At 67.4% G+C, this 55,800-nt stretch carries 54 protein-coding genes (1 of these 54 only partly in view); 21 read left to right on the top strand and 33 right to left on the bottom strand.

The genetic code is table 11. From position 1 onward, the window contains the following. Nucleotides 1–345: 345 nt before the first annotated feature. Nucleotides 346–1,482: a chitinase gene (locus AAHB16_RS28055; protein ID WP_191002452.1), complete on the top strand. Its 1,137-nt coding sequence runs from the start codon at nt 346–348 to the stop codon at nt 1,480–1,482. Nucleotides 1,483–1,512: 30 nt separating this feature from the next. Beyond that, on the top strand, nt 1,513–2,163 hold the full coding sequence (locus AAHB16_RS28060; protein WP_342052541.1) for a lytic transglycosylase domain-containing protein: 651 nt from the start codon (nt 1,513–1,515) through the stop codon (nt 2,161–2,163). A gap of 8 nt (nt 2,164–2,171) precedes the next feature. Here AAHB16_RS28060 and AAHB16_RS28065 read toward each other — a convergent pair whose 3' ends face one another. The 6 genes from AAHB16_RS28065 to AAHB16_RS28090 form a co-directional block, all read right to left on the bottom strand. Further along, nucleotides 2,172–4,910 (bottom strand): molybdopterin-dependent oxidoreductase, encoded by a 2,739-nt coding sequence (locus AAHB16_RS28065; protein WP_342052542.1) that lies wholly within the window; start codon nt 4,908–4,910, stop codon nt 2,172–2,174. A 35-nt stretch (nt 4,911–4,945) separates the two neighbouring features. Further along, a complete protein-coding gene (locus AAHB16_RS28070; RefSeq protein ID WP_342052543.1) occupies nt 4,946–6,199 on the bottom strand; it encodes an NAD(P)/FAD-dependent oxidoreductase in 1,254 nt (417 codons plus the stop codon). Then, complete coding sequence (gene nirD / locus AAHB16_RS28075; protein ID WP_342052544.1) at nt 6,196–6,588, bottom strand: nitrite reductase small subunit NirD; 393 nt, start codon at nt 6,586–6,588, stop codon at nt 6,196–6,198. The genes AAHB16_RS28070 and nirD overlap by 4 nt, the downstream gene beginning before the upstream one ends. Before the next feature lie 37 nt (nt 6,589–6,625). Beyond that, nucleotides 6,626–9,208, bottom strand: coding sequence for a nitrite reductase large subunit NirB (gene nirB, locus AAHB16_RS28080; protein WP_342052545.1), 2,583 nt, complete (start codon nt 9,206–9,208; stop codon nt 6,626–6,628). Between the two features lie 29 nt (nt 9,209–9,237). Then, the gene (locus AAHB16_RS28085; protein ID WP_150376972.1) at nt 9,238–10,557 is read right to left on the bottom strand and encodes an MFS transporter; all 1,320 of its coding nucleotides are present in this window, start codon (nt 10,555–10,557) and stop codon (nt 9,238–9,240) included. A 301-nt stretch (nt 10,558–10,858) separates the two neighbouring features. Next, the gene (locus tag AAHB16_RS28090) at nt 10,859–11,374 is read right to left on the bottom strand and encodes a winged helix-turn-helix transcriptional regulator (RefSeq protein ID WP_342052546.1); all 516 of its coding nucleotides are present in this window, start codon (nt 11,372–11,374) and stop codon (nt 10,859–10,861) included. A gap of 90 nt (nt 11,375–11,464) precedes the next feature. Between AAHB16_RS28090 and AAHB16_RS28095 the strand changes: the two genes are divergently transcribed. After that, nucleotides 11,465–12,031 carry a GNAT family N-acetyltransferase gene (locus tag AAHB16_RS28095; RefSeq protein ID WP_342052547.1) on the top strand — a complete coding sequence of 189 codons (567 nt, stop codon included), beginning with the start codon at nt 11,465–11,467 and terminating at the stop codon, nt 12,029–12,031. On the opposite strand, the gene AAHB16_RS28100 is transcribed toward AAHB16_RS28095, so the two are convergent. Further along, complete coding sequence (locus tag AAHB16_RS28100) at nt 12,032–12,862, bottom strand: EamA family transporter (protein WP_223851826.1); 831 nt, start codon at nt 12,860–12,862, stop codon at nt 12,032–12,034. It lies immediately after the preceding gene. Between the two features lie 239 nt (nt 12,863–13,101). Here AAHB16_RS28100 and AAHB16_RS28105 point away from each other — a divergent pair, with 239 nt between their 5' ends. Beyond that, entirely contained in the window at nt 13,102–13,830 is a 729-nt protein-coding gene (locus tag AAHB16_RS28105; RefSeq protein ID WP_150376975.1) for an SDR family NAD(P)-dependent oxidoreductase, read from the top strand. On the opposite strand, the gene AAHB16_RS28110 is transcribed toward AAHB16_RS28105, so the two are convergent. The 6 genes from AAHB16_RS28110 to AAHB16_RS28135 all read right to left on the bottom strand — a co-directional run bounded on the left by AAHB16_RS28110 (nt 13,827) and on the right by AAHB16_RS28135 (nt 22,030). Continuing rightward, nucleotides 13,827–15,263 (bottom strand): MFS transporter, encoded by a 1,437-nt coding sequence (locus AAHB16_RS28110; protein ID WP_342052548.1) that lies wholly within the window; start codon nt 15,261–15,263, stop codon nt 13,827–13,829. The two genes, AAHB16_RS28105 and AAHB16_RS28110, sit on opposite strands and share 4 nt — an antisense overlap. A 10-nt stretch (nt 15,264–15,273) precedes the next feature. Continuing rightward, nucleotides 15,274–15,492, bottom strand: a complete 219-nt coding sequence (locus tag AAHB16_RS28115) for a hypothetical protein (RefSeq protein ID WP_150376977.1) — start codon at nt 15,490–15,492, stop codon at nt 15,274–15,276. Between the two features lie 218 nt (nt 15,493–15,710). Continuing rightward, the gene (locus AAHB16_RS28120) at nt 15,711–17,309 is read right to left on the bottom strand and encodes a gamma-glutamyltransferase family protein (protein WP_342052549.1); all 1,599 of its coding nucleotides are present in this window, start codon (nt 17,307–17,309) and stop codon (nt 15,711–15,713) included. After that, nucleotides 17,306–19,933, bottom strand: a complete 2,628-nt coding sequence (locus tag AAHB16_RS28125; protein WP_342052550.1) for a branched-chain amino acid ABC transporter ATP-binding protein/permease — start codon at nt 19,931–19,933, stop codon at nt 17,306–17,308. Before AAHB16_RS28125 ends, AAHB16_RS28120 begins: the two co-directional genes overlap by 4 nt. Next, the gene (locus tag AAHB16_RS28130; RefSeq protein ID WP_150376978.1) at nt 19,930–20,808 is read right to left on the bottom strand and encodes a branched-chain amino acid ABC transporter permease; all 879 of its coding nucleotides are present in this window, start codon (nt 20,806–20,808) and stop codon (nt 19,930–19,932) included. Before AAHB16_RS28130 ends, AAHB16_RS28125 begins: the two co-directional genes overlap by 4 nt. Before the next feature lie 31 nt (nt 20,809–20,839). Then, nucleotides 20,840–22,030 carry an ABC transporter substrate-binding protein gene (locus tag AAHB16_RS28135; RefSeq protein WP_411859861.1) on the bottom strand — a complete coding sequence of 397 codons (1,191 nt, stop codon included), beginning with the start codon at nt 22,028–22,030 and terminating at the stop codon, nt 20,840–20,842. Nucleotides 22,031–22,307: 277 nt separating this feature from the next. Between AAHB16_RS28135 and AAHB16_RS28140 the strand changes: the two genes are divergently transcribed. From AAHB16_RS28140 to AAHB16_RS28150, 3 genes are read left to right on the top strand one after another with little or no spacing between them, the layout of a single operon-like run. After that, nucleotides 22,308–23,276: a polysaccharide deacetylase family protein gene (locus AAHB16_RS28140; protein WP_150376979.1), complete on the top strand. Its 969-nt coding sequence runs from the start codon at nt 22,308–22,310 to the stop codon at nt 23,274–23,276. A gap of 31 nt (nt 23,277–23,307) precedes the next feature. Then, nucleotides 23,308–24,087, top strand: coding sequence for a GntR family transcriptional regulator (locus tag AAHB16_RS28145; protein ID WP_223851652.1), 780 nt, complete (start codon nt 23,308–23,310; stop codon nt 24,085–24,087). 1 nt (nt 24,088) lies between these two features. Further along, nucleotides 24,089–24,724, top strand: a complete 636-nt coding sequence (locus AAHB16_RS28150; RefSeq protein ID WP_342052551.1) for a flavin reductase family protein — start codon at nt 24,089–24,091, stop codon at nt 24,722–24,724. A gap of 4 nt (nt 24,725–24,728) precedes the next feature. On the opposite strand, the gene AAHB16_RS28155 is transcribed toward AAHB16_RS28150, so the two are convergent. After that, on the bottom strand, nt 24,729–25,334 hold the full coding sequence (locus AAHB16_RS28155; protein WP_150377596.1) for a helix-turn-helix domain-containing protein: 606 nt from the start codon (nt 25,332–25,334) through the stop codon (nt 24,729–24,731). Nucleotides 25,335–25,428: 94 nt separating this feature from the next. Between AAHB16_RS28155 and kbl the strand changes: the two genes are divergently transcribed. The 8 genes from kbl (at nt 25,429) to msuE (ending at nt 33,615) form a co-directional block, all read left to right on the top strand. Further along, nucleotides 25,429–26,628 (top strand): glycine C-acetyltransferase, encoded by a 1,200-nt coding sequence (gene kbl / locus AAHB16_RS28160; protein WP_150376981.1) that lies wholly within the window; start codon nt 25,429–25,431, stop codon nt 26,626–26,628. After that, nucleotides 26,628–27,572 (top strand): NAD-dependent epimerase/dehydratase family protein, encoded by a 945-nt coding sequence (locus tag AAHB16_RS28165; RefSeq protein WP_150376982.1) that lies wholly within the window; start codon nt 26,628–26,630, stop codon nt 27,570–27,572. Before kbl ends, AAHB16_RS28165 begins: the two co-directional genes overlap by 1 nt. Nucleotides 27,573–27,760: 188 nt before the next feature. Next, nucleotides 27,761–28,225 carry a MarR family winged helix-turn-helix transcriptional regulator gene (locus AAHB16_RS28170; RefSeq protein ID WP_150376983.1) on the top strand — a complete coding sequence of 155 codons (465 nt, stop codon included), beginning with the start codon at nt 27,761–27,763 and terminating at the stop codon, nt 28,223–28,225. A gap of 5 nt (nt 28,226–28,230) precedes the next feature. Further along, nucleotides 28,231–30,336: an FUSC family protein gene (locus AAHB16_RS28175; protein WP_342052552.1), complete on the top strand. Its 2,106-nt coding sequence runs from the start codon at nt 28,231–28,233 to the stop codon at nt 30,334–30,336. Then, on the top strand, nt 30,333–30,557 hold the full coding sequence (locus AAHB16_RS28180) for a DUF1656 domain-containing protein (RefSeq protein ID WP_150376985.1): 225 nt from the start codon (nt 30,333–30,335) through the stop codon (nt 30,555–30,557). The genes AAHB16_RS28175 and AAHB16_RS28180 overlap by 4 nt, the downstream gene beginning before the upstream one ends. After that, entirely contained in the window at nt 30,554–31,477 is a 924-nt protein-coding gene (locus AAHB16_RS28185) for an efflux RND transporter periplasmic adaptor subunit (RefSeq protein WP_191002314.1), read from the top strand. Before AAHB16_RS28180 ends, AAHB16_RS28185 begins: the two co-directional genes overlap by 4 nt. 41 nt (nt 31,478–31,518) lie before the next feature. After that, nucleotides 31,519–32,931 (top strand): efflux transporter outer membrane subunit, encoded by a 1,413-nt coding sequence (locus AAHB16_RS28190; RefSeq protein ID WP_150377600.1) that lies wholly within the window; start codon nt 31,519–31,521, stop codon nt 32,929–32,931. 117 nt (nt 32,932–33,048) lie between these two features. Then, on the top strand, nt 33,049–33,615 hold the full coding sequence (msuE, locus tag AAHB16_RS28195; RefSeq protein WP_150376986.1) for an FMN reductase: 567 nt from the start codon (nt 33,049–33,051) through the stop codon (nt 33,613–33,615). Nucleotides 33,616–33,637: 22 nt separating this feature from the next. On the opposite strand, the gene AAHB16_RS28200 is transcribed toward msuE, so the two are convergent. Further along, nucleotides 33,638–33,886, bottom strand: a complete 249-nt coding sequence (locus AAHB16_RS28200) for a hypothetical protein (RefSeq protein ID WP_150376987.1) — start codon at nt 33,884–33,886, stop codon at nt 33,638–33,640. Between the two features lie 203 nt (nt 33,887–34,089). On the opposite strand from AAHB16_RS28200, the gene AAHB16_RS28205 reads away from it, so the two are divergent. From AAHB16_RS28205 to AAHB16_RS28215, 3 genes are all read left to right on the top strand, one after another. Further along, complete coding sequence (locus tag AAHB16_RS28205; protein WP_342052553.1) at nt 34,090–35,097, top strand: zinc-dependent alcohol dehydrogenase family protein; 1,008 nt, start codon at nt 34,090–34,092, stop codon at nt 35,095–35,097. Nucleotides 35,098–35,213: 116 nt separating this feature from the next. Next, the gene (locus AAHB16_RS28210; RefSeq protein WP_223851654.1) at nt 35,214–35,516 is read left to right on the top strand and encodes a helix-turn-helix domain-containing protein; all 303 of its coding nucleotides are present in this window, start codon (nt 35,214–35,216) and stop codon (nt 35,514–35,516) included. Then, nucleotides 35,513–36,853, top strand: a complete 1,341-nt coding sequence (locus AAHB16_RS28215) for a type II toxin-antitoxin system HipA family toxin (protein WP_342052554.1) — start codon at nt 35,513–35,515, stop codon at nt 36,851–36,853. Before AAHB16_RS28210 ends, AAHB16_RS28215 begins: the two co-directional genes overlap by 4 nt. A 19-nt stretch (nt 36,854–36,872) precedes the next feature. On the opposite strand, the gene AAHB16_RS28220 is transcribed toward AAHB16_RS28215, so the two are convergent. From AAHB16_RS28220 to AAHB16_RS28230, 3 genes are read right to left on the bottom strand one after another with little or no spacing between them, the layout of a single operon-like run. After that, a complete protein-coding gene (locus tag AAHB16_RS28220; protein ID WP_342052555.1) occupies nt 36,873–37,394 on the bottom strand; it encodes a DUF417 family protein in 522 nt (173 codons plus the stop codon). Between the two features lie 58 nt (nt 37,395–37,452). Then, on the bottom strand, nt 37,453–38,430 hold the full coding sequence (locus AAHB16_RS28225; RefSeq protein ID WP_342052556.1) for an AraC family transcriptional regulator: 978 nt from the start codon (nt 38,428–38,430) through the stop codon (nt 37,453–37,455). 2 nt (nt 38,431–38,432) lie between these two features. Continuing rightward, nucleotides 38,433–39,203: an SDR family oxidoreductase gene (locus tag AAHB16_RS28230; RefSeq protein ID WP_342052557.1), complete on the bottom strand. Its 771-nt coding sequence runs from the start codon at nt 39,201–39,203 to the stop codon at nt 38,433–38,435. Nucleotides 39,204–39,391: 188 nt separating this feature from the next. Here AAHB16_RS28230 and AAHB16_RS28235 point away from each other — a divergent pair, with 188 nt between their 5' ends. After that, nucleotides 39,392–40,372, top strand: a complete 981-nt coding sequence (locus AAHB16_RS28235; RefSeq protein ID WP_342052558.1) for a zinc-binding dehydrogenase — start codon at nt 39,392–39,394, stop codon at nt 40,370–40,372. A 31-nt stretch (nt 40,373–40,403) separates the two neighbouring features. On the opposite strand, the gene AAHB16_RS28240 is transcribed toward AAHB16_RS28235, so the two are convergent. The 15 genes from AAHB16_RS28240 to AAHB16_RS28310 all read right to left on the bottom strand — a co-directional run bounded on the left by AAHB16_RS28240 (nt 40,404) and on the right by AAHB16_RS28310 (nt 53,867). Beyond that, nucleotides 40,404–41,312 (bottom strand): LysR family transcriptional regulator, encoded by a 909-nt coding sequence (locus AAHB16_RS28240; protein WP_150376994.1) that lies wholly within the window; start codon nt 41,310–41,312, stop codon nt 40,404–40,406. 67 nt (nt 41,313–41,379) lie between these two features. Then, nucleotides 41,380–42,261 (bottom strand): LysR family transcriptional regulator, encoded by an 882-nt coding sequence (locus tag AAHB16_RS28245; RefSeq protein WP_342052559.1) that lies wholly within the window; start codon nt 42,259–42,261, stop codon nt 41,380–41,382. Nucleotides 42,262–42,272: 11 nt separating this feature from the next. Further along, nucleotides 42,273–43,121: an S-formylglutathione hydrolase gene (gene fghA, locus AAHB16_RS28250; RefSeq protein ID WP_150376996.1), complete on the bottom strand. Its 849-nt coding sequence runs from the start codon at nt 43,119–43,121 to the stop codon at nt 42,273–42,275. A gap of 9 nt (nt 43,122–43,130) precedes the next feature. Then, nucleotides 43,131–44,237, bottom strand: coding sequence for an S-(hydroxymethyl)glutathione dehydrogenase/class III alcohol dehydrogenase (locus AAHB16_RS28255; protein ID WP_150376997.1), 1,107 nt, complete (start codon nt 44,235–44,237; stop codon nt 43,131–43,133). Between the two features lie 118 nt (nt 44,238–44,355). After that, a complete protein-coding gene (locus tag AAHB16_RS28260; protein WP_446718142.1) occupies nt 44,356–45,726 on the bottom strand; it encodes an NTP/NDP exchange transporter in 1,371 nt (456 codons plus the stop codon). After that, complete coding sequence (locus AAHB16_RS28265) at nt 45,726–46,694, bottom strand: aldo/keto reductase (protein ID WP_342052561.1); 969 nt, start codon at nt 46,692–46,694, stop codon at nt 45,726–45,728. The genes AAHB16_RS28260 and AAHB16_RS28265 overlap by 1 nt, the downstream gene beginning before the upstream one ends. Before the next feature lie 83 nt (nt 46,695–46,777). Then, nucleotides 46,778–47,272, bottom strand: coding sequence for an Ohr family peroxiredoxin (locus AAHB16_RS28270; protein WP_342052562.1), 495 nt, complete (start codon nt 47,270–47,272; stop codon nt 46,778–46,780). Between the two features lie 15 nt (nt 47,273–47,287). Further along, complete coding sequence (locus tag AAHB16_RS28275) at nt 47,288–48,040, bottom strand: SDR family oxidoreductase (RefSeq protein WP_342052563.1); 753 nt, start codon at nt 48,038–48,040, stop codon at nt 47,288–47,290. Between the two features lie 120 nt (nt 48,041–48,160). Beyond that, nucleotides 48,161–49,153, bottom strand: a complete 993-nt coding sequence (locus AAHB16_RS28280; protein WP_342052564.1) for a LysR family transcriptional regulator — start codon at nt 49,151–49,153, stop codon at nt 48,161–48,163. Nucleotides 49,154–49,232: 79 nt separating this feature from the next. Further along, nucleotides 49,233–49,652 carry a cupin domain-containing protein gene (locus AAHB16_RS28285; RefSeq protein WP_342052569.1) on the bottom strand — a complete coding sequence of 140 codons (420 nt, stop codon included), beginning with the start codon at nt 49,650–49,652 and terminating at the stop codon, nt 49,233–49,235. Between the two features lie 31 nt (nt 49,653–49,683). Further along, complete coding sequence (locus tag AAHB16_RS28290; protein WP_150377002.1) at nt 49,684–50,166, bottom strand: carboxymuconolactone decarboxylase family protein; 483 nt, start codon at nt 50,164–50,166, stop codon at nt 49,684–49,686. Between the two features lie 160 nt (nt 50,167–50,326). Beyond that, complete coding sequence (locus AAHB16_RS28295) at nt 50,327–51,217, bottom strand: RNA polymerase sigma-70 factor (protein ID WP_150377003.1); 891 nt, start codon at nt 51,215–51,217, stop codon at nt 50,327–50,329. Nucleotides 51,218–51,627: 410 nt separating this feature from the next. Then, complete coding sequence (locus tag AAHB16_RS28300) at nt 51,628–51,954, bottom strand: c-type cytochrome (RefSeq protein WP_342052565.1); 327 nt, start codon at nt 51,952–51,954, stop codon at nt 51,628–51,630. A 28-nt stretch (nt 51,955–51,982) separates the two neighbouring features. Next, a complete protein-coding gene (locus AAHB16_RS28305) occupies nt 51,983–53,248 on the bottom strand; it encodes a PQQ-dependent sugar dehydrogenase (protein ID WP_150377005.1) in 1,266 nt (421 codons plus the stop codon). Between the two features lie 289 nt (nt 53,249–53,537). Further along, nucleotides 53,538–53,867: a hypothetical protein gene (locus tag AAHB16_RS28310; RefSeq protein WP_342052566.1), complete on the bottom strand. Its 330-nt coding sequence runs from the start codon at nt 53,865–53,867 to the stop codon at nt 53,538–53,540. A gap of 598 nt (nt 53,868–54,465) precedes the next feature. On the opposite strand from AAHB16_RS28310, the gene AAHB16_RS28315 reads away from it, so the two are divergent. Further along, nucleotides 54,466–54,840 (top strand): response regulator transcription factor, encoded by a 375-nt coding sequence (locus AAHB16_RS28315; RefSeq protein ID WP_150377007.1) that lies wholly within the window; start codon nt 54,466–54,468, stop codon nt 54,838–54,840. A gap of 190 nt (nt 54,841–55,030) precedes the next feature. Continuing rightward, nucleotides 55,031–55,800, top strand: the start of a protein-coding gene (locus AAHB16_RS28320; RefSeq protein WP_317889546.1) for a PAS domain-containing sensor histidine kinase. 952 nt of this gene lie beyond the right edge of the window; only the first 770 of its 1,722 coding nucleotides appear in the window; its start codon is at nt 55,031–55,033; its stop codon lies beyond the right edge, outside the window.

Here is a 55,800-nt window from a genome sequence, read left to right on the forward strand (position 1 = left end):
GCACCGACACCGGCACCGGCACCGGCACCAAGTCCGGCACCGAGCCCGGCACCCAGTCCGGCACCGAGCCCGGCCCCGAGCCCGGCCCCGAGCCCGGCCCCGAGTCCGGCGCCCAGTCCGGCACCGAGCCCGGCCCCTAGTCCGGTACCTAGCCCGGCCCCTAGCCCGGCCCCTAGCCCGGTACCTAGTCCGGCGCCCAGCCCGGCCCCCGCGGCCTACAAGCCGAAGATCACCTACATCGCCGAGCCCGCCGGCTACCCCTCCGCGTCGGAACTCGCGCAATACGAGACATCTCTCGTAGACCAGACCGCCGGCCAGATCGCGCTGATTCGCGATGCGCTCCGCGTGCTCCCCGACGCCGAAGTCGAATCCGTCCAGCCCGGCCGCGCCGAGAATCCCTCCAACGTCCGCCGCGTGGAGCAGGTACTGCCCGAAGCGAAGTTCGACGCCATCTTCCCCATCCGGCACACGAAATACTCGTACGTGAACCTCCTCCGAGGCATCGCCAAATTCCCCGCCTATTGCGGCGATTACCCCGACGGCCGCGACGCAGTCGCCATCTGCAAAAAGCTGCTCGCCACCTCGTTTGCGCACTTCGTCCAGGAAACCGGCGCCAACTGGCCATCGCTGACACCCGCGCAGGCCCGCTCGGGCTACCCCGACCACAACAACCCGATCCTCGCCAAAATGCCGCCCGACGCGCCCATCGACGCCTGGCGGCAAGGCCTGTGGTTCCTGCGGGAGTCCGGCTACGAAGAGGGCTCGTCCGTCGGCGCGTATCAGCAATGCGCACCCGGCTCGCACGCGACCAACTGGATCTTCTACCCCTGCGCGAAGAACGCGAGCGGCCAGTTCCTCGACTACTTCGGCCGCGGCTCCAAGCAGCTGTCATGGAACTACAACTTCGGCCCGTTCTCGCAGGCGCTCTACGGCGATGTGAACCTGCTCCTCGACAACCCCGGCAAGGTCGCCGACACGTGGCTGAACTTCGCCTCGGCGGTCTGGTTCGCCGTCACGCCGCAGACGCCCAAGCCCCCGATGACCTGGGTGGTCGACGGCACATGGAAGCCCAACGCGGTGGACCTCGGCAACAACATGAAACCCGGCTTCGGCGCCACCGTGTACATCATCAACGGCGGCATCGAATGCGGCGGCGGCGGCGCGGAGAAGGCGCAGGTGGTCAACCGCATTGCCGCCTATCGCGCGATGGCGGAAGAACTCGGTGTGCCCGTCACGCCCGACGAACCGCTCGGCTGCGCGAACATGCGCGGCTTCGTCGAAGGCTCCGCCGCCGCGGTCAAGGCGTATCTGGACAAGGACTGGTCATGGCGCGACGGCAAGCCCGCCATCGGCTGCAAGCTCGTCGATTACCAGATGCCGTTCTCGCTCGTGATTCCCGGCGATTACAAGAAATGCACCGACTACTTCTTCCGCGGCAAGGTCGAGTACAACGGGCAGGTCGTCGTGGACAACACGAAGTAACGGTGATTCAACGGCGGGGCGGAGGCGGACATGTCCATTTTCACGCTGCTCAGGGTCCTCGACAGGTTGCTGACGGGCGCGATCGTCGCGACGACGGGCATGGTGCTGGTGGCGATCTTCGTGCCGGCATCCGCATGGGCGATGCTGGTCTGCACGGACGCAACTGGCGCCACGCTTTACGCCACGCAGCGGGTGCCGGCGATGCAATGCCGCCGCGTGCCGGGCATCGACATCGTGGTGCCCGCCCGCCGCGAGCCCGCGCAGCCGTATCTGCCGCGCCCGCTCGATACCGCATCCTATGCGCGCGAGATCGACGCCGTCGCGCGGGAGTTTGGTATCGATGCGGCCACGGTGCGCGCGATCATCCATGTGGAGTCCGCGTTCAACCCGCGCGCGGTGTCGCGTGCCGGGGCACAGGGACTGATGCAGTTGATGCCCGGCACCGCGCAGCGCTTCGGCGTGCAGGATGCCTTCGACTCGGCGCAGAACATTCGCGGCGGGGTGCGGTATCTGGTCTGGCTGCTCGCGCGCTTCGGCGGCAACGTGGATCTTGCGCTGGCGGGGTTCAATGCGGGCGAAGCCGCGGTGGAGCGATACGGCGGCGTGCCGCCGTATGCCGAAACGCAGCGGTATGTGAGCGAGGTGCGGCTGATGATCGGCCGCTACCGGATGGCCAGCTAGAGGGCCGCCTACGCGGCCTCGGCGACGCGAATCTCCGCCAGCAGCTTCTTGAGCTCGGGCACGCACGAACCGCAATTGCCGCCCGCCTTCACGCACTTCGTGATCTCGGCAGGCGTCTTGAGGTCGTGCTGGCGCACGGCATCGCATATCGTGTTGCGTCCCACGCCAAAGCACGAGCACACCGTGGGCCCCGCGTCCGCGATCTTCTCCATCGGCTGGCCCAGCAGCAGGCCGATGCGGTCCGCATCCTCGAGCCGCTCGTGCGCGAACAGCTGCGAGAGCCACGTGCGGGAGGGCAGGTCGGGACGCGTGGAAACATACACGCAGGCCACGAGCCGGTCGTTGACCACATAGCCCGCGTGATAGACACCGGCGGTGCGATCCTCGTACTCGATCCAGTCGGCATCGGGATCGGTCACGCCGAGCAGTTCGCGCGCCCAGGCGGAGCGGTCCGCCACGGTCTCGCGTCCCGCGAACTCGTAGCGATGGAATTCGCGGCCCTGCACGCGCGTCCACCATGTCAGGCGATCGAGGTCCACCTCCTCGCGCGCGAGCGCAAAGCCATGCCAGGACACGCGGAATTCCTCGACGCGCACGGGCGTGTGCTTGAACTCGGGCTCGCCGGATACCGGATCGACGGCGGGGTTGACCACGGCACCGACGCGCGCGTCGGAGCTGAACTGGTCGTTCCAGTGGATCGGCACGAAGATCGTGCCGCGCGCAATGCCGCCACCGTGGCGCACGCGCGCGACCATCGCGCCCCACTGGCTGGTGACACGCGCCAGGCGGCCTTCGCTCACGCCGCACAGCAGCGCGTCCTGCGGGTGCATATCGACGATCGGCTCGGGCATGTGTTCGCCCAGCCGCGCGGAACGTCCCGTGCGCGTCATTGTGTGCCACTGGTCGCGGACGCGGCCCGTGTTGAGCACCAGCGGGTATTCGTCGTCGGTCGCGTGCATGGGCGCGCGCGGCGGCGTCGGCACGAAGCGCGCGCGGCCGTCGGCATGCGCGTAGCGGCCATCGGTGAACAGGCGCTCGGTACCGGCGTCGGCACGGTCGCGCAGCGGCCATTGCACGGGTTCCAGCGCGTCGTAATCCTGCTTGTTCAGCCCCGTGAGCCCGCCGATATCGAACGCGCGCCATGCATCGCCCTCGGCGGCCTCGCCGTTGCGGAACGCGGAGAGCCGCGCATGCTCGTCGAAGATCTCGTGCGGCGACGTGTAGTCGAAGCCCGCAAAGCCCATGCGGCGCGCGACCTCGCTGAGGATGTCCCAGTCCGCGCGCGCCTCGCCCGGCGCGGGCAGGAACGCACGCTGGCGCGAAATGCGGCGCTCGGTGTTGGTGACCGTGCCGTCCTTCTCGCCCCAGCCCAGCGCGGGCAGCAGGATGCGCGCGGCGTCGTTGGTGTCGGTGTGCACGACGATATCGGACGACACCACCAGTTCGCACTTTGCGAGCGCGCGGCGCGCCTGATCGGCGTCGGGCAGGCTTACGAGCGGATTGGTGGCCATGACCCACACCGCCTTGATGCGGCCGGATTCGATCGCCTGGAACAGGTCCACGGCCTTCAGCCCGGGCTTGTCGGCCATGGCGGGTGACTGCCAGAACGTCTGCACGATATCGCGATGCAGCGGATCCGCCAGTTCCATATGCGCGGCCAGCATATTGGCCAGGCCGCCGACTTCGCGGCCGCCCATCGCATTGGGCTGGCCCGTGAGCGAAAACGGTCCCATCGCTGGCGCGCCGATGCGGCCCGTGAGCAGATGGCAGTTGATGATGCTGTTGACCTTGTCGGTGCCGGACGAGGACTGGTTGACGCCCATCGAGAATGCGGTCACGACCTTGCGGGTATCCGCGAACAGCTGGTAGAACGCCTCCAGGTCACGCGGATCGAGGCGGCAGGTGCGCGCCACGTTCTCGATATCCATGCCCTCGGCATCGGCGGCACGCAGCGTATCGTCGAGGCCCGAGGTATGCGCGGCGACGAATGCCTCGTCGGTATGGCCATTGCGGGCCAGATAGGCCAGCAGACCGTTGAACAGCGCCACGTCGGTTCCCGCGCGCAGCGGCAGATGCATGTCCGCCATCTCGCAGGTAGCGGTGCGGCGCGGATCGACGACCACGATCTTCATGTCAGGCCGCGCCTCGCGTGCCTTCGACAGGCGCTGGAACAGGATCGGATGGCACCACGCGGTGTTCGAGCCCACCAGCACGACGAGGTCCGCCTGCTCCAGGTCCTCGTAGCTGCACGGCACGAGGTCCTCGCCGAACGCGCGCTTGTGGCCGGCCACGGCCGAAGACATGCACAGGCGCGAGTTCGTGTCGATATTGGCCGAACCGATAAAGCCCTTCATGAGCTTGTTGGCGACGTAGTAGTCCTCGGTCAGGATCTGGCCCGAGACGTACAGCGCCACCGCGTCGGGACCGTGCTCGGCCACGACCCGCGAGAAACCCTGCGCCACGGCGTCCAGCGCGGTATCCCACGAGACGCGGCGCAGCGTGCCGTCGGCCTCGCGCATCTGCGGATGCAGCAGGCGGCCGTCGAGCGATACCGTATCGCCGAGCGCGGAGCCCTTGACGCACAGGCGGCCATGATTCGACGCATGATCGACATCGCCCTGAATGTCGACCTGTCCGTCGGCGCGCACGGTCGCGCGCACGCCGCAGCCGACGCCGCAGTACGGGCACGTGGTCGAGGTCGTGGCGGTCGGCGTGGCCGAGACCACTGCAATGTCGGACAGGTTCACGCGTTCGTCTCTACGAGTCTTGAGGGGGATGCCGTTCACGCGGCCAGCAGCGCTTCGCACTGCGCCTTGCCGAACAGCAGGCGCTGGCGCAGGGCCTGCACGGGCTGGCCCGTCTGAATCAGGTCGAAATACCAGGGGCCGTCCTTGACGTCCCCGTACAGCACGGCGCCGACGAGCTTCCCGTGCTCCAGCACGAGGCGCTTGTAGATGCCGCGGCGCGGATCGCGCAGCACGAGGTCCTCGCTGTCTTCGCCGCCGATGAAGTCTCCGGCCGAATACAGATCGACGCCGGTCACCTTGAGCTTGGTCGCGGTGGCCTGCTGCACGTAGCGGCGATGGCCCGCGCCCGCGAGGTGCGCGGCGCAGACACGCGCCTGATCCCAGATCGGTGCCACGAGGCCGAACGTGGCCTGGCGATGCTGCACGCATTCGCCCACGGCGTAGACGCGCGGGTCGAACGTCTGCAGCGTGTCGTCGACGACGATCGCGCGTTCGCAATGCAGACCGGCGCTGGCCGCGAGCGCGATGTTCGGCCGCACGCCAGCGGTCATCACGACGAGGTCCGCCGGGATCTCGCTGCCGTCCTTGAAGCGCACGCCGATCACGCGCGGCGACTCGCTGACGTCGCCGAGGATCGCCTCGGTCTGCGCGGCGAGCAGGAAGCGCAGGCCCTTGCGTTCGAGCGCGATCTTGAGCAGCGCGGAAGCGGGCTTGTCGAGCTGGCGCTCCATCAGGCTGTCGGTGTTGTGCACGACCGTGACCTGCATGCCCTGACGCAGCAGGCCGTTGGCCGCCTCCAGCCCGAGCAGCCCCCCGCCGATCACCACGGCGTGGCGGTGATCGCGCGCGGCGGCCAGCATCTTTTCCACATCCTGAATGTCGCGGAACGCGATGACGCCATCCAGCGTATGCCCCGGCACCGGCAGGATGAACGGCGTGGAGCCCGTGGCAATCAGCAGGCGGTCGTAGCCGACTTCGCGGCCCGACTGCGCGCGCACGATGCGGCGCGGGCGGTCGATCGCGACGACGGGATCGCCCGCGAACAATTCGATGCCGTTCTGCGCATACCACTCGCGCGTATTCAGCATGATGTCGTCCACGGTCTTCTCGCCCGCGAGCACCGGCGACAGCAAGATGCGGTTGTAGTTGCCGTGCGGCTCGGCGCCGAACACGGCGATGTCGTAGAGGTCGGGCGCCAGCTTCAGCAGTTCCTCGACCGTGCGCATGCCGGCCATGCCGTTGCCGATCACGACGAGGCGAGGCTTGCGGGAAGCTGGCGAGACCGTCATGCCGCGAGTTCCTCGGTCTGGGCTTCCGTCATCGCACTGGCGGAGACCTGGGCCACCCATACCTTGCCGTCGTAGAGGCGCGCCGAGAACGCCTGCACCGAATGCTCGGGGGCTTCCAGGCATTCGCCCGTGCGCAGGTCGAAATGCTGCTTGTAGATCGGCGAGGCCACCACGAGCCGCTCGCCCAGATTGCCCACGATGCCGCGCGACAGCACCGACGCCTGCGAGTTGGGGTCGAAGTTTGCGATCGCGTAGACCTCTTCGCCACGGCCAATCCGGAAGACGGCGACCTGCTGGTCGTCGACCAGCGCGCACACACCAGTATTGGGCACGATATCGCGCAAGGTGCAGATGGCGGTCCAGGTTTCGTTCCGATGCGTATGGCTCATCACGTTCTCCGTTCGTTTTTCGGCGCTTACTCGGCGCTTATGCTGCGTTTGCGGGCACGGCTACCACGGGGATGTGGTGCAGCTTCGCGTGCTGCAATTTCCGTTCCTCCGGCGTGGCGGGGCGTACCTGTCCGCGTTCTTCCATGAACACGACGTTGTTGTCGTGCGCGTCGCTGTTGACGAAATGGCGGAAGCGCTGGCGCGTGGCCGGATCGGTGACCGCGCGCTTCCATTCGTCCTCGTAGGTATCGACCACGTGCTGCATGTCGGCCTCGAGGTCCGCGCCGATGCCGAGCTTGTCGTCGATGACGACCGACTTCAGGTAGTCCAGGCCGCCCTCGAGGTTGTCGCGCCAGACGCTCGTGCGTTGCAGGCGGTCGGCGGTGCGGATGTAGAACATCAGGAACCGGTCGATGTAGCGCAGCAGCGTGTCGCGGTCGAGGTCGCCCGCGAGCAGTTCCGCATGGCGCGGCTTCATGCCGCCATTGCCGCAGACGTAGAGGTTCCAGCCTTTTTCCGTGGCGATGACGCCGACGTCCTTGCCCTGTGCCTCGGCGCATTCGCGCGTGCAGCCCGATACGCCGAACTTGATCTTGTGCGGCGCGCGCAGGCCCTTGTAGCGGTTCTCGAGTGCGATCGCGAGGCCCACCGAATCGTCCACGCCATAGCGGCACCAGGTGGAACCCACGCAGGACTTCACCGTGCGCAGGGACTTGCCGTAGGCGTGGCCCGATTCGAAGCCGGCCGCGATCAGTTCTTCCCAGATCAGCGGCAGCTGTTCCAGCCGCGCGCCGAACATGTCCACGCGCGCGCCGCCCGTGATCTTGGTGTAGAGGCCGTATTTCTTGGCCACCTGTCCGACCGCGATCAGGCCGTCCGGCGTGACTTCGCCGCCGGGCATGCGCGGCACCACCGAGTAGGTGCCGTCCTTCTGGATATTGGCCAGGAAGTAATCGTTGGAATCCTGCAGACTCGCGTTGTCGGGCTGGAGCACGAAGTCGTTCCAGCACGAAGCCAGAATATTGGCGACGGTCGGCTTGCAGATATCGCAGCCCATGCCGTGGCCATGCGCGGCCAGCAGGTCGTCGAACGTGCGGAACTTGCCCACGCGGACGAGGTGGTGGAGCTCCTGGCGGGAGTAGGGGAAGTGCTCGCACAGGTGGTTGTTCACCGCCATGCCCTGCTTCTTCATCTCCGCCTTCATGATCTGCGTCACCAGCGGCACGCAGCCGCCGCAAGCGGTGCCGGCCTTCGTGCACGACTTGAGCGCGCCGATGCTGGTGGCGCCGTCGGTCACGGCCGCGCAGATCTGGCCCTTGCTCACGTTGTTGCACGAGCAGATCTGGGCCGTATCGGGCAGCGCGTCGGCGCCGAGCGCGGGCCTCGCCTGGCCATCGGACGACGGCAGGATCAGGAATTCGGGCGACTCCGGCAGCTCGATGCGGTTCAGCATCATCTGCAGCAGCGTGCCGTACTCGGTGGCATCGCCGATGAGCACGCCGCCCAGCAGAAACTTGCCGCAGTCGGAGACCACGAGCTTCTTGTAGATCTGCTTGCGTTCGTCGGTGAACTGGTACGAGCGGCTACCGGGCACGTTGCCGTGCGGATCGCCGATGCTGGCCACGTCCACGCCCATCAGCTTGAGCTTGGTGCTCATGTCCGCGCCCGCGAACTCGGCGCCTTCACCGGTATGGCCGCGCAGGTGCTTCGCGGCCACGCGGGCCATGTCGTAGCCGGGGGCCACGAGGCCGAAGATCTTGCCCTGCCACAGCGCGCATTCGCCAATCGCGTACACGTGCGGGTCCGACGTCAGGCAGTTGTTGTCCACCACGATGCCGCCGCGCTCGCCGACGGCGAGGCCGCTGGCGCGCGCGAGTTCGTCGCGCGGACGGATGCCGGCCGAGAACACGATCATATCGACCTCGAGGTGCGTGCCATCGGCAAAGTTCATGCGATGGGTCGCGGTCTCGCCATCGACGATCTCGACGGTGTTCTTGCCGGTGTGCACGGTCACGCCGAGCGATTCGATCTTCTGGCGCAGCATGCGGCCGCCGCCGTCATCGACCTGCACCGCCATCAGGCGCGGCGCGAACTCGACCACGTGCGTTTCCAGGTTCATGTCGCGCAAGGCCTTCGCGCATTCCAGGCCCAGCAGGCCGCCGCCGATCACGACGCCGCGCCTGGCGCGCGTGCCGCACTCCTGCATGGCCTCGAGGTCTTCGATGGTGCGGTAGACGAAGCAGTCCGTGCGGTCCTTGCCCGGCACGGGCGGCACGAACGGATACGAACCGGTGGCCAGGATCAGCTTGTCGTAGGGCAGCGTTTCGCCGGTGGACGCGGTCACGGTCCTGGCGACGGTATCGATCGCCGTGGCCTTCGCGTTCAGGCGCAGCAGCATGTTGCCGTGCTGCTCGAAGAACCCTTCGGGCACCAGCGACAGATCCTCGGCCGACTTGCCCGCGAAGAATTCCGACAGATGCACGCGATCATAAGCGGGGCGCGGCTCTTCGCAGAGCACGGTCACCTCGAGGTCGCCCGCGCCGTCGTTGCTGTCCGCTTCGGCGAGGACTTCGAGGAACTTGTGGCCGACCATGCCGTGCCCGACGATAACGATTTTCATGATGGCTGTCCTGGGGATGTGGGTGTTGTTCAGGGTTGCGTGCCGAGTGCGCTGTCGTAGAGCGCCTGCTCGCGGGCCTTGTGTTCCGCGCTGAAGCGGACGGCGATGGCGCACAGCGCCGCGAGCGTGGCCGTGATGCCCAGCCACGTGAGCGTCTGGTGCAGATCGCCGAGGCCCTTCATCAGGAAGCCGGCCGCCACCGCGCCGACATTGCCGCCGGCGCCGATGATGCCGGCCACGCCGCCGAGCGCCTTGCGGTCGATGAACGGCACCAGCGCATACGTCGCGCCGCAGGCCATATGGGTGAACAGGCCGAACAGCAGCATCGCGACGATCGCGAGCGTCACGCTCGAGGCTTGCGCGAACCACAGCAGGCCCAGGCCTTCGCCGAGGATGAACACGAACAGCAGCATCGAGCGGGCGTCGAGGCCACGGCGCTGCGCGGCCTTGTCGGACAGCCAGCCGCCGAGCGCGCGGGCGAACAGCGCGAGCAGGCCGAAGCTGGCGGCCGCGAGGCCGGCGGACTTGAGCGACAGGCCGAAATGATCGACGTAGTAGGTCGCCGCCACGTTATGGATGAACAGTTCCACGCCGAAGCACGCGCCGTACGTAATGAACAGCATCCACACGCGGTAGTTGGCGCTGGCCGCGCGGAAGCTGGCCCATCCGCCACCGCCCTTGCCACCCGAAACGGCAATGCCGCGGGCGCGCAGGTCGGAGAAATTGCCTTCGGGCGAGTCCTGCGTGAAGCGCCAGTACACGACGGCCATGATCAGCATCAGCACGCCGGGCACGATCAGCGCGATGCGCCAGCCGAGCGTGTGGTCCACGCCGAGGAACAGCACGGCGCCGAGCAGCAGCGGCATCAGGCCCTGCGCCACGCCGCCGCCCGCATTGCCCCAGCCGGCCGCCGCCGCGTTGGCGGTGCCGACCACGTTGGGGGCGAACATCACGGACGTGTGGTACTGCGTGATGACGAAGCTCGCGCCCACGGCGCCGATCAGCAGGCGGAAGAACAGGAACGTCTCGTAGTTCTGCGCCAGCGCCACGCCGAGCACGGGCAGGGCGCCGATGGCGAGCAGGCCGGTGTAGGTCTTTCGGGGGCCAAAGCGGTCGCACATCGGGCCGATGACCAGGCGCACGAGAATCGTGACCGCGACGGCCGCGATATTGATATTGGCAATCTGGTTCGGCGTCAGGCCGAATTCGCCCTTGAGCACCGGCATCAGCGGCGCGCAGGCGAACCACGCGAAGAACGAGACGAAGAACGCCATCCAGGTCAGGTGGAAGGCGCGCATCTGCGGCGTTTTCATGCTCAGCAGATCGATTCGGGTGGCTTTGCCGATCATTCGTGGCTCCAAAAACAAAAGGCGTCCCGAGAGGCTGGTCATGGACCAGTTCTGGGGACGCCGTTGTCCTACCGCCAGCTACATGGAATAGCCAGCGTGCGATGTGGGGTGGGCGGATCGCCGTTGATCGGCCCGCTCCCTATATCGCAAGCCGTGTGCCAAGCCTGAATATGGCGTTCGCGTTACGAATTCGAGCGGAAAGTGCGGGAAACGCCCGGTCGATGCACCGTAACCGGCGCGCCACCATGGGGCGATCGCACGGTCATGGTGCAGCGCAGCGTTTTGGGGCAGCGCGCGGCGTTCAGGATGCCGTCGCGGGCGCGGTCGCCTGCAGCACCATATCGTTCGGCGCCACGGGCTCGCCATGCTCGTCGAGGAGCGCCACGCGGACCTTCAGGCCGGACGATCGCGCGCGGACCTCGGCCGGTCCCTGGCCGCAGGAGGTCAGGTGTGCGTCGCCCCATTGCATGAGGCCCACCAGCACTGGCAGCAGTTCGACGGCCGAGCGTGTGGGGTGATAGCCGAACCGTTCGCGTTCGCCCGGTTCCTTGTAGCTGACCTTGCGGAGCAGGCCGGCTTCGGTCAGCGACTTGAGCCGCGCCGACAGGACGGCGGGCGAGCACTGAAGCCGCGCGAGGAAGTCGTCGAAGCGACGGACGCCCGAGAACACGTCGCGCAGGATCAGGATCGTCCACTTTTCGCCCACCAACGACAGCGCGGCCGCGATCGAGCACTGGCTCAGGTCGATAGGTGGCGGCAACGGCGCTGGAGAGGAGGCGGGGAGGGAAGAGGGGGTCGAAGGGGTCGCGGAAGACATGATGCTTCCACAATAGCACGCTGACTTCATTTGCAAAAGTCAGGATAGTGCCTATACTCCTGACTACGAATTAAATAGTCAGGTTTCGACATGGCACGGCATGACACCAACGCGCACGGCGCGGCGATGCACTGGACCCTCTGCGGCAATCGCGAAGTCACCGTGCGGAGCGCCCGGACCGACGATATGTCGGCACTGCGTCGGTTTATCGACGGGTTGTCGCGCGAGTCGCGCTATTTCCGTTTTCTGTCGGGCGGGCAGGTCGGCGATGCGGTGATCAGCCGGGTCCTTGGTCGGCACGAGGGGCGGAATATCGCGCTCGTGGTCACGGATGGGGACGAGGTGGTCGCCAATGCGGTCTATGTGGTCAACGACGCCGATGAGGCGGAGTTCGCGGTCGTGGTCGCCGATGCGTGGCAGGGACGCGGTCTGGGCCGCCGGCTGATTCAGCATCTCCGGCAACTGGCGCGGGCCGAGGGCCTGCGGGGCATGCGCGGCGACGTGCTCAGCGAGAATCGCCGCATGCTGGCGTTGATGCGCGAGTTCGGTTTCAGCACGCGCCGCACGCCCGGCGATGCGTACACGCACGAAGTCCGGCTATCGCTGGCGACCACGTCGCGCGAGAGCTGGCTCGCCCGCGACTGGTTCCAGGGCTGATCAGGCGGGGACGCCTTCATCCGCAACGTTCCGCTTGCCGCGCGCGGTCACCGTGCACCCGATCGACGCGACGATGATGCTGCCAATGGCCAGCCACTGCACGGCCGTCAGCTGTTCATGCAGGAACACGAGCCCGGCTAGCGCGCCCATGGCGGGCTCCAGGCTCAGCAGGATGCCGAACGTCCGGCGCGGCAGCCGCTTGAGCGACACCATTTCCAGCGAATAGGGAATCGCGCTCGAGAGCAGGCCTACCGCGAGCCCCGAGATCAGCAGCGAGGGCGCGAACAGTTCGCTGCCCGCATGCGCGATGCCGAACGGAAACACCACGATGGCCGCCACCGTCAGGCCCAGCGACGTGGCCTGCCCGCCGTGTGCGCTGCCCGCCATCTGCCCGAACACGATATAGAGCGCCCAGCCGACGCCCGCTGCTAGCGCATAGCCCAGGCCGACCGGATCCAGATGCGTGGCCGCATCGCCCAGCGGCAGCAGCATCCACAGCCCGACCACCGCGAACCCGATCCAGAGGAAGTCGATGGCCCGGCGCGACGACAGCACGGCCACCGTCAGCGGGCCCATGAATTCGATCGCGATGCACAGGCCGAGCGGAATGCTGCGCAGCGCCATATAGAACAGCAGGTTGGTCGCGCCGAGGGAGGCACCGTAGAGCGCGATGACACGCGCGTGGTGGCCGGACAAGGGCAGGCGCCATGGGCGCCAGACCGCGAGCAGGATCAGCGCCGAGAATCCGACGCGCAGCGCGGTGGTGCCCTGGGCGCCGACCACGGAGAACAGGCTCTTGGCGTACGAGGTGCCCACGCAAAGCGATGCCATCGACCCGATCAGCGCGAGGACGGCGATGAGCGTGGCGCTCTGGCTGGTGCGGGAGGGTGGCACTTCGGGTCCTGTGGCGGTGGTCTGGGGAGCCGCATCATCGCCGAGCGTCTGGCGGCGGGCCATACACACTTTTGGCATTTGGCGCTGCACAGTTGTGGTGCCGGCAGGCACCGCCGCACTGGCAGCCAGGCAGTGGGGGTTCTATGGTGTAAAGACCCTCAGCCCCGGAGATTGCGATGGAAGCCAACACGCCACGCCAGCCTGTGCGTCATGTCGTCATTACCGGCGCGGCCGGCGCGCTGGGCCGCGCGGTGGCCAGCCGCTTCGCGGGCGAGGGCGCCCGGCTCGCGCTGATCGACCACAGCCTGCAGCACCTGCAAAGCGTCTTCGCGCATCCGGAGCCGGACCACGGCGGCCATCTGCTGCACGCGGCGGACGTGACGTCCGACGCCGCGATGGCGCCCGTTGCCGCGGCGATCCTAGACGCGTTCGGCTCGGTCGATGTGCTGGTCCACGTGGCCGGCGGTTTCGAGATGGGCGAACCCACGCATACGCTGAGCCGCGAATCGTGGACGCGCATGATGGACCTGAATGCGTGGTCCTTCATCGCCGTCACGGGCCATTTCATTCCCGCGATGATGTTCCAGCGCAGCGGCAAGGTCATCGCGGTCACCGCGCGTGCCGCCTCGGCAGGTGCCGCCACGATGGGGGCCTATATCGCGTCCAAGAGCGCCCTGCAACGCCTCGTCGAAAGCCTGTCCCGCGAAGTCCGGGACGCCGGTATCAACGTCAACAGCATCGCCCCGAGCATCCTCGACACCCCGGCCAACCGCAACGGCATGCCGTCATCGGACCCCGCCCGCTGGGTCTCGACCGGCACCGCCGCCAGAACCATCGCCTTCCTCGCTTCCGAAGGCGCGCAGGCGATGCACGGGCAGCATATCGTGCTGGATGGGCTGAGCTAGGCGTCCACGCCCAACGGCGGCGCGATGTCCTCGAGCGATCGGCGTTCGGCATCGACGCCGTATCGCAATGCCAGCAGCCCCGCCACGATGACCAGTAGCGCGCCGATGCCGTAGCCCGCTGCCACCGCGTCGCGGCTGCCCGTTTCGATCAGGGTGCCGAACAGCACCGGTGCGATGAAACCGCCCGTGCCCGTGCCCACCGCATAGAAGATGGAGATGGCGAGCGCGCGCATTTCCAGTGGGAACACTTCGCTCGCGGTGAGATAGGCCGAGCTCGCGGCCGCCGAGGCGAGGAAGAAGACGCCGGACCAGCAGAGCGCGAGCGAGCGGGCGTCGAGCATGCCGTGCATGAACGCATAGCCCGTTGCGGCGAGGCCCGCGCCCGACAGGCAGTAGGTCAGCGCAATCATCTTGCGCCGGCCGATGCGGTCGAACAGCGGGCCGAGGATAAGCGGACCCGCGGCGTTGCCCAGCGCGAACGGGAACAGGTAGAGCGCCACGCGTTCCTCGGCCACGCCTTCGAAGCGCGTGAGGACGAGGGCGTAGGTAAAGAAGATCGCGTTGTAGAAGAATGCCTGCGACACCATCAGCACGAACGTCACCACGCTGCGCGTGCGATAGCGTTTCAGCAGGATGCCGACCACTTCGCGCAGCGACGGCGACGGCCGGCCCGCGTAGGCGACCTTCGCATGCGTGGCGGGCACGTCCGCGAGCGGGCCGCGCTGTCGCGTCACCTCGGCCTCGATCTGCGCGATGATCCGTTCGGCTTCCTCGTGCCGCCCATGCGTGGCGAGCCATCGGGGGCTCTCGGGCACATGCCGTCGAATCAGCACGATGGCCACCGCGAGCACCGCGCCGAGCGCGAAGCACGCGCGCCAGCCCCACACGGGGCCCAGCGCGCGCGGGTCCAGCACCACGAGGCTCAAGCCCGCGCCGAGCGCGGCACCGAGCCAGAAGCTGCCATTGATCGCAAGATTCACGCGGCCGCGCACGCGCGCGGGAATCAGTTCGTCGATCGCGGAATTGATGGCCGCATATTCGCCGCCGATGCCAAGCCCCGTGAGAAACCGGCAAACGGCGAAAAACGCGAAATCGGGGGAGAACGCCGTGGCCAGCGTCGCGCCCATATAGACGAACAACGTCGCGAGAAACAGCCGTTTGCGGCCGAGGCGGTCGGCCATGCGGCCGAAAACGAGTGCGCCGGTGACGGCGCCGAGAATGTAGAGCGAGCCGCTCCAGCCTACCTGCGCGGCAGTGAGCGCCAGCGTATCGGAGCGCTCGAGCACGGCTCCCACGGAGCCGACCAGCGTGACCTCCAGCCCATCGAGTACCCATGCGATGCCAAGGGCGATCGCGACGCGCCAGTGCCATGGAGACCATGGCAGCCGGTCGAGCCGGGCCGGGATGTCGGATTGCCAGCCGGTTGTGGTCAACAGGTCGGGTTCAGCAGTCGCGGCCGACGGCCTTCAGCATCGAGCGGCCGTGGTCGGTGATCTGGGGCAGCGATCGATCCTCCGAGGATTCGATGCTGACCAGTTGTCGCGCGATCAACGCGTCGAGATCGACCGGATCGATCTCGGGATGGTCCGGTGTCGTATCGGTACGAGTATGCGGGCCACTGCCGATCAACATCAGCGTGGCAAGTTCATGTGGGCTCAGCACAGTGTTCTCCTTGGCGAGAGGGGAGCGGTTTGCTGGGGACGCGGCGACGCTTCCAGAATGAGAGCGTCTTTCGAGTGGCGGCATGCTGCGGCGCATGATGGCCGCATTCAGCAGTCATTGCTTTGACGAGGGCATCCCCCCGGGGTTCCGGAGAAGTACAAAACCGCTACAAAACGCAGGGCCTTTGCATAAAGATCTGCGAAAAGTTTCTGTGCCTCTCAGAGACCGATGGCCAGCCCATCGCTGCGCGGATCGTGCGCGCCGGCCAGCCGATAGTCATCGTGCGTGATCGCTATGACGCCAGGATGTCCGGCAAGCGGACTTTGCGCGGCAATCGGGCTGATTTCATGGCCCAGGCGCGTCAATGCCGTCATCACGCCGTCACCCGCGTCTGCCTCGAGCTTGAGCGTATCGCGCGTATCGGAGAACGTCCGCCCCAGCAGGAACCGTGGCTGCGAGAGCGCCTGCAGCGGATTCATGCCATGGTCGATCAGCCGCGTGAGCACCGTGGACAGCGTCTGCGGCTGTCCGTCCGCACCTTGCGTGCCATAGAGCAGGCAGGGCCGCCCCTGCTTGAGATACATCCCCGGATTGAGCGTGTGAAACGGCCGCTTGCCCGGCGCGAGCGCATTGTGATGACCGGGCGCGAGACTGAAGGCCGCGCCCCGGTTGTGCCACAGGATACCGGTGTCGCCCGCCACGACACCGCTGCCCCAGTCGAAATACACGGTCTGCAACACGCTCACGCAGCGTCCCTCGCTATCGGCCGCCGCCAGATAGACCGTATCGCCATGCTGATACACATGCGGCCACGGCAGCGCCCGCGCGCGGTCCACGCGCGCGGCCAGCGTATCGAGCCGTTCGCGCGAGAGCATCGCCGCAACGGGAACGTCGGCGAACTCGGGGTCCGCGACATACCGGTTGCGTTCGATAAATGCCTGTTTCACGGCCTCCACGAGCAGATGGTAGTAGTCGGCGCTGCCCTCGGTCACGCTCGCCACATCGAACCGGTCGAGAATACCCATGATCTGCAGCGTGGTAATGCCCTGCGTGGGTGGCGCGAGGCTCAGCAACTCGCCCCCGCGGTACGGTACGCGCAATGGCGCTTCTTCACGCGCGCGCGTCGCGGCAAGATCGGCCATCGTCAGCGGCGACCCCGCGGCCTGCAGCCCCGCGACGATGCGCTCGGCAAGCTGGCCTTCGTAGAACTCGCGCGCGCCATGCGTGGCAATGCGCGCGAGGCTGCGCGCAAGCGCCGGCTGCCGCAGCGTTTCGCCGACTTCGGGCATGCGTCCGTCCGGCATGAACGTTGCCGCGAAACCGGGCCATTGCTCCGGATGCGCGCGCAGCTCCCCGGCGCGGAAGTCCTGCCAGAAGCGCTGGGACGGCGTGACCGGAAATCCCGCATCCGCATGCGCGATCGCGGCCTCGAACAGCCGCGGCCAGGCGAGCCTGCCGCCCCAGCGATCGCGGCTCAGCGCAAACGCGCGATCCCACGTATCGACGGTGGCTGCCGTGGTCAGCGCGGAGCCGGGCCCGCGCACGGGAATCGCGCCGTCATAGGCGGGGGGCGTCATCGCGGCCTGCCCGATACCGGAGAGCCCCTGCACATTGCCGTCACGATCGCTGACGATCCAGAACGCATCGCCGCCGAGTCCCGTGAAATGCGGATAGGTGACGGCCAGCGTCGCGCCCATCGCGATCGCCGCCTCGATGGCATTGCCACCCGCGCGCAGGATCGCCGCGCCGGCTTCGCTCGCCAGCGCGTGCGGGCTCGTGACCATGCCCCGGGTGGAGTGAGCGAGCGTGCCTGTCATGCGTCGTGACCTCCGAGATAAGCCTGTACGAGCGCCGGATCTTTCGCCAGCGCTTCGGCGGGACCGCTCGCGACCACGCGGCCTTCTTCCAGTACGTAGGCGCGATCGGCCAGCGACAGCGCGAGCGCCGCCATCTGGTCGACGAGCAGGATCGTCATCGACGACTCGCGCAGCGTGTCCAGCGACGCGAACAGTTCGTCGATGACCTTCGGCGCGAGGCCCAGCGAGGGCTCGTCGAGCAGCATCACCGTGGGGCGCGACATCAGTCCGCGCGCCACGGCCAGCATCTGCTGCTCGCCGCCGGACAGCAGGCCGGCACGCTGGTGCTGGCGCTCGCGCAGGCGCGGCCAGCGCGCGAACATCGACTCCACGCGCTGCGTCATCTCGGCGCGCGTTATGCGGCCCGACGGAAATGCGCCGAGGCGCAGGTTGTCGAGCACCGAAAGTTCGGGGAAGACCTGGCGGCCTTCGGGCACGAGCACCACGCCCATTTCCGCGATGCGCGCGGCATCGAGACGCGAGAGATCGGTGCCGTCGAACGTGATGCCCCCGCTCACGGGCCGATGCAGACCCGCGAGCGCGCGCATCAGCGTGGACTTGCCCGCGCCATTGGCGCCGAGCAGCGCGACCATCTCGCCCTCGCGCACCTGCAGATCGACGTCGTGCAGCACGGGTGCCGCACCATAGCCCGCGCGCAGCGCGCTCACGCCGAGCACCTCGGGCGGAAGCTGGTCCGCGGCGGCGCTACGGGAGCGCGAGCGCACGGGCGTCGCGGACGCTTCGCCCAGATACGCGCGCCGTACGGACGGATCGTTGCGGATCTCGACCGGCGTGCCCATCGCGAGCCGCTGGCCCGCATCGATCACGACGATGCCGTCGGAGACATCCATCACGAGCGACATATCGTGTTCGACGAGGCCCACCGCCACACCGCTGTCCGCGATGCGGCGCAGCAGCGCGCCGAGCGTGGCCTTGTCCTCGCGCGAGAGACCGGCCGCGGGTTCGTCGAGCAGCAGCACCGACGGCTGCGTGGCCAGCGCGCGGGCAATCTCCACGAGGCGGCGATCGACGTGCGCGAGATCGGCCGCGCTCGTGTCGGGGTCGCCCGCATAACCGCACGCCCGCAACAGCGCGCGCGCCTGCTCGCGCACGGCCGGCGCGGTAAAGCGCGCGATGCCGAACAGCGTGCCCAGGCGGCCGCCCGCGAGCGCGATGGCAACGTTGTCGAGCGCGCTCATGCCCGCGAACAGCTGCGTGGTCTGGTAGGTGCGCGCGATACCCTGGCGCGCGCTATGGCACGCGCCGCGCGAGTCGAGCGGCGCCGCGCCGAGGCGGCGGCCGCCTTCGCGCGGATGGTAGTAGCCCGACAGCATGTTGAGCACCGTCGATTTGCCGGCGCCGTTCGGGCCGATCAGGCTCGTGACGCTGGCGGCCGGCAGCTCGAACGAGAGGCTGTCCACCGCGCGCACGCCGCCGAACACCATCGACAGGCCCAGCGCCGACAGGCCGCGGCGCGACTCGGGCGCGCGCGCGGGCAGCGAGACGGTATCGCCCGCATGGCGGCCCTCCGCATGTGGGCCCGCCTGCGCGCCCGGCGCACGGAAGCGGCGGAAGATATCGACCACCACGCCCACGATGCCGCTCGGCGCCACCCACAGCACCACGAGCAGCAGCAGGCCGAAACACAGCAGCCGCAGGTTCTCGAGGCTCGACAGCATCTCGGGCAGCAGGCCGACGACCACGGCACCTACGAGCGGCCCGGCCACCGTGCCCGCGCCGCCGATCATCACGACCAGCACGAACAGGATCGATTGCAGGAACGAGAACATGCCCGGCGTGATCATCCCCTGCAGCGGCGCGAACAGACCGCCGGCAAGGCCCGCCAGCGCGGCCGAGCACGCAAAGCCGACGGTCTTGACCACGAGCGGGTCGATGCCGATGGACGCGGCGGCGGTTTCGCTGTCGCGCACCGCGCGCATCGCCGCGCCCCAGCTGCCGCGCGAGATGCGCGCATAGCCGGCGACGGCGATGCCGAGCGCGACGATGGCGATGAGGGCGATCGCACGTTCGCCGCCCTCGACGCCGGGCAGCATCGGCTGCGCAATGCCCATCAGGCCGTTCTGGCCGCCGGTAATGGCGCGCCATTCGACCGCGCCATGCTCGACGATAAAGCCGAACGCGATGGTGACCATGGCGAGGCCCGGCCCCTTCACGCGCAGCGCGGGCAGCGCGAGCAGGGCGCCCAGCACGGCGGCGAGCAGCGTGGCCACGGGCCACGCGGCCCAGAACGACCAGCCGAACTGCCCCGTGAGAATCGCGACCGTATAGGCGCCGATCGCATAGAACCCGACGTGGCCGAACGACACCTGCCCGGTCAGGCCCAGCAGCAGGTTCAGGCCCACGCCGCACAGCGCGAGCATGGCCACGCCGGCAATGACGAAGACGAAATACCCGTTGAGCGTGAGGGCGAGCGCCGCGGCGGCCAGCAGCGACGCGCACACGGCGCCGATCTGCCATGCCGAGCCGAGGCCGAGCAGCGGCGCCCTGAGCGGCGCGGAAACGATGGCCTGGGAGCCAGTCACAGCGGAAGAAGACGTCATCGATTGGGAAGCGGGCGAGTTCATACCTTGCGAACCTCCGCGCGGCCGAACAGGCCATCGGGGCGCAGGGCGAGCAGCGCGATCACCAGCGCGAACGTGATGATCTGCGTGTAGCTGGAGCCGAGGGAGGCGGTGACGAGCGCTTCCGCGACGCCGAAGATCAGGCCCGCGATCATCACGCCCCAGGCGCTCGACAGACCGCCGAGAATCGCCACGGCAAATGCCTTGAGACCGAACACGGTGCCCATGTCGGCCTGCACGTTGAACAGCGGCGCGATGAGCACGCCGGCCACGCCGGCCAGCAGCGTCGACAGCGCGAAGGCCACGGCGATGGTGCGGCGAATGGGAATGCCCATCAGGCGTGCGGCGTCGCGGTTCTGCACCACGGCCAGCATTGCCACGCCCCAGCGCGAGCGGCGCAGCACGTAGTGCAGCACGGCCGCGAGCGCGAGGCCCACGACGGGAATCACGAGCTGCAGCGGATAGACGCCGACGCCCGTGTCGCCGAGCTGCAGCGACGACATCGCCAGCGGCGACGGCAGGCTGCGCGGCTCGGTGCCGAACCAGAGCATCACCACGTTGTCGAGCACGATGCCGAGCGCGACCGTGGCCATCAGCCATGCATTGGATCCGCGGCTCGCGAACGGCCGCACCGCGAGGAACTCGACGGCGAGGCCATAGAGCGCGCACAGTGCCAGTGCGAGCACGATCGCGAGCGGCATCGGCCAGCCCAGCGTCTGCGCGAAAGTGTAGGTCAGCACCGCGCCGAGCATCATCGAGCTGCCCTGCGCGAAGTTGACCGTCGCGGAGACCGCGTAGGTAATGTGGAAGCCGAGTGCCATGAGCCCGTACATGCTGCCCAGGCCCAGCCCGCTGATCAGCGCGGAAATCCAAAGCATGGTGAATCCTTGATAACTTCGGTTGCGCCGATTACTTCGTGCTGCCGACCGGAACGATGCGGTTGTCGATGAACTGCGCCCACACGTAGTCGTTCTCGCTCAGCGCGTCATGCGTCTGCGCGTTGAACGGCTTGACGTAGGTCTTGATCAGGCCTTCGTAACGGTCGATCTTGTAGAAGCCCTCGCGAATCGCATCGCCCTTGGTGCTGCCGGCCTGCGCGATGGCGAGCCCGGCCAGCTGCATGGCGTCGTAGGCGTTGGCCACACCGACGGCCGGCGTGATGTCGTCCGGACCCTTGACGTCGCTGTACTTGGCCTTGAGCGCGTTGACCACGCGTGTGCTGACCGGCGTCTGCTGGCCGAAGAAGCTGTACGTCTGCACGAAGTGGACATTCTTCGCGTTGGGACCCGCGAGTTCGGTGAAGCGGCCGCCGGCCGGACCCCAGTGCGATACCACCGGCACCTTCCAGCCCATGCGGTCGAGCGACTTGACCACCTGCGCGGACGGGCCCACGTTGCCGACCATCAGCAGCACATCGGCACCCGCGGCCTTCAGGCGGCCCAGCTGCGGCACCACGTCCACGTCGTTGGCCTCGAACTTCTCGATGCCGGCCGGCTTCATGCCCTTGGCCGTCAGCGCGGCGACGATGCCTTTCTCGTTCGACTCGCCCCACGGGTTGTTCACAAGGATCAGGCCCACCTTGCTGGCGCCGAACGCCTTCTGCGCGTACTGGAGCATGGCCTTGTCCACGACTTCATCCACGGCCGACACGCGGAACACGTAGTTCGGATTCGCGCCGTTGTGCGTGATCGGCGTGCCCGCGGCCCACGGGCCCACGAACGGCACCTTCTCCTGGTTCGCGATGGGCACGATGGCCATCGAGACCGGCGTATCGAGGCCGCCGAACAGCACCGCCACCTTCTCCTTGTAGATCAGCTCGCGCGCGGCCAGCACGCCCTTGGCGGGGTTGCCTTCGTCGTCGCGGCGCACGAGTTCGAGCTTGCGGCCGCCGAGCAGGCCGCCCTTGGCGTTGATCTCGTCGATGGCGATCGTCATGCCACGGGTCAGCGCTTCGCCGGCGCGGGCGGACTGGCCCGAGAGCGCGGTGATCAGGCCGATCTTGATCGTGTCGGCGGCGTGGGCGGGCAGGGCGCAGAGCACGCAGGCGGCTGCGGCGACCGTGAGCATGGCGCGGCGGGCCGGGCGTTGAAGTTGGGACATGGTGATCTCCGGAGGACGATGGATGGGCAATCGGTTAGCGAGCCCTCCGATTGCAAGAGCCATGCCACACACGTCTGCGAAACCGTGCATAAGCCGCAAACACCAACAGCATCAACGTGTAGACGATCTGGCTTGGTTTTTGCGAACGATCCGTACGATCTGTTGCATACGAAGATTTGCCCCGATTGCGCGCACGTTGCTGGTGCGCGATGAGCCAGAACGGGGCGGCCCATGCCTCCGAATGCGACATTCCCCAGATAAACAAGGCAATCCGTCCATGACGCATCCCTCCAGTCCGACTTTCGGCCCCTCGTTTGGCCCGCTCCGCACGCACGGCCGCTTTCCGTACCGGCCCATCACCGACGTGGACCGCTTTCGCTGGCCCAACGGCGCGAACCTCGCCGTGTACCTCGGCTTCAACATCGAGCACTTCGCGTTCGGCGAGGGCCTCGGCGCCAATCTCGGGCCCGTCTCGCCGCAGCCGGACGTGCTCAACTACAGCTGGCGCGAATACGGCAACCGCGTCGGGGTATGGCGGTGCCTGGAGTTGTTCGACCAGCTGGAGATGCCCGCCGGCGTGCTGCTCAACACCGCGCTTTACGACCATTGCCCCGAGGTCATCGATGCCTGCGTCGCGCGCGGGGACGAACTGATCGGCCATGGCCACACGAACGCGCACCGCCAGAGCGAGTTCGACGAGGCGGGCGAGCGCGCGCTGCTCGAGCATTGCCGCGCGCGCATCCGCGCGCAGGCGGGCGTGGCGCCGGCGGGCTGGCTGTCGCCGTGGATCTCGGAGACGCTGCAGACGCCCGACCTGCTCGCCGAGACCGGCTATCGCTATACGCTGAACTGGGCCCACGACGACCGGCCCATCCGGATGGAGACGCGTGGCGGCCCGCTGTGGTCGATTCCGTATCCGCAGGAGCTCAACGACATTCCGATGATCATCGCGCGGCAAATGGACGCGGCCGCGTTCGCCGACATGATCATCGACCAGTTCGACGAGATGCTGATGCAGGCGAATCATCCGCAGCATCCGCAGCCGCTCGTGATGGGCATCGCGCTGCATCCCTATCTGGTGGGACAGCCCTATCGGCTGCGGCACCTGCGCCGCGCGCTCGCGCATATCGCTGCCCGCCGCGCGCAGGGGGAGGTGTGGTTCACCACGCCGGGCGCGATCTGCGACGTCATGGACCAGCAGTATCCGCTTGCCCGCGCGCAGACTGCGCTCGCGGCTTCACGCTAATATCATGGCGAATATTTTCCCGATGCCTTCCATGCCTGCCAAAGCCTCGCTGGGTCCCGCCGTCAAGCCTGCCAACAAGTCCGCCAGCAAGCCGGACCCGTCCGACGAGGACGTGGGCGATGGCGGCGAGAGCAACGACGAGGGCAGCGTCGACGCCCGCATCTATCGCGCCGTGTTCGACGGCGTGCTCAACCATCGCCTGACGCCGGGCACCAAGCTGCCCGAACCCGAACTGTGCCAGTTGTTCGGCGTGGGCCGCGCGGTGGTGCGGCGCGTGCTGGAGAAGCTTGCGCACGACGGCATCGTCGCGTTGCGTCCGAACCGCGGCGCGGTCATCGCCGAGCCGACGCCCGAGGAAACGAGCCAGATCTTCGAAGCGCGCCGCGCGCTGGAGCGCGTGCTCGTGGAACTGGCGGTCCAGCGCGTGACGGCCGCCGACCTGCGCGACCTGCGCCGGCAGCTGGACGAGGAACACGATGCGATGCATCGCTTCGACCAGCCGTCGTGGGCGCGGCTGGCCAGCGGTTTTCATCTGCGCATTGCCGCGCTCGCGCGCAATCCCGTGTTGCAGCGCTACCTGACCGAACTGGTCTCGCGCTGCTCGCTCATCGTGGGCCTGTACGAGCCGCCGGGACATGCGCCGTGCGAGCATGACGAGCATGCGGCGATCGTGGCATGCATCGAGGCGCGCGACGCGGCCGGCGCGGTGGCGCTCATGGAGGCGCACCTGAACGACCTCGAGCAGCGCATCGAGACGTCGCGCATGCAGGGCGAGAAATCGCTCGCGCAGATGCTCGGACTCGGAGGCTGATATGGAAGTCGATTTCGAAGCCATTACCGAATACCAGCGCTACAAGCTCATGGCGAGCCTGATCGTGCCGCGGCCGATCGCGCTCGTGACGACGCTCGGCCCCGACGGCACCGCCAACGCGGCGCCGTTCTCGATGTTCAACATGCTGGGCGAGGAACCGCCGATCGTGATGATCAGCGTCAACCGGCTCGGCGATGGCGCGCAGAAGGATACGGCCGCCAATATCGAGCGCACGGGCGAGTTCGTCGTGCACCTGAGCGACGAGCCGATGGCGGAAAAGATGCATCGCTGCGGCGAACGCCTGCCCCCGCACGTGAGCGAGCTGGCGCACGTGGGCCTGACGGGCGCGCCGAGCACGGCGGTGGCGCCCCCGCGTATCGCCGAGGCACCGGTGGCATTCGAATGCCGGCTATGGGAAACGCTGGCGACCGAAAGCCGCCAGATCTTCATCGGCCGCGTGCTGCGGCTGCATGCGCGCGAAGGGCTGATCGATACCGAGACGTGGCGCGTGCGGCTGCAGGACTATTTCCCGGTCGGACGGTTCGGCGCGAGCTTCTACGTGACGACGCGCGACCGGTTCTCGCTCGAGCAGAGCGCCGGCAAGCCGGCCGTATCCACGGCCATCGACGAAATGTAGCGACTCAGGCGGGATGCATGACCACGAGCATGGCCGTCGCCACGGTCTTGCCCGGGTTCGAAATCGCATGGGGCAGGTCGGCGCCGTAGCGCGCCGTTTCCCCATGCCGCAGCTTCTTCTCGTCGTCGCCGGCGCGCACCGTCATCGCGCCCGACAGCACCGACAGGTGCTCCTGCGTGCCCGCCTCATGCGGGTCCGATGCCAGCACGCCCCCGGGCTGGATCGTCAGTTCATACCATTCGAAACGTCCGGCCAGCTCGATCGGGCCGAGAATCCGCAATTCGCAGCGGGTGTCGGGGCTCTTGAGCGCCGGAATCGCATGCTGCTGCACCACGGCGATCGCCGGTGCGGGGCGTTCCGCGCCGCCGTTCTCCAGAAAATCCGTGAGGCTCACGCCCAGCGCATTGGCCAGCCGCCACAACACAGCCACGGTCGGGTTGGCGAGGTTCCGTTCGATCTGCGACAGCATAGACTTGGAGACACCGGCGCGGCGCGACAGCTCGTCCAGCGACAACTGCTGGCTCTGGCGTAGCGACTGCAGCGCGGTGCCGACTGCCGGCGGGCCGTCGGATGAGGCGGAGGGGGGAAGCTGGGGAGGTTGCGCGGCCACTTTTCGTTCTGTATAGTGCACGAATTGTTCGTTATATGAAACTCGTTCGATTTATCGATCGAGTGACCCAGACACTACCACCGGGAGTCAGCGCATGTCGAGTGCAGAGGCTTTCTACGCGTCCGTCCGCGCGGAACTGGACGCCATCCGCGAGGCGGGACTCTACAAGTCCGAGCGCATCATCGCCACGCCGCAGGGCGCCGTCGTGCGCACCGCCGACCAGCGCGAGGTCATCAACCTGTGCGCGAACAACTATCTGGGCCTGTCGTCCGACCCGCGCGTGCTGGAAGCGGCACACGAAGCACTGCGCACGCATGGGTACGGGATGAGTTCGGTGCGCTTTATCTGCGGCACGCAGGATGTGCACAAGGAACTGGAGGCGCGGCTCGCGCGCTTTCTGGGCACCGAAGACACGATCCTTTACGGTTCGGCGTTCGATGCCAATGGCGGGCTGTTCGAGACCCTGCTCGGCGCGGAAGACGCCGTTATCAGCGACGCGCTGAACCATGCGTCGATCATCGACGGCATCCGGCTGTCGAAGGCGCGCCGCTATCGCTACGACCATAACGACCTCGACGACCTGCGCACGCAACTCGCGCAGGCGGCGGCCGACGGCGCGCGGCACAAGCTCGTGTTCACGGACGGGGTGTTCTCGATGGACGGCACGGTGGCACGGCTCGACGAGATCCGCGCGATCTGCGACGAGTATGGCGCGCTGCTCGGCATCGACGAATGCCATGCCAGCGGCTTCATGGGCGCGCGCGGGCGCGGCACGCACGAGGCGCGCGGCGTCTTTGGCAAGATCGACATCATCACGGGCACGCTCGGCAAGGCGCTGGGCGGCGCGTCGGGCGGCTTCACGAGCGGCCGGCGGGAAGTCGTGGAGTTGCTGCGGCAGCGTTCGCGGCCCTATCTGTTCTCCAATACCGTGGCGCCGGCGATCGTGGGCGGCAGCCTGAAGGTGCTCGACATCCTGGAAGCGAGCACCGAGCTGCGCGACCGGCTCGAACGCAATACCGCGTTCTTCCGCGCGGGCCTCGGCAAGCTCGGGTTCGATATCAAGCCTGGCGACCATCCGATCATCCCGATCATGGTGTACGACGCGGAACGCGCGCAGGCGCTGGCCCAGCGGCTGCTGGAACTGGGCGTGTACGTGGTCGGCTTCTTCTTCCCGGTGGTGCCGCGGGGCCAGGCGCGCATTCGCGTGCAGATGAGCGCCAGCCATGACGAGGCCACGCTGCAGCGCGCGCTCGACGCGTTCGCGCAAGCCGGACGCGAGCTGGAGCTGATCTGATGCCGAATGTTCCACCCAGGATCCTGATCATCGGCGCGAACGGGCAGCTCGGTTCCGAACTGGCGACCGCGCTGGCGGAACGCCATGGCCGCGAGAACGTGATTACCTCGGACGTGGTGCCCACGGGCCGCCATCTCCATCTGACGCACGAGATGCTCAACGTGACCGACCGGGGCGAACTGCTCACGGTGGTCGAGCGCCACGGCATCACGCAGATCTACCTGCTCGCGGCGGCGCTGTCGGCCACGGGGGAGAAGGCGCCGCAGTGGGCGTGGAACCTCAATATGAACGGGCTGCTGAACGTGCTGGAGCTGGCGCGCCAGCATGGCATCGAGCGCGTGTTCTGGCCCAGTTCCATCGCCGCGTTCGGCCCAACCACGCCCGCGGTCGACACGCCGCAGAAGACCGTGATGGAGCCGACGACCGTGTACGGCATCTCCAAGCTGGCCGGGGAAGGGTGGTGCCGCTGGTATTTCGAGAACCACGGCGTCGATGTCCGCAGCGTGCGCTACCCGGGCCTGATCTCCCACAAGACGCCACCCGGCGGCGGTACCACGGACTACGCCGTCGATATCTTCCATTCGGCGGTCAAGGGCGAGCCGTACACGTGCTTCCTGGAGCCCGATGCGCGCCTGCCGATGATGTATATGCCCGACGCCATCCGTGCCACGCTGGAACTCATGGAGGCGCCGCGCGAGGCCGTGCGCGAGCGCGGCAGCTACAACCTCGCCGGCATGAGCTTCACGCCCGCCGAGATCGCGGCCGCCATCCAGGCGCGCGAGCCGGGCTTCGAGATCCGCTACGCGCCCGATTACCGGCAGGCGATCGCCTCGGGCTGGCCCGACTCGATCGACGACAGCGCGGCGCGCGCGGACTGGGGCTGGCAGCCGGAATTCAGTCTGGATGCGATGGTCGAGGACATGCTGCGCAGCTTGCGGACGTAGTTCCCGCGATTTGACTAACCTGAAAGGGCGGCCACTGTAGCCGCCCTTTTTTTCGGCATCTGTGTTTCGCGGACAGGCGTTTGTGCGCCCAAAATGCATCGTCAGGCGAACCATCGATCTATATGCATTCAAACTATTCCATATGAAATAGTTTGCATTCTAATAATGTTGCGCCTATCATTCTGCCCATGAAACAGATAGACGCCCTTCGCTTCGCCTTCACCGGACAGCTCATGCTGGCCGGCCGACAATGGCGACAGATCAGCCACCACGCGCTGGCCCATCACAGCGTGTCGGCGGCCGCGGCCGCGCCGCTCCTGTTTATTCGCCGCCTCGGCGGTGGCGTCCGGCAGGTGACGCTGGCCGACTACGTGGGCGTCGAGGGGGCCACCCTCGTGCGGCTCGTGGATCAGCTCTGCGCGGCGGGGCTGGCCAGGCGCGAGGTCGATCCGCACGATCGCCGTGCCAACAGCCTCTCGCTCACGGAAGCGGGCGACGCCGCCGCCATCGAGATCGAGGAAGCCCTGCGCAACCTGCGCGCCGAGGTCTTCGCGGACATCAGCGCCGAAGACATGGCCGCGACGCTGCGCGTGCTCGAGGCCCTTGCACGCGCCGCGGCGGCGGCCGGCGGCACGGGCAAGGCGGAGGCCTGAGCGTCATGCCGAACTGGCCTTCCGCGCGCGACTGGCTGTTCTCCGTCAAGGCGTTCATCGCCTCGATGCTCGCGCTCTGGATTGCGCTCTATATGGGATTGCCGCGTCCGTACTGGGCGATGGCGACCGTCTACGTCGTCGCGCATCCGCTGACCGGCGCCACGCGTTCGAAGGCGCTGTACCGCGTGCTCGGCACGCTGATCGGCGCGGCCGCGGCGGTAGCGTTCGTGCCGATGCTCGTCAATGCGCCGCCGCTGCTGATGGCGGTGGTATCGCTGTGGGCGGGCGCGTTGCTGTATCTCGCGCTCATGGATCGCACGCCGCGCAGCTATGTCTTCATGCTCGCGGCCTATACGCTGGCGCTTATCGCGCTGCCGACCGTCGACAATCCGTCCGGTATCTTCGACGTGGCCATCGCGCGTTCCGAGGAAATCTGCATCGGTATCGTCTGCGCGAGCGTCGTCGGCGCGGTGCTGTTCCCGACCAGCGTGACGGCCGTGCTCGGCGATCGCACGCGGCAGTGGATGACCGATGCCGCGGTGTGGGCGACCGATATGCTCTCCGCCAACCCGCAGGCACGCGCCACGCGCCACAAGAGCCGGCACAAGCTTGCCGCCGACATCCTTGCGCTCGACCAGTTGATCAGCCAGCTGTCCTATGACACCGACTCGGCCGGCCGCGTGCGCGCGGCGCGCGAACTGCGCGGCCGCATGACGATGCTGCTGCCCGTGCTGTCGTCGCTGGCCGCGATCGTCGAGTCGATGCAGGCGCATCGCGGCGTGCCGGAAGCGCTGGCCGCGCGCATGCGCGCGGTGTCGGACTGGATTCAGGCCGGTGCGCCCGCGCCGGCACCGACGATCGGTGACCTGTCCGCGGGCAGGCGGGCCGCCATGGCGGCCGATCAGGCAGCGGCCATCCCCGCCGATACGACCGCCGTGCAACCGGCATCCGCGCCCGACGCGGTCGATCCGCGCGACGCCGACAACTGGGACGCCGCGATGCTGACCGCCGCGACCGATCGCCTCCAGCAGATGGTCGCCCTGTGGCAGGACTGCGTGTCGCTGCGCAATGCGATCTGCCGCCGCGACAAGGGCGCCTATGAACCGATGGCCGGCTGGGTGCCCGCGTTCCGCCGCTGGGAAGTGGGCGGCGCCCGCCACTACGACCACGGCATGCTGTTGTTTTCCACGGGCACGATCGCGCTCGGCATCTTCCTGATGGGGATGATCTGGATCTGGAGCGGCTGGTCCGATGGCGCGGGCGCCGTGGCGCTCGGCGCGGTGGCATGCTGCTTCTTCGCGGCGGCCGATGAGCCCGCGCCGATGATTCAGAGCTTCTTCAACGCGAACGTCGCCGCGGTGGTGATGGCGATGGTGCTGCTGTTCGCGGTGCTGCCCATCGCCCAGAACTACGAACTGCTCGTGATCTCTTTCGCGATTCCGTTCCTTGGCATCGGGCTGCTGATCGCGCAGCCGCGTTTCGCGCCGATCGGCCTTGCGCTCGGCGTGGTGACCGCGACCGACATCGGCGTCCAGGGCGCGTACAGCGCCAACTTCACGACGTTCTTCAACGGCAATATCGCGGGTATCGCGGGCATTCTGTTCGCACTGCTATGGACGCTGACGGTGCGCCCGTTCGGGACGCAGGCCGCGGTGCGCCGGCTGGTGCGCGCGAGCTGGCGCGATATCGCCGATCATGCGAACGACGGCGATCCGGGCAGGCAGACGCTGCAACACACGCAGTTTCGCGCGCGCATGCTGGACCGCGTGTCGCAGCTCGTGCCGCGCCTTGCGGCCAGCGCCAGCGAGGTGTCCTCGGACGGTTTCAACGAAGTGCGCGTGGAGCTCAGCACGCTCGCGCTCCAGCGCGAATTGCCGAATCTCGAACCGAGCCAGCAGCATGCGGTGCGCCGCGTGTTACGCAGTGTCGCCGGCTATTACGAAGCGCGGCTCAAGGGCAAGCTCGAGGCGCCGCCCCCCGCGCTCTGCACGCGCCTGTCGCGCGCGCAATCGCTGGTGCGCTCGCCCATCGCGTTGTCCGCGCTCGTCGAGATGCATGTGTCGATGTTCCCGCCGGCGGTATTGCCGGCTCCCATACCCGTAAAGCCATGACCCCCGGTGAAATCAATGTCTACGGCGTGTTCGTGCCCGTCCTGCTCCTATGGATGCTCGTCGCGTTCGCGCTCATGTCGGTGGTGCGCGCCGTGTTCGTGCGCGTGGGCTTCTACCGGCTCGTGTGGCACAGGTCCCTGTTCAATCTTGCTCTCTACGTGATCATCCTGGGTGGGGTGGTCTATTTTGCGCCCTCGTTTGCGCCGCTGTTCTCATCATGAAACTAAAAATATCTTCCATCGGGCCGGTTGTGCTCACGTTGGCCGTGGTCGCGGTCGGCGCGGTCGTCGTCAAGCATCTGTGGGACTACTACACGGTGGCCCCCTGGACGCGGGACGGTCATATCCGCGCGGACATCGTGCAGGTGGCGCCCGACGTGTCGGGGCTGATCACGCGCGTCAACGTCAAGGACAACCAGCGCGTGAAGCAGGGCGAGGTGCTGTTCGAGATCGATACCGATCGCTATGCGCTGGCGCTGCAACAGGCGCAGGCCACGGCCGCGTCCATTCGCGCCACGCTGGCGCAGTCGCGGCGCGAAGCGAAGCGTAGCCAGACCCTGGCGGACGTGGTGTCGAAGGAAGTCGTCGAAGAAGGGTTTGCCAGGGTGGCGCAGCAGGAAGCCAGCCTCGCGCAGGCCGAAGCCGCGATCAACGTGGCCAGGCTGAACCTCCAGCGCACGCGCGTGATCAGCCCCGTCGATGGCTACGTCAACGACAAGCTGCCGCGTCTTGGCGACTACGCCACCACGGGCCGGCCGGTGCTGGCGATGGTCGATGTGAATTCGTACCACGTGGAAGGGTATTTCGAGGAAACCAAGCTTCATGGCATCCATATCGGCTCGCCGGTCGATATGCGCGTCATGGGCGAGTCGCGCGTGCTGCATGGCCGCGTGCTCAGCATCGCGGCCGGTATCGAGGACCGCGACCGCACCACCGGCGCGAACCTGCTGCCCAACGTGAACCCGACGTTCAACTGGGTGCGGCTGGCGCAGCGCGTACCGGTGCGCGTGGTGTTCGACCCGATGCCGGACGATATCCGCCTGATCGCGGGACGCACGGTCACGGTCACGGTGCGTGGAGAAGAGAAGAAGGCCGAGTCGCCTCAAGGCGCGGCCTCCGACGTTACTGGAGTATCGAAGTGAAACCCGTCGTTCATGTCCTGGCCTCGGTGGTGCTGTCGTCGATGCTGGCGGCATGCGTGACCGTGGGGCCCGACTACAAGGTGCCCGAGAATGCGGTCGTCAACAACAAGGCAGCCAACGGTCCATTCGATGTCGATAGCCCGGCTGTCGCCCTCGCGCCGGTGCCCGATGACTGGTGGCGTCTCTACGACGACCCGCGCATCGACGACTTCGTGAAGCAAGCGCTCGTCGCCAATACGGACCTGCGCGTGGCCGCGGCCAATCTGCGGCGCGCGATCGCGCTCTATCACGAGGTGGAATCCGAGAACCTCGTGCAGGGCTCGGTCCACGCCGATGTGGCCCGCGGACTGGTGGCGGCCGAGCCGCTGCTGCATGAAGAGAAGGTGCCGGTGTTCAATTTCGGCGATACGGGCTTCCAGGTGTCGTACCTGATCGACTTCTTCGGCAAGCTCGCGCGCGCCGACGAGGCCGCGCTGGCCAACGCGCAGGCCAGCCAGGCCGCGCTCGACCAGGCCCGCGTCGGCGTGGTGGCCGAGACCGTGCGCGCGTACGTGCAGGGCTGCACGGCCACGCACGAACTGCATGTCGCCGAGCATCAGCTGGCGCTGCAGGAAGATGCGGTCAAGCTGTCGCGCCGGCTTGCCGACGCGGGTCGCGGCCAGCCCGTCGATGTGCTGCGCGCGCAGGCGCAGGCCGAGGCATTGCGTGCCGCACTGCCGAGGTTCAAGGACCAGCAGGAAGTCGCGGCGTATCGCCTGGCCGTGATGATCGGCAAGCCGCCCACCGCGCTCGACGCGTCGGCCGTCGCCTGTACCGCCGTGCCGAAGCTGCGTCAGCCGCTGCCCGTCGGCGATGGCGCCGCGCTGCTCAAGCGCCGTCCCGACGTCCGTCAGGCCGAGCGCGAACTCGCCTATGCCACGGCCCGCATCGGCGTGGCCACGGCCGACCTCTATCCGTCGATCAGCATCGGCGCGTCGGCCGGCTTCTCGGGCATCCTCGAACATCTGGGGCAGTCGCAGACCGCGCACTGGAGCGTCGGTCCCGGCATCACGTGGAATCTGCCGACCAACGGGGTGCGCGCGCGCATTCATGGCGCGGAAGCTGGTGCGGACGGCTCGCTCGCCAAGTTCGACGGCGTGGTCCTGAAGGCCCTGCGCGAAACGCAGACCGCGCTGTCGTCGTACACGCGGGAGCTGGAGCGCAACGATTCCCTGCGCGCCGCGCGCGACAAGTCGGAGGCTGCCGCAGGGCAGAACCGCCAGCTCTGGCAGGCGGGCCGCTCGCCCTACCTGCAATCCCTCGACGCCGACCGCACGCTGGCCAACAACGACGCCACGCTGGCCGCGTCCGACGCGCAGGTGGCCATGGACCAGATCAACCTGTTCCTGGCGCTGGGCGGCGGCTGGCAAAACCCGCCGAAGATCGAGGAACACAAGATCGCGGAAAAGGAGTGAGGCAGGCGGCCCGGTGTGGACAACCCGGGCCTTCTATCCTTAGTCGTTTTGCTTCGTTCATCCGCCCGACCCGCTGCGTTAAGGTAGATCACCTTGATGCCGAATTCGGAGAAATCTGTGGCTAAGCCGCTCAAAGTCGTTGCCGTCAACGGCAGCGCCTATCAACCGTCGCGCACGCGCGTGCTCGTCGAGGCCCTGCTGGCCGAACTTTCGCAAAGCCTTGTCGTGGAGGCGCAGGTCGTGGACCTGGCCGAGATCGCGCGCCCGCTGGGCGCGGCGCTGTCGCGTGACGAGTTGCCCGCGGAGATCGAGGCGCAATTGGTGGCCATCGAGTCGGCGGATCTGCTGATTGCCGCGGCGCCCGTGTATCGCGGGTCGTTCCCGGGCCATTTCAAGCATCTGTTCGATCTGGTCGGCATGAACGCGCTGATCGACAAGCCTGTGCTGCTGGCCGCGACCGGCGGCAGCGATCGCCATGCGCTGGTGCTCGAGCACCAGTTCCGTCCGCTGTTCGGTTTCCTGCAGGCCCTGTCGCTGCCGATCGGCGTGTATGCGTCGACGGCCGATTTCAATGGCTACGAAGTGGGCAGCCCCGCGCTGCAGGAACGCATCCGCCTTGCGGCCGAGCGCGCCGCGCCGCTGTTCGCCGACGCCGCGCGCCAGCCGCTGCGGCGCGTGGCATAGCGTTCCTGCGGTCTCTGCGTTCTCAGATACCGAGAATCTTCTTCGCTTCGCCGAGGGACTTCATCGAAGCATCGTGATTGCCGGCCTTGTGCTGCGCCTCGCCCTCTGCACGCAGCTTGGTCACCTTGGCCTGGTCCTCCGGCGAGAGCGCCGGCTTGGTCGACAGCTTGGCGTCGATGGCCTTCATCTCGTTGGGACAGTTGTGGGCGAGTGCCAGTCCACTCGCACCAAGCAGCACGAGCGAAGCGAGAATGTGGGTGGTGGTACGCATTGTCGGTCTCCTGTCGTGACGAAACGGCATTCGGGGAATGCCGCTTCAGCATAGTGCATGCGTCACGCCATTGCAGGCGGCGCCCCTCCGCGGCTTCTCCCCCCGCCCGCTCAACAATTCCGCATGACCCGCATGCAGTAACGTCGATTTACGGTCCGGCTCCCGGCACCAACAATGGTGTCATCCACATCGAGGAGTCGAACATGTCAGAGATCACCATGCAGGCGCTTGTCGTCGAACAGGCCGGCGCGCCGCTGCGCCGGGTCACGTTGCCGCGTCCCGTCGCGGGACCGGGTCAGGTGCTCGTGCGCATTGCGGCGAGCGGGGTCAATCCTCTCGATACCAAGATTCGCGCGGGCGCTGCCGCGCATGCGCGGCAGCCGTTGCCGGCCGTGCTCGGGCTGGATCTGGCCGGCACGGTCGAAGCGTTGGGCGAGGGCGTGAGCGAGTTTCGTCCCGGCGATGCGGTGTTCGGCATGACGGGCGGCGTCGGCGGCGTGCAAGGCTCGCTGGCCGAGTACGCGGCCGTGGATGCCGCGCTGCTGGCGCACAAGCCGGCCGGCCTGTCGATGCGCGAGGCCGCGGCGTTGCCGCTGATCGTCATTACCGCGTGGGAGGGACTGATCGACCGCGCGCGCGTGAAAGCCGCCGACAAGGTGCTCGTGCACGGCGGCGCGGGCGGCGTCGGCCATATCGCGGTGCAACTGGCGCGCGCGGCCGGGGCGCAGGTGTTTGCCACGGGCAAGGCCTCGCAGCGCGCGGTCATCGAGCAATTCGGCGCTACGTTCATCGACCACGAGGCGAGTACCGTGGCCGACTACGTGCAGCAGTTCACGGGCGGCGAAGGCTTCGACGTGGTCTACGACACGGTGGGCGGCGCGGTGCTCGATGCGTCGTTCGCGGCCGCGCGGACCTACGGCGGCCACGTGGTCAGCTGCCTGGGCTGGGGCACGCACGCGCTGGCGCCGCTGTCGTTCCGCGCCGCGACGTACTCGGGCGTCTTCACGCTGTTGCCGCTGCTGACCGGCCGCGGCCGTGCGCATCATGGCGAGATCCTGCGGGAGGCGGCGCGGCTCGCGGAAGCGGGCAAGCTGGCCGTGCTGATGGACCCGCGGACCTTCGGCTTCGACGATGCCAATGCGGCGCATGCCGCGCTCGAATCCCGCACGGCGCGCGGCAAGGTCGTCGTGGATGGCTATGCGCCCCGATAAGGCAATGCGATAGCATTGTTTCCGGTAGAATAGTATTCGATAGTATTGTTTTTCGCCTTGCCTTCGCTCGACGGCTGGCACATACTATAGAAGCGTTTTGCACGGAAAAGAATGCTATGTCATTACTTTCACAGTCGCAGGCCATGCGGCGCCAGCGGGGCATCACCATCGCGGACCTGAGCCGCATGGTAGGCATGGCCGCGCAGAATCTGTCGGCGATCCTGCGCGGCAAGAAGGACAGCCGCGCCTCGACCTTCGAGGCGCTTGCGGCCGCCATGGATGCCGAATGGGTGATGGTGCCCCGGGAGCGGCTGATGGAGGTCCGGCAGGTGCTCGAAGGGAAGGGCGCCGGGCCCGACCGCGCCGCCCGCTCGTCGCTCGACGTGTTTCTGAGCCCCGGCCGGGAGCCCGCCGAATGAGCTTCGAACTGCATCCGCGCTTCCTCGAAGTCCGGCTTTACGACCGGCTCTGCGGCTACCTGTGCGAAGCCGGCGGCAATACGCGCTTCGTCCCGTCGGAGGCCTTCCGCGGCGATGCCGACCGGCCCACGCTGAGCCTGTCCATCACCGTGCCGACCGAAGCGGGCCGCGCGGCCACCTCCGAGGTCCTCGACAACCCCTTCCACCCGGCGATCTACAACACCGGCGCCGAGCTGCCGCCCTACTTTGCGGGCCTGCTGCCCGAGGGCGAGCTGCGCCAGCGCCTCGAGGCCACGCGGGCCAATCCTGAAGACAAGGACGATTTCGGCGTGCTCGCGTCCGCGGGCAACGACCTGCCGGGCGCGGTCGTGGTGGTGCCGGCCGATATCGGCGCGCTACCCGAATACGTTCGCACCTACGGCGTGACGGGCGGCGCCGACAATCTCGAGATCGCGGTCGTGGAAGGCGCGACGGAGGGCGCGGCATCGGTCTCGGGCGTGCAGAACAAGCTCGCGCTTTCCACCGTGCGCAAGGGGGAGCGGTACACGCTGCCGACCCACGGCAAGGTGTCCGACATCATCGCCAAGCTACCGGCGAAGAACGACGATGCGCAGGTGTTCAACGAGTTCGTCTCGATGCAGCTGGCCGCGGCGGCGGGCGTCAATATCGCGCCGATCCAGGTGCTGCCGATGTCGAGCATCGACGTCGACGGCCTCGCGGCGTCGCTGGGCGATGGCCTGCCGGGTCGCGGGCTACATTACCTCGCGGTGGATCGTTTCGACCGCGGCCCCGGTGGCCGCGTCCACGCCGAGGACGGTTGCCAGATGCTGGGCCGGATGCCTAGCCGCAAGTACGCCAATGCCGATGCCTATGTCCGGCTCGTGGCCGTGCTCTATCGCCTGAGCCCGAGCGGCGTGCAGAACGTGCGCCAGTTCTTTCTGCGGCAGGCCGTCAATACGCTGATCGGCAACAGCGACGCGCATCTCAAGAACTTCTCGGTGATCTATCACAACGGCCGCTTGCCCGAGCTGTCTCCCGCGTACGACATCGTGTGCGTGGCCGCGCTGCCGAACTTCACGTCCTATGGACAGAACGTGGCGATCGACGCGCGGCAGCGGCAGGAGACGCTCGCCGATTACGAGCGCATCGCGGAACAGGCCGGTGTTCCGAAACGCATCGCCACGGCCGCGGTGAAAGAGGCCGTGGCGCTCGCGCATGCGCACTGGCCCGCGCTGCTGAACACGCTCGATGCGCCGCAGCCGATCCGCGGCGTGATTGCCGAGCGGCTGGCCACGCTGCCGCTGGCCAGCGCCGGCAGGCCGCGGACGTCGCGCTGACGTTCCGTGTGGAGACGCATCAGCCGGCCCGGGCCCGCGCGCCGTTCGCCGACACCGCGTGCGAGGCCACCACGCGCGACACGTCCTGCTTCAGCAGATACACCGACACCACGAGCAGCACGAGGTCTTTCAGCAGAAAGGCCGACACGATCGTCATGGCGGGAAAACCGCCCGCGCCTTGCTCCCATGCATCGGGCGCGAACGGCATGATCGTGACCGTCGTGATGAACGTGAAGGTCGATCCGAGTGCGCCCAGCGCGCCGAGTTTCTTGTTCCAGAAGCCCAGGAAGATCAGCGTGCCGAAGGTCCATTCCGCGGTGCCCAGCAGGATGCTGGTGCCCTTGATGCCCAGCAGGGGAATCATCCAGAACGTCATCGGGCCATGCGTGAGCAGCGGTAGCAGTCCGGTGATGACCGCTTCGAACCACTTGTCGTAGCCGAACCACGCGAAGATGATCACCATCGCGGCGCGCAGCAGGTGGTAGTCGAGGTTGCTCTTCAGCAGGACCGATCGGTTCAGTTTGTCCAGAACGGCGTTCATGTTCGTTCTCCATATTGCGTTGAGGGTGAACGCAGTATGGTTGCCCGCCCCCAGCCGGTTAAGGCTCGCGCGGATCGACGGCATGCTCGAAAGTATCAATGACTTCCCGCTCTGCTTCCGCGCGGCGCCATTCGGCGGGCGTTGCGCCCATGTGGTCCTTGAAGGCGCGGCGGAAGGCCGCGACGGACTGATAGCCGACGCGCTCGGCAATCGCTTCCGTGGAAGCGGTCGATGCGCGCAGGGCGTCCGCGGCCAACGCCATGCGGATATCGGTCAGCAGATCGCTCGGGGAACGCCCGATCTTTTCCTGGAAATGCCGCAGGAGCGTCGCGCGCGACATGTTGCAACGCGCGGCCAGCGCCGGCGCGGTCCAGGGATGGGACGGACGGTCGAACATGGCCATCAGGGCAGGCGCCAGCCTCGGATAGCCCACCAGCGACAGCAGGCCAGCCGGCGGCGCCTCCGACTCGCTGGCCAGCCGCAAGGCGAGCGCAAACAGTGCGGACGACAGGCCGTTGAGCATCGCCATGCCGCCGAGCGCGTCGGCGGCCGACTCGTCTCGCATCAGGCCGACCAGGCCCATGACTTTCGCGGCGGTCGCTGTCGGTGCGGGCAAGGGCGGCGCGGCACCCCGGGCGATGAGCACGGCAGGCAGGTATCGACGCACCAGCCGCTCGTGCTGGGGGTCCACGATAAAGCGGCCGCACAGCATATCGAGTCGTTCGCCCGCGCCAGGATTCTCGCTGACGACGATATGGGAGGCATCGCGCTTGCGCACGGCCAATGGATCCCTGCCGCTTCCGTCATGCAGGAAATGCGCGTCGCCATGGGACAGGATCACGATGTCTCCCGCATGGAGGGGGTATCGCGTCTTGCCGTCCTCGAAGATGGCGGTGCCGGCCACGATCACGTGGAACGGCATTTCCCCGGCCGACGAGGGCGCGTAGTTCACGCGCCATGGCGCGCCGTAGAGGCATCGAACCTCCAGACGGCCCCTGACGCGCATGATGTCGAGAAGGTTGCTCAGCCAGTCCATCGTTACACCGATTTCACTTCCCCGCCGTCGATACGCAGTACCGTACCGGTCATCCACCGGGCCGCCGGCGACACCGCGAACGCCATCGCCTCGGCAATCTCGGCCGCCTCACCGAAGCGCGCAATACCGGCCTGTGCGAGGAACGCCGCGCTGGCCTGCTCGATGGTCACGCCCTTTGCGGCGGCTGCGTTCTCCAGCATGCCGAGCCGGCGCCCGGTCATGATCGCGCCGGGGGAGATGCTGTTGACCTGCACGCCGTCCTCGATACCGCGCTCGGCGAAAGCCTTGGCAAGCGCCTCGATCGCGGCGTTGATGGCGCCCACGGCAGCGGCGGCCGGCTTCGGGGTGACGGCCGCCGTCCCGGACGTGAACACCACCGCGCCGCGCGATATCTTCAGCGCCTGCCACGCCGCGATGGTCAGGCGCCGCGCGCCGTGGAACTTGAGTTCCATGCCCGCCTGCCATTGTGCGTCGGTCATCCGCAGCACGTCCACGCCGGGGACCGCTCCCGCGATATTGAGCAAGGCATCGATACGACCGAAGCGCTCGAGCGTGCGTGTCACGACGATGTCGCCCGCTGTGGGCTCCATGAGGTCCAGGTCGACGACGAGGGGTGTGCTGCCGAGCGCCCTGATCTGCGCGGCAACGGAGGAAAGTTGTTCGCCGGCGCGCGCGACGATGGCCACGTTTGCAAAGTCGCGTGCGAGGCGCAAGGCCGTCGCCCTGCCGATACCCGAGCTGGCGCCCGTCACGATGGCAACCGATTCCGACATGAGTGATCTCCCTGATGCATCGAGCATGTTGTGATGCGGGCCAATGTAATCGCAACGGGCGCCGCGATTGTGCTCAGGAATGCAACGGTGTTCTTCGTCCGTTTTCGGCGTAACCATCAAATTAACGATTGAAAAGTTACGCGAGACAACTAGGATGGAGCCTCCAACACAGTCGCTCAGGAGGCACCATGAAAGCAATCGTTCTCGATGGATTCGGCGGGCTCGACGCCCTGCAGTACCGCGATATCCCGAAACCCGAAGCCGTGCCGGGCACGGTGCTCATCAGGATCAAGGCGTTCGGCATCAATCACGCGGAGATGCATATGCGCCGGGGGGAATGGGCCGAGGCAGCGCCCGTGAGCGGTATCGAATGCGTGGGCATCGTGGAAGCGTGCCCGGGCGGCGAGTTCGCGGTGGGGACGAAGGTGGCCGCCTTCATGGGCGGCCTGGGCAGGACGATCAACGGCAGCTATGCGGAATACACGCTCGCGTCCGTCAACAACGTCGCGGCCATCGAGTCGGATCTGCCGTGGGCGGAGCTGGCCGCGCTGCCCATCACCTATGCCACGGCATGGACGACCCTGTTCCGCAACCTCGACCTCCAGGCGGGCCAGACGCTGGTGATCCGCGGCGCCACCTCGTCACTCGGGCTCGCGGCGGTGAACCTCGCGGTGGCTGCCGGCGCAAAGGTGATCGCCACCGCCGTGAACGACACGCAGTTCGAGAAGCTGCGGAACATGGGCGTCATGCGATGCGAGCTGGAGAGCCCGCGGCTATCGGAGCGGCTTGCCGACAAGGGCCAGATCGACGCCGTGCTCGATCTCGTCGGCAATAGCGTGGTACTCGATTCGCTCAGGATCGTGCGGCGCGGCGGCAAGGTATGCCTTGCCGGCTGGCTGGGCGGCCTCGATCCGATTCCCGACTTCAATCCGCTGCTGCAGATGGCGAGCGGCGTCTACCTGACGTTCTTCGGCAGCTTCGTGTTCGGCTCGCCGCAGTTTCCGGTCTCGGATGTTCCGCTGCAGGCCATCGCGGCCGACGTCGCGGCGGGACGGTACCAGGCAAAGCCATCGCGTATCTTCCGCTTCGACGAGGTGCGCGAGGCGCATCGCGTGATGGAAGCGAACGAAGCGAAAGGCAAGATGGTCGTGGTGCACGACGATGCCTGACGGCGCCTGACGGCGCCTGACCGGGGCCCCCTCAGCCCTCGATATCGGGGTTCGCGCGCAGCGTCTCCGCCAGCCAGTCCATGAACGTGCGCACGGCCGAGTTGATATGGTTGCGATTCGGATAGACGATCGATAGCGGGGTGGTCAGCGTTCTCGCATCCTGCAGGATCTCGACGAGCCGGCCCTCGCGGACGGCCTCGGCCACATAGAAGCGTGTGGGCTGGATGACGCCGAGCCCGCGTACCGCGCTCTCGATATAGGCGGCCCCCTCGTTGACGGCGAGCCGTCCCTTCATGGCAATGGCAACCGGGCGGCCATCGTCGATAAACTCGAATGGCAGGATGCGTCCCGTGCGAGGGGAGGCGTAGTTGACGGCGACGTGATGCTCGAGGTCGGCGATGGTTCGCGGCACCCCATGCCGCTTCAGGTAGGCCGGCGACGCGCAGGTGGTAATGCGCGCATCGCCGATGCGGCGGGCCACGAGGCTCGACTCCTCGAGCTCGCCCGCGCGGATCACGAAATCGACGCCTTCCTGGATCAGGTCGATATTGCGGTCGGCGATGCCGATCCGCACATCGATATCGGGATACTCGGCGTAGAACGCCTCGAGCGCGGGAATCACGAGCGATCTTGCAATCGAGCCGGACGTATCGATGCGCACCGTGCCTTGCGTGACTGTGCGCGCGTGGGTCAGCTGCGCTTCCACTTCGGCAAGGTCCGTCAGGATCTGCTGGCAGCGCTCGTAATAGAGCTTGCCCGCATCGGTCAGGCTGACCTGGCGCGTGCTGCGGCTCAGCAGCCGCACATCGAGCTGCTCCTCGAGCGTCTGGATGGTCCGGCTGACCGACCCCCGGGGGATATCCATGAGATCCGCCGTCTTCGAGAAACTTTGTGTTTCCGCGACTTTCGTGAAGATCCGGATTGCTTCCAGCCGACCCATTCGCGTGCCCCAACCCAAACGTAGTGTGAAGCCGCCAGTGTAACCACTGACCGCCCGGCTTGCGCCGTCAGGTTTCCGTGCCCAGCGCGGCAATCGTGGCATCGAGCAGCGCGCGCAGTCTCGGCACGCGCCGGAGGTCCTTGTGATAGCCCACCCACACGTCGCGGCCCGGCGGCGCGGTGTCGGTGTCGGTGTCGGCGTAGGTGTCGGTGTCGATACGCCGGAGGCCGTCGATGCGCGCGGCCAGCAGGCAGGGCAGCACGGCCACGCCGACGCCAGCCGCGCACAGGCGCGCCTGCGCCTCGCGGTTGTTGCTGCGGAACACGACATGCGCGTTGGGCAGCCGCGCATGGAGCCACTGCACGTCGGGCAGGTCCGCGAACGCGGTGTCCATCGTGATGAGGCCGATGCCCGTGCCATCGCCCGGTGTCGGCGCCGCGGCATCGCGCGCGGTATATAGCCCGTACTCCATGCGCATGAGTTTCCGCTGCGCGATATCGGGCGCGTCGAACGGCAGGATGCGGAACACGAGGTCGGCCTCGCGCCGCGACAGGTCCATCAGCCGGGACTCGGTCAGCAGTTCCACGCTGACACGCGGGTGGGCCTGCACGAAGGCCGCGATGACCGGTGCCAGCACATACACGCCGAACCAGTCGGACGACGACACGCGCAGCGTGCCCTCGAGCACGTCGTCATGGCCGGCGAGCGTGCGCTCGAGCGCCAGCGCTTCCTGCTCCATGCGCTCGGCATGGCCAAGCATCGCGGACCCTTCGTCGGTCAGTACCAGCCCGTCGGCGGTGCGCTGGAACAGCGCGTGGCCGACGGCCTCCTCGAGCGCGCGCAACCTGCGGCCCATCGTCGGCTGCGTCTGCCCGGTCGCGCGCGCGGCACCCTGCAGCGTGCCCGCCCGCGCGATGGCCAGAAAGATCCGGATGTCGCTCCATTCCATGGCGCAACGCCTCAGAGCTGGGCCGCGTGATGCCGGATATGGTCCTCGATGAAGGTCGAGATAAAGTAGTAGCCGTGGTCGTAGCGAGCATGGCGCCGCAGCGTCAGCGGCTGCCCCACGGCCTGGCAGGCCGCCTCGAACGCTTCCGGATGCAGCTGTTCGGCGAGGAATTTGTCGTCGAGGCCCTGATCGATCAGGATGCCGTTCGGAAACGGCGCCGACGCCTGCGCGGCCATGAGCGCGCTCGCATCGTGCTGGGCCCAGCGCGCGCGATCGTCGCCGAGGTAGCCCGTGAACGCCTTTTCGCCCCACGGGCATTGCGACGGCGCGGCGATCGGCGCGAACGCCGACACCGACTTGTACCGTCGCGGATGCCGCTGCGCGAGCACGAGCGCGCCATGTCCGCCCATCGAATGGCCGAACACGCCGACGCGGTTGCGATCGACGGGGAGGGACGTGGCGACGAGGTCGAACAATTCGTCGGCCACGTAGCTCTCCATGCGCCAGTGCATGCGCCACGGTGCCTCGGTGGCATCGACGTAGAAGCCCGCGCCCACGCCGAAGTCCCACGCATCGGCCTCGCCCGGCACGTTCGCGCCGCGCGGGCTCGTGTCCGGCGCAACGAGCGCGAGACCATGTTCGGCCGCGTAGCGCTGCGCGCCCGCCTTGATCGCGAACGTCTCTTCCGTGCAGGTCAGGCCCGCGAGGTAGAAGAGCCCGGGCACCGGCGCCGCGCCGGCGGCCAGCGCCTGCGGCGGCAGGAAGATCGAGAAGCGCATCGGCAGTCCGATCGCCGACGACTGATGGCGGTAGAAGCGCTGCACGCCGCCGTGGCAACCGTGTTCGGACAGCAGTTCCATGTGCGGGCCTTAGTAGAGCACCACCGAACGGATCGACTCGCCGCGCTTCATGAGGTCGAAACCCTCGTTGATGCGCTCGAGCGGCAGCGTATGCGTGATCAGGTCGTCGATATTGATCTTGCCTTCCATGTACCAGTCGACGATCTTCGGCACGTCGGTGCGGCCGCGCGCGCCGCCGAACGCCGAACCCTTCCATTCGCGGCCCGTCACGAGCTGGAACGGACGCGTCGAGATCTCGGCGCCGGCCTCGGCCACGCCGATGATGATCGACTTGCCCCAGCCCTTGTGGCAGCACTCGAGCGCCTGGCGCATGACCTTGGTGTTGCCGATGCACTCGAACGAGTAGTCGGCGCCGCCATCGGTCAGCTGGACGATGTGGTCCACCACGTTCTCGACGTCGCTCGGGTTGATGAAATGGGTCATGCCGAACTTGCGCGCCATCGCTTCGCGCGCGGGGTTCAGGTCCACGCCGATGATCTTGTCGGCGCCGACCATCTTGGCCGCCTGGATGACGTTCAGGCCGATGCCGCCGAGGCCGAACACCACCACGTTGGCGCCGGCTTCCACTTTGGCCGTGAACAGCACCGCGCCCACGCCCGTGGTCACGCCGCAGCCGATGTAGCAGATCTTGTCGAACGGCGCGTCCGGACGCACCTTGGCCAGCGCGATTTCCGGCACGACGATATGGTTCGCGAAGGTGGACGTGCCCATGTAGTGGAAGATGGGCTTGCCGCCGATGGAGAAGCGCGAGGTGCCGTCGGGCATCAGACCCTTGCCCTGCGTCGAGCGAATCGCCTGGCACAGATTGGTCTTGCGCGACAGGCAGAACTTGCACTGGCGGCATTCGGGCGTGTAGAGCGGAATCACGTGGTCGCCCGGCTTCAGCGACGTGACGCCGGGGCCGACGTCGGTCACGATGCCCGCCCCTTCATGGCCGAGAATGGCCGGGAAGATGCCTTCGGGATCGGCGCCGGACAGCGTGTAGTAGTCGGTATGGCAGATGCCGGTGGCCTTGACCTCCACGAGCACCTCGCCCGCGCGCGGGCCGTCGAGTTCCACGTCTTCGATGGTCAGCGGTGCGCCGGCTTTCCAGGCGATGGCGGCTTTGGTCTTCATGTTGGCTCCTTGGCGAATACAGATGCGGATGCGGGCCCGGTGCCCGCGAACAGGCCAAGACTATACGGCGATCGCGGCATGTCGGCCAGCGCCTGCGCGATTATCGGCTAGCGGCGCATTATTGCCGCGAAGTCAGCGTTTCCGCGAGCGGCGCATCGGCGGCCTGCGTTGCCTTCGGCAACTGTCCCTCGTGATGCCGCCCGAGCCACCACCCGAGCGCGGCCCAGGCGATGGCGAGCACCGCGCCCGCGAGCGCGACCACCGCGGGATGCCCGGACAGCGCATCGATCGCGGTCTTCACCCACGCGCTGACCGCGTCGCCGGCACGGTAGACGGCGGTGTCGATGACGTTCTTCGCCTTGTACTTGGTTTCCGGATCGACCACGGTGAACAGCATTTCGCGGCCCGGCCGCAGCAGCGCGTACTCGCCGACGCGCCGCACGATCATCGCGCCCGCGAGCACGGCAAAGGTCGGATGGAACGCGAGCACGACAAAGCCCACGGTGACGAGCAGCGGCACCGACGTGAGCAGGGCGGTCACGCCATAGCGCCGCGCCACGCGGCCCGAGAAGAACAGCTGCACGAGGATCGTCAGCGCCTGCACCGTGGCGTCGAGCGCGCTGAACACCTGCGTCTGCTGCGCGCGCGACGGGTAGGCCTCGGCCACGAGCCGCGCCTGCTCGAAGTACAGGAACGTGCTCGCGGTGGCGAGCAGGATCACGAACAGGCTGATGCCGAGCAGGTAGCGCGAGCGCATGACGAGCGTCAGGCCGGCCCAGAGTCCGCCGCCTACCGCGTGGGAAGGGTCGGTGGAAACGGGGCCGGCATCGTCAGCGCCGGCGAGCCTGCCGACCGCGCCGGCGCCTTCGCGCGCGCGCCAGCCGAACAGATATCCCACACCGGGCAGCGTGGCCGCCAGCAATGCCGCGGACAGCAGCATCAAACCCGTCAGCCCGATGCGCTCGACGAGCCAGCCGCCGAGCACCGGTCCCGCCAGCCCGCCCGTGCTGGCGCCCGCCGCGATCAGCGCGAACAGCCGCCGCGCCTGCCCGGGACGGAACACATCGGCCATGAGGCTCCATGCGACCGAGACGACAAACAGGTTGAACACCGAGAGCCACACATAGAACACGCGCGCGAGCCATACGTTGTCCGGCGCGCGCTGCGTGGCGAACGCGAAGGCCAGCAGGTTCGCGATAAAGAACGCGTAGACCCAGGGGACGAAGCGGCGGCGCGGCAGCCATGCGCACACCGCGCCGTAGATCGGAATGGCCACGAGCATGACCACGAACGTGGCCGTGAACAGCCATTGCAGATTGCGGACGCCGCCCGCGATACCCATGGTCTCGCGCACGGGGCGCAGCATGAAGTAGCTGGCGAACAGGCAGAAGAAGAACAGGAAGGCGGCTACCACCGCGCCGGTCTCGCCGGGCTGGAGGCCGAAGCCGCGCAGCAGCCGGTTCGGCTGGGACGGTGGGGCGGGGGCAATCACGCCAGCAGGGCCGCGATGCGCGCGCGCTCGCGCGTGTCGGGCATGCGGCCGTGGCCGGCCGCGAGGTTGTCGGCCATGTTCTTCGGTTTGGACGTGGCCGGAATCGCCGACGTCACGGCCGGATGGCTGACGATGAATTTCAGGAACAGCTGGCCCCACGAGTTGCAGTCGATCTCGCCGGCCCAGTCGGGCAGGGGACGGCCCTTGACCGCCGCGAAGATATTGCCGTCCTGGAACGGGCGGTTGATCAGCACGGCCACGCCGCGGTCCCGCGCGAGCGGCAGCAGCACGTTCTCGGCATTGCGGTCGCCGGCCGAGTAATTGACCTGCAGGAAGTCCACGCGCTCGCTGCGCAGGATCTGCGCGAGCTGCTCGTGCGATTCGTCGCGATAGTGCGTGATGCCGATATAGCGAACCTTGCGCTGCTCCTTGAGCTGGCGCATCCAGCGCAGGTTCTCGCGCCAGTCGACGAGGTTGTGCACCTGCAGCAGATCGACGGTATCGGTGCGCAGGTCCGCGAGCGACTGGGCGAACTGGGCCGGCGCGTTGGTGTGGCTCGTGGAGATCTTGGTGGCAAGGAACACGCGCTTGCGCGCTTGCGCCGGCTGCGCGGACGCGATCAGGTCGCCCGTGACGGCTTCCGAGTTGCCGTAGCTCGGCGCGGTATCGACCACGGCGTTCGACGCGTCGCGCAGGAGCAGCGAAAGGACTTCGACGAGTGGCGCGCGTTCCTCGCTGCCCTTGCCCACGTCGAATGTGCCCGAGGTGCCCATGCCGATCACGGGCAGCGCTTCGGTGGTGCCGGGAATGGTGCGGCGCAGCGGTGCCGCCACGGTTGCGGCGGCGGCCGTGGCGCCCAGCGCGACCGGACTGACGGGTAGCGCGAGCGCGGCGGCGAGACCAAGGAAGGTGCGGCGATCCAGGGTGCGATCCAGGGTGCGGCGGTCCAGGGTGCGGCGATCCATTGACATGGCGGCGTCCTCAGCGTCGGGTCCGGTGACCATAGCGCTTTGGGCGTCGCTTGTAAACATGCGCGGGCCGGACGCCCTCAGTCCGCCTTCAGCGTGACGTGCCGGATCCCCTGACGCACCATCTTGGAGTACGGACAGACGCGTTCCGTCTGATGGATCAGTTCCTCGGCGATCGCCGCATCCATGCCGGGAAGATGCACGCGCAACTCGGCGGTCAGCATATAGAGGCCATCGACGGGATCGCGGCCGAACTCGACATGGGCCTCGACCCTGGCGTCACGGATGGGAATACCCGCGCGCGTGGCGAGCAGAAACATCGCGCCGTGGAAGCACGCGGCATAGCCGGCCGCGAACAGCTGCTCGGGATTCGGGCCGCCGCCGGGGCCTTCGAGATCCTTCGGCATGCGCAGGTCGACGTTCAGGTCGCCTTCCTTCGAGCACGCGATACCCGAGGCGCGGCCGTGGCCGGTCTCTCCGCCCGTCACCACGACGGTGGCATGGTAGAGCGGCAGGAAATCCCTGCCGGTGTACTTGTCCAGCAGCGCGGTGGATGGCGGGCGGAGGTCGGACATGCGCGAACGCCCGGACTAGCGCTTTGCCTGCGAGGCGACCCACTGTTCGAGGCCGATCTTGCCGAGGCGTGCCTGGCCGGCCGGCACGAGCGTGTCGTCGGCGAGTCTTGCGCCGAAGTACCGGGCCTCGGGGTCGCTCACGATCTTGCGCGTGTCGCCGGTGAGCGCAAAGTACCGCGTCATCAGCTCGCTCATGCGCAGGCGGTCCGGGCCCGCCGTTTCCACGATGCCATTGACGGGCGAGGCCAGCGCGGCATCGGCGACCGCTTCCGCCACGTCGTCGGAGGCCATGGGCTGGATATACGCGGTGGACAGATGCACGGCGTCGCCCTGCGTGCCGGACTGCGCGATGCCGCCGAGGAATTCGAAGAACTGCGTGGCCTGCACGATCGTGTAGGGGACGCCTGCTTCGCGGATCAGCGCTTCCTGCGCGATCTTGGCGCGGAAGTATCCGCTCTCGGCGAGCTTGTCGGTGCCGACGACGGACAGCGCGACGTGGTGCTTCACGCCTGCGGTCTTCTCCGCCGCCAGCAGATTGCGCCCCGACGTCTCGAAGAACGCGAGCACGGCCTTGTCCTCGAACGAGGGCGAGTTGGCGACATCGACCACGACGTCCGCGCCTTGCAGCGCCTGCGCGAGGCCTTCCCCGGTGAGGGTGTTCACCCCGGAGGCCGGCGACGCGGCCACCGCCTCATGCCCGCGCGCGCGCAGCAACGCGACGACCTTGCTGCCGATCAGGCCCGTGCCGCCGATGACGACGATTTTCATGATGTATCCCCAGCAATGAATGAATACCTCATGGTAGTCAGTGACCATTGGTGCCGGAAGCGACGTCAACGGACGCAGCGTGTTGCCGTTCAGGCACCAATGGCTGGCGGCTTGCGCTCGTCAGAGAGGAAACGGCAACGCGATATCGAGTGCCCGCGTTCGCTCCGTCACCTCGTCGATAAAGACGCGAATGCGCGAAGGCAGCTGCTTGCGACTCAGGTAGCAGACATAGTGGCCGCGGTCCGCGGGCGCATAGCGGCCGAGGCAGGCCACGAGCCGTCCCTCGCGCAGCGGTTCGCACGCCTGATAGGCCGCCAGCTGCGCGATGCCATGCCCCGCGAGTACCGACTGGAGCACGAGATCCGCGTCGTTGAACGTCTGCCGCGACGACGGTGCCAGCGTGAGCGGCCGGCCGGCGACCTTGAATTCCCACTCGGTGATCCGGCCATTCGTCCCGCGATGCATGACGCATCGATGCGCGGCCAGCTCGTCGAGCGTGGCCGGCAGCCCATGCGCGCGCGCATAGTCCGGCGAGGCGCAGGTGATCAGCTGCATCGGAATCAGCTGCCGCGCGATGACCTGACTGTCCTCCATGCGCCCATCGCGAAACGCCACATCGACGCGATCGCTCGTAAAGTCGGCGGGCCGGTCGTCGAGCTGGAAATCGAGGGAGATATCGGGATAGCGCGCATGAAACGCCCCGAGCATCGGCGCGATCACGCGCCGACCGAACCCGGTGGCCGCGCGCACCCGCAGATGCCCGCGCGGCGGGCCGCTGCGCAATTCGTGCATATCCTCGATGGCCTGCGTAATCCGATCCATCCCCGGACTGCAGTTCTGGAAGAAGGTCTCGCCCTCGCGCGTCAGCGAGGTGCTGCGCGTGGTCCGCACGAACAGCCGCGCGCCGAGTTGTGCCTCGAGCTTCTGCACATTGCGGCTGACCGCCGAGCGGCCGATGCCGAGCCGGTCGCCGGCCCGCGCAAAGCTGCCTTCGCTGACCACGGCGAGAAATGCGACCACCCCGGCATAACTGGTCGCAAAGCTCGTCGCGAGCGGGTCGGCGGAGGACGCGACGGCGGAAGGGGAGGCTGGAGTGCGGGCAAGAGTATCCATACCCGCATAGACGAGCCACGGCCGCTGCTTGTGACAACAACCGTGCAAAAAAATCGCCGTGTGCCCCAGCCGGGGAGGGTTACTTCACCGGCGTCAGGATCGGCGCGCCCTTGTCCTTGAGCAACAGCACAAGGAATCTGGCGGGCTGCGTCTTGCTGGCATTGCGCCCCACGGTATGGACATCGCTGGGACCTTCGTGGAACGACTGCCCCGGTCCGAGCGTCACTTCCTTGCCACCCTTGACGCCCATGACGATCGACCCTTCGAGCACGTAGATAAAGCCATGCGCGTCGTGGCGATGCACGGGATCCGCGGCACCGGGCGCGTACTCGACGGTGATCATCACCGCTTCCTTGCCCGGGTAGTCGGGCAGCGCCTGCGTCATCACGGGCGTGACGGTCACGCCCTCGAAGCCGGCGGCCGCCAGCGCCGGGCGCGCCACGGCGAGCGTGCCGGCCAGGCACAGCATCGTGCCCAGCCGCGTGCTCCACTGCGGCATGCCGAAACCAGTCTTGGCATTGCCCATGGCGTTACTCCAGGTTGGCCTTGGTGAGCCCGAACATCTTGTCTTGCGTGCCCGGCTCGCTCTGGAACGCGATGTTGACGCGGTTCCAGGCGTTGATGGTCATCACGTGGTACGTCAGGTCGACGAGTTCCTGCTCCGAGAACTGGGTACGCACGCGTTCGTACACGTCGTCGGGCACGCCGTGCGGGGGCAGCTGCGTCAGCACTTCGGTCCACGCGAGCGCGGCGCGTTCGCGCGGCGAGAACAGTTTGGATTCGCGCCAGATGGCCACGTGGTAAAGGCGGAGTTCGCGCTCGCCATGGATCTTGGCCTGCTTGACGTGCATGTCGAGGCAGAATGCGCAGCCATTGAGCTGCGAGGCGCGGACTTCGATCAGATGCTGGATCGGGCCCTCGATCTTGCTGGCCTTGCCCAGCGCCATGCTGAACTCGGCGAACTTCTTGAACAATTCGGGGGCTTGCTCGATGTAGTTGAGGCGTTGCGTCACGGTGGCTCCTGTCGATCTGAGGGATGGGATCCCGGCGGGAGGGCCGGGGGACCGTGGCAGCCCAGGGGCCGCCGCTCAGAAGAATCTTAGGGAGCCGGAGCGCGCTCCGGTAGGCATGTGGAGGGGCTCATATTGTTGAGCGCCGGACACCAATGTGGCGTCAGGCCGCCAGCCCGGCGCCGCGCCCGGCGGCAATGCGCGCGAGCTTGTCGGGATTGCGCTGCACGAGGATGCGCACGATGCGCTCGCCGTCGGTCTCGTACGACTGCGCGGACTCGAGTGTCTCGTCCACGTATCGCAGCAGTGCCCATTCGCCATTGAGCCGCACGAGCTCCACGCGCACCGCCGCGCCAAAGCGGCGGTGCCCCGCGTAGAACAGCTGCGCGATACGGCGCCCGCCCTTGAGCGGCCACGGAAAGCTTTGCGTCTTGCCGCCGCCGTCGCCGATGAGTTCGGCATCGGGCGCCAGCATGCCGCTGAGCGTGGTGAAGTCCCCGACCGCCATCGCGTGCGCGAACGCCTGCAGCAGCCGGTGATGGATCTCGCGCGGCACCGCGAAGCGGGGGCGCTCTTCGCGGACCTGCGTGCGTGCGCGGCTTACGAGCTGCCGGCACGCGGCCTCGCTCTTGCCGACGATGGCGGCCACCTCGCCGTAATCGACGTCGAAGACTTCGCGCAACAGGAACGCCGCGCGTGCCTCGGGCGTCAGCCGTTCCAGCACCCTCAGAAAGGCCACGGACAGATCGTCCGCGCGCTCGCGCAGTTCCTCGGGCGTCGGCGGCGAGGCTTCCAGCAACGGCTCGGGCAGCCAGATCCCCGCATAGTGCTCGCGCTGGACCCTGGCCGCGCGCAGGCGGTCGATTGCGATGCGCGTGGTCACGGCCACGAGCCACGCTTCGGGATTCTCCACGCCGTCACGGTCCGTGCCGTGCCAGCGCAGCCAGGCATCCTGCACGGCGTCCTCGGCCTCGGCCACCACGCCGAGCATCCGGTACGCGATACCGAGCAGGCGTGGGCGAAGCTGATTGAAGGTCCGGGTGAGGTCGTCCATGGAGGCGTCGTCGGAAAGTGCCGAGCAGTGTCGCGCGAGTGGCTTCCCGCGACAAGCCTCTTTTGCAGGCTTTCGCGTGGCGGGTGGCCGGTGAGGGCATCGGAAAAGGCTGATTCCGGTGGGGGTGTTTTGAGAAACGTCCCATATACGGGGAGGGGGGCGATGCGAAGAATGGCTCTGTCGCCGCGTCGTGGCGATCGTTGCGCAGTCGGCGCCGTGGCGCGCGATGGAAACCGGTTCGGCGCAGAAAGGAGAACCCCTGCATGTATCGCATGACCTGTCGCGAGACATCGGACTTCACGATCCCGCCCTTAATACGCGGGGTACCGTCGTGACGGTGTCTTGAGGGGCCGGACGGTCCCATCGGGGACCGTCCGGTTTACAGGCTTGGCAACGGCGTTACGACATTCTCACTGGGGCTTGAGGCCGTTGTAGAACGCGGCGAGATTGGCGATGTCCGCGTCGGACAGGGGTTTCGCCATCATGTTCATCATCTCGTCCTTGCGCTTGCCCGAGCGGTAGTCCTTCAGCGCCTTGATCAGGTACGGCTCCGTCTGCCCCGCAAGGTTGGGCGCTTCGGGCAGCTTGGACATGCCGTCGAGACCATGGCAGGCGGAACACTGCACCGCCTTCGCGCGGCCCGCCTGCGCGTCGGCGGCCATGGCTGGCACGGTGCCGGCCACAAGGGCCGTGGCCAGCGAGAAGCCAAGCACCGCGTTCCGTAACGCTACCGTCATGTTGACCCCTTCATTGAGACTCCTTCATTCACTTTGCCCCGGCATACGAGATGCGATAGATCGCGCCGGCATAGTCGTCCGACACCAGCAGCGACCCGTCCGCGAGCGGCATCACATCGACCGGGCGGCCCATGTATTCGCCGGTGGGCGTAAGCCAGCCTTCGGCAAAGACCTCGGTCTCGCCCGCGGTGCCGTCGGACTTGACCGCCGTGTACATGATGCGCGCGCCGATCGGCTTGGTACGGTTCCACGAGCCGTGCTCGGCCGCGAACACGCCGCCCTTGTACTTGGCCGGGAACATGCTGCCCGAGTAGAACGTCATGCCGAGGTCGGCCGCATGCGCGGCGTATTCGACTTCGGGGAACACCACGTTCGCGGGCACCTTGGCATCCTTGTACTCCACGGTGCGTACCTTGCCGCCGCCGTACCACGGGAAACCGAAATTCAACCCGGCCTTGGGCGCGCGATTGAGTTCGCCCGGCGGCTGGTCGTCGCCCATGCCGTCCACCTGGTTGTCGGTGAACCACAACACCTTGTCGGCCGGATTGAAGTCCATGCCGACCGAATTGCGGATGCCGAGCGCGAAGACCTCGCGGTTCTTGCCGTCCTGATCCATGCGGATGATGCCCGCGAGGCCGGCCTTGTCGAGCGCGGCCAGCTTGTCCTTCGGCGGCACGTTCCACGGCTGGCCGAGCGTGATGTACAGCTTCTTGTCCGGACCGATGCGGCAGGTGCGGGCGCCGTGGTTGAAGCTCTCGAACTCGGTCGGAATCAGCTTGCCCTGCGGCACCACCACGCCGGCGGCCACGTCGGGGCCGCCTTCGCCGAAGAATTGCGCGGCCGGGAACGCCAGCACGCGGTTCTGCTCGACGACGTACAGCACGCCGTCGGGCGAGAAGCAGACGCCGTTCGGTACCTTGAAGGCGATCGACGTGGCAAAGGCCACCACATCGTCGGCCACGCGCCGTTTGGTGCGGTCCGTGATCTGCCAGACGCGATTCTTGCGCGTGCCCGCGAACACCACGCCCGTCGACGGTTCCACCGCCATATGGCGCGCGTCGGGCACGACCGCATAGAGCTCGATCTTGAAGCCCTGCGGCAGCTTGATCGCCTTGAGATTCTCCCGCAGCGCGTCCGCCTTCTGCCCGGTCTGCGGCACGCTTTCGGGCGTGGCGGTACCGGTCGGCTTGAACTGCTGGAGCTTGCTGAGATTGTTGTCGGCCGCGAAGGCCGGGGTGGCGGCGGCCAGCCACGCTGCGGCGGCCAACGGCAGGAGCCTTGGAAGGTAGCTCATGGGATTGTCTCCGGAGGTTTCTGTCTACTTTTGAGCCCGCGACTGCAAAAGGAACAACCATCCAACGGAACGTCGCCACGTTCGCTCGGATCCCCTGCCTGGCGGGGTGATGACACGACGGGTATGACAGGAAAGAGCTTAGGACAAACTTTTGTGCTGTGGAAAGCTCGATTTCCGGAGGAGACGGGTGGGGACCTATATCTAGGTATAGGGAGCGGGGCGCTGTGAGCGGGCCGCAACGGGCCCGGAGGGCCCCCCTGGGGCGGGGGACCCGATGAAAAACCGGGGCTTAGCCCGCCGTGTGCTTCCCATCCTGGTCCGGCGGCGCCGAGACGCCGGTCCGGTCCATCCCGGCGAATACGCCGGAGAAGCCGTTGGAAGCGGTATGGCTCGAGCCATCGGGCAGCCAGTCGGTCATCCGGCTGATGGCGCCGTTGCCATCGTCGGCGCGCCCGCGCGCGCCTTCCGCATAGGGGTCTCGCGGTCCGTTATGGAACGTGTAGCCATAGCGGTCACCGGAGGTGGCGCTCGTGCGCGGCTCCGAGGCGGAAGCGTTGGCGAGCGAGGCGGCGCCGGCGATCAGGGCGGCCAGCGAGAAATGAATGATGCGTTGCGTCATGTCGAACTCCGCAGAGAGTCAAATGGGCATCTGGTCTGCTCCCCAGCCAGGGCCCTTGTCGAGGGGCGGTGTGGATTCAAGACATCCCGGCCGAGGTGCCACCCCCGTGCACCACAGCCGTGCCTGAATCCTAGGGAGCAAGGCGCGCGAGCGCAGCCATCCATGCGGACGCCCGGACCGCGCATAGGTCTCGGGACCCTATCCGCCTGTATGGGCGTGGCGATGCAGAAGGGCAGCCCGTGGTGAAATCGGGATGGGAAACGCCGAAACAGGGATTGGGCACCGGGAAATGCGAGCGGAGTGATGTGTGCGTTTCCCGGCATTGACGCGATGCGGCATTTTGTCGCGTGAATGGGGTTTCGCTTTTGTCCGACATCGCAGACAATGCTGCCGCTGACGATTGCGTAGTAGTACGTAGTGGTTGCGCACTCGATCACGTTTTCCGCAATTCGCACGGACTCGGGCGAGGGGTTCGCCTTCGCCCGCCTATACGAACATATAGTTATCCGGGCGGAGGGCCACCCCTATGATCCGGCCCACGGGTGCTGCGACGATTGGGTTGCAGATCGCCGCATGCTCACGAGGCTGGGGTACTCGCTTGCAGAACACGCTGATTGTTGCAATCGTCGACGATGACGAATCCGTTCGCCTGGCTACGTCCAGGCTTGTCCGTTCGCTGGGTTGGGAGGTGCGGCCGTATGATTCGGCGCGCGCGTTCCTGGACTCGGGAAGGATTGGCGAAGCGGACTGTGTCATCACGGATTTCCAGATGCCTGGCATGACCGGGCTGGAGATGCAGCGCACATTGACCGAGCGCCATTATTCGGTGCCGGTTATCTTCATCACTGCCTACTGCACGGATGCGGTCAGGCGGCAGGCGCTCGACAGTGGCGCGATGTCGGTGCTGCCGAAACCCGTGGATGGTGCATCGGTGAAGGCCTGTCTCGAGCGGGTGGCATTGGACGCGGGATAAATTCCCGCAAACCGCGCACGCCCCCAGCACGGAACATCGCACGGACCCTCGCATCGAAGTCCCCGGCCGCGGCGCCGGGTGGTTTGCCACGCGCGCGCCGTGGCACAATCGGCTCCCCATGCATCCCAACTCCCGAATGCTGTCGATCATCGCCGGGGTTTGTGCGTTGACCATATTCATGGTCGATGCGATGACCCCACTGGACATCGCTATCGCGGTGCTCTACGTCGTTGTCGTGCTGCTGGTGGCGTCCACCGGCTCGCGCAAGGCCACCATCACCGCCAGCGCGATCTGCGCGGTGCTGACGGTGCTCGGCTATCTGATCTCCACGCCGCCGAATTCCGGGGTGGCGCCGCTCGCGCGCTGCTTCGTCAGCCTGCTGGCCAACAGCACGGCCACGCTGCTGGCCTTGCGCGGGCTCGGCAACACCGCGCGCCTGCGCGAGCAGATCCAGATGCTGAACCTCACGCACGACGCCATCGTCGTGCACGACATGGATGACATCATCACGTTCTGGAACCGGGGCGCGCATGAAGTCTACGGCTGGACGGCCGCCGAGGCCGTCGGCCAGTCGATCCACGCGCTGACGCGCACCACGTTCCCGATCCCGATCGAGCATATCCACGACGAACTGCTGCGCGTGGGCCACTGGGACGGCGAGGTGCAGCGCGTGCGCAAGGACGGCCAGCTGCTGACCATTTCCAGCAGGTGGGCATTGTGGCGCGACGCGCGCGGTAACCCGGTGGCGATCGTCGCGACCAGCAACGACATTACGGACCGCAAGCGCGCGGAAGCCGCGCTCGCGCGCAGCGAGGCGTTCCTGTCCGAGGCCCAGCGGCTCAGCAAGACCGGGAGCATGGCGCTCCAGCCGCCGTACTCGGAAATGACGTGGTCGCCTGAAGCGTATCGGATTCTCGGTTACGATCGCGATGTCACGCCGTCGCCGGAGCTCATCGCCGC

It is taken from the genome of Cupriavidus sp. OTU4054 (assembly GCF_038440175.1).
GTDB lineage: Bacteria > Pseudomonadota > Gammaproteobacteria > Burkholderiales > Burkholderiaceae > Cupriavidus > Cupriavidus pauculus_D.

Excerpts from the sequence above, each read along its gene's own strand:
- AAHB16_RS28060 (WP_342052541.1), top strand. The coding sequence starts at position 1,513 with ATGTCCATTTTCACGCTGCTCAGGGTCCTCGACAGGTTGCTGACGGGC.
- AAHB16_RS28070 (WP_342052543.1), bottom strand. The coding sequence starts at position 6,199 with ATGACGGTCTCGCCAGCTTCCCGCAAGCCTCGCCTCGTCGTGATCGGC.
- nirD (WP_342052544.1), bottom strand. The coding sequence starts at position 6,588 with ATGAGCCATACGCATCGGAACGAAACCTGGACCGCCATCTGCACCTTG.
- nirB (WP_342052545.1), bottom strand. The coding sequence starts at position 9,208 with ATGAAAATCGTTATCGTCGGGCACGGCATGGTCGGCCACAAGTTCCTC.
- AAHB16_RS28085 (WP_150376972.1), bottom strand. The coding sequence starts at position 10,557 with ATGATCGGCAAAGCCACCCGAATCGATCTGCTGAGCATGAAAACGCCG.
- AAHB16_RS28090 (WP_342052546.1), bottom strand. The coding sequence starts at position 11,374 with ATGTCTTCCGCGACCCCTTCGACCCCCTCTTCCCTCCCCGCCTCCTCT.
- AAHB16_RS28095 (WP_342052547.1), top strand. The coding sequence starts at position 11,465 with ATGGCACGGCATGACACCAACGCGCACGGCGCGGCGATGCACTGGACC.
- AAHB16_RS28100 (WP_223851826.1), bottom strand. The coding sequence starts at position 12,862 with ATGGCATCGCTTTGCGTGGGCACCTCGTACGCCAAGAGCCTGTTCTCC.
- AAHB16_RS28105 (WP_150376975.1), top strand. The coding sequence starts at position 13,102 with ATGGAAGCCAACACGCCACGCCAGCCTGTGCGTCATGTCGTCATTACC.
- AAHB16_RS28120 (WP_342052549.1), bottom strand. The coding sequence starts at position 17,309 with ATGACAGGCACGCTCGCTCACTCCACCCGGGGCATGGTCACGAGCCCG.
- AAHB16_RS28125 (WP_342052550.1), bottom strand. The coding sequence starts at position 19,933 with ATGAACTCGCCCGCTTCCCAATCGATGACGTCTTCTTCCGCTGTGACT.
- AAHB16_RS28130 (WP_150376978.1), bottom strand. The coding sequence starts at position 20,808 with ATGCTTTGGATTTCCGCGCTGATCAGCGGGCTGGGCCTGGGCAGCATG.
- AAHB16_RS28135 (WP_411859861.1), bottom strand. The coding sequence starts at position 22,030 with ATGTCCCAACTTCAACGCCCGGCCCGCCGCGCCATGCTCACGGTCGCC.
- AAHB16_RS28140 (WP_150376979.1), top strand. The coding sequence starts at position 22,308 with ATGACGCATCCCTCCAGTCCGACTTTCGGCCCCTCGTTTGGCCCGCTC.
- AAHB16_RS28145 (WP_223851652.1), top strand. The coding sequence starts at position 23,308 with ATGCCTGCCAAAGCCTCGCTGGGTCCCGCCGTCAAGCCTGCCAACAAG.
- AAHB16_RS28150 (WP_342052551.1), top strand. The coding sequence starts at position 24,089 with ATGGAAGTCGATTTCGAAGCCATTACCGAATACCAGCGCTACAAGCTC.
- kbl (WP_150376981.1), top strand. The coding sequence starts at position 25,429 with ATGTCGAGTGCAGAGGCTTTCTACGCGTCCGTCCGCGCGGAACTGGAC.
- AAHB16_RS28165 (WP_150376982.1), top strand. The coding sequence starts at position 26,628 with ATGCCGAATGTTCCACCCAGGATCCTGATCATCGGCGCGAACGGGCAG.
- AAHB16_RS28170 (WP_150376983.1), top strand. The coding sequence starts at position 27,761 with ATGAAACAGATAGACGCCCTTCGCTTCGCCTTCACCGGACAGCTCATG.
- AAHB16_RS28175 (WP_342052552.1), top strand. The coding sequence starts at position 28,231 with ATGCCGAACTGGCCTTCCGCGCGCGACTGGCTGTTCTCCGTCAAGGCG.
- AAHB16_RS28180 (WP_150376985.1), top strand. The coding sequence starts at position 30,333 with ATGACCCCCGGTGAAATCAATGTCTACGGCGTGTTCGTGCCCGTCCTG.
- AAHB16_RS28185 (WP_191002314.1), top strand. The coding sequence starts at position 30,554 with ATGAAACTAAAAATATCTTCCATCGGGCCGGTTGTGCTCACGTTGGCC.
- AAHB16_RS28190 (WP_150377600.1), top strand. The coding sequence starts at position 31,519 with ATGCTGGCGGCATGCGTGACCGTGGGGCCCGACTACAAGGTGCCCGAG.
- AAHB16_RS28200 (WP_150376987.1), bottom strand. The coding sequence starts at position 33,886 with ATGCGTACCACCACCCACATTCTCGCTTCGCTCGTGCTGCTTGGTGCG.
- AAHB16_RS28205 (WP_342052553.1), top strand. The coding sequence starts at position 34,090 with ATGTCAGAGATCACCATGCAGGCGCTTGTCGTCGAACAGGCCGGCGCG.
- AAHB16_RS28210 (WP_223851654.1), top strand. The coding sequence starts at position 35,214 with ATGTCATTACTTTCACAGTCGCAGGCCATGCGGCGCCAGCGGGGCATC.
- AAHB16_RS28215 (WP_342052554.1), top strand. The coding sequence starts at position 35,513 with ATGAGCTTCGAACTGCATCCGCGCTTCCTCGAAGTCCGGCTTTACGAC.
- AAHB16_RS28220 (WP_342052555.1), bottom strand. The coding sequence starts at position 37,394 with ATGAACGCCGTTCTGGACAAACTGAACCGATCGGTCCTGCTGAAGAGC.
- AAHB16_RS28225 (WP_342052556.1), bottom strand. The coding sequence starts at position 38,430 with ATGGACTGGCTGAGCAACCTTCTCGACATCATGCGCGTCAGGGGCCGT.
- AAHB16_RS28230 (WP_342052557.1), bottom strand. The coding sequence starts at position 39,203 with ATGTCGGAATCGGTTGCCATCGTGACGGGCGCCAGCTCGGGTATCGGC.
- AAHB16_RS28235 (WP_342052558.1), top strand. The coding sequence starts at position 39,392 with ATGAAAGCAATCGTTCTCGATGGATTCGGCGGGCTCGACGCCCTGCAG.
- AAHB16_RS28240 (WP_150376994.1), bottom strand. The coding sequence starts at position 41,312 with ATGGGTCGGCTGGAAGCAATCCGGATCTTCACGAAAGTCGCGGAAACA.
- AAHB16_RS28245 (WP_342052559.1), bottom strand. The coding sequence starts at position 42,261 with ATGGAATGGAGCGACATCCGGATCTTTCTGGCCATCGCGCGGGCGGGC.
- fghA (WP_150376996.1), bottom strand. The coding sequence starts at position 43,121 with ATGGAACTGCTGTCCGAACACGGTTGCCACGGCGGCGTGCAGCGCTTC.
- AAHB16_RS28255 (WP_150376997.1), bottom strand. The coding sequence starts at position 44,237 with ATGAAGACCAAAGCCGCCATCGCCTGGAAAGCCGGCGCACCGCTGACC.
- AAHB16_RS28265 (WP_342052561.1), bottom strand. The coding sequence starts at position 46,694 with ATGGATCGCCGCACCCTGGACCGCCGCACCCTGGATCGCACCCTGGAT.
- AAHB16_RS28270 (WP_342052562.1), bottom strand. The coding sequence starts at position 47,272 with ATGTCCGACCTCCGCCCGCCATCCACCGCGCTGCTGGACAAGTACACC.
- AAHB16_RS28275 (WP_342052563.1), bottom strand. The coding sequence starts at position 48,040 with ATGAAAATCGTCGTCATCGGCGGCACGGGCCTGATCGGCAGCAAGGTC.
- AAHB16_RS28280 (WP_342052564.1), bottom strand. The coding sequence starts at position 49,153 with ATGGATACTCTTGCCCGCACTCCAGCCTCCCCTTCCGCCGTCGCGTCC.
- AAHB16_RS28285 (WP_342052569.1), bottom strand. The coding sequence starts at position 49,652 with ATGCCGCAGTGGAGCACGCGGCTGGGCACGATGCTGTGCCTGGCCGGC.
- AAHB16_RS28295 (WP_150377003.1), bottom strand. The coding sequence starts at position 51,217 with ATGGACGACCTCACCCGGACCTTCAATCAGCTTCGCCCACGCCTGCTC.
- AAHB16_RS28300 (WP_342052565.1), bottom strand. The coding sequence starts at position 51,954 with ATGACGGTAGCGTTACGGAACGCGGTGCTTGGCTTCTCGCTGGCCACG.
- AAHB16_RS28305 (WP_150377005.1), bottom strand. The coding sequence starts at position 53,248 with ATGAGCTACCTTCCAAGGCTCCTGCCGTTGGCCGCCGCAGCGTGGCTG.
- AAHB16_RS28310 (WP_342052566.1), bottom strand. The coding sequence starts at position 53,867 with ATGACGCAACGCATCATTCATTTCTCGCTGGCCGCCCTGATCGCCGGC.